Origin of the sequence: Enorma massiliensis phI (assembly GCF_000311845.1) — a bacterium.
GTDB classification, from domain to species: Bacteria; Actinomycetota; Coriobacteriia; order Coriobacteriales; family Coriobacteriaceae; genus Enorma; species Enorma massiliensis.
The window spans coordinates 1,339,346-1,397,016 of the sequence record NZ_HE978574.1 but is presented as its reverse complement, the minus strand read 5'-3'; the positions used below and the strand labels follow the sequence as shown (position 1 = coordinate 1,397,016).

At 59.1% G+C, this 57,671-nt stretch carries 44 protein-coding genes and 2 pseudogenes (1 of these 46 cut by a window edge); 33 read left to right on the top strand and 13 right to left on the bottom strand.

The window, feature by feature from the left end; all coding sequences use genetic code 11:
- A protein-coding gene (locus tag HGEM_RS05880; protein WP_019128497.1) for a transcription antitermination factor NusB crosses the window boundary here: on the top strand, nucleotides 1-771 show its 3' portion. It extends 657 nt beyond the left edge of the window; only the last 771 of its 1,428 coding nucleotides appear in the window; its start codon lies off the left edge, out of view; the stop codon is at nucleotides 769-771.
- Nucleotides 772-1,208: 437 nt separating this feature from the next.
- Here the strand turns inward: HGEM_RS05880 and HGEM_RS05875 are convergent, their stop codons facing one another.
- The 7 genes and pseudogenes from HGEM_RS05875 to glgB all read right to left on the bottom strand — a co-directional run bounded on the left by HGEM_RS05875 (nucleotide 1,209) and on the right by glgB (nucleotide 14,656).
- Nucleotides 1,209-1,502, bottom strand: a complete 294-nt coding sequence (locus HGEM_RS05875) for an FmdB family zinc ribbon protein (RefSeq protein WP_019128496.1) — start codon at nucleotides 1,500-1,502, stop codon at nucleotides 1,209-1,211.
- 92 nt (nucleotides 1,503-1,594) lie between these two features.
- Complete coding sequence (locus HGEM_RS05870) at nucleotides 1,595-4,909, bottom strand: 4-alpha-glucanotransferase (RefSeq protein ID WP_019128495.1); 3,315 nt, start codon at nucleotides 4,907-4,909, stop codon at nucleotides 1,595-1,597.
- 214 nt (nucleotides 4,910-5,123) lie between these two features.
- Nucleotides 5,124-7,358 (bottom strand): glycogen synthase GlgA, encoded by a 2,235-nt coding sequence (gene glgA, locus HGEM_RS05865; RefSeq protein WP_019128494.1) that lies wholly within the window; start codon nucleotides 7,356-7,358, stop codon nucleotides 5,124-5,126.
- Nucleotides 7,359-7,484: 126 nt separating this feature from the next.
- Nucleotides 7,485-8,590: pseudogene (gene glgD, locus HGEM_RS05860) on the bottom strand (glucose-1-phosphate adenylyltransferase subunit GlgD).
- 4 nt (nucleotides 8,591-8,594) lie between these two features.
- Nucleotides 8,595-9,740 carry a glucose-1-phosphate adenylyltransferase gene (locus tag HGEM_RS05855; protein ID WP_019128493.1) on the bottom strand — a complete coding sequence of 382 codons (1,146 nt, stop codon included), beginning with the start codon at nucleotides 9,738-9,740 and terminating at the stop codon, nucleotides 8,595-8,597.
- 90 nt (nucleotides 9,741-9,830) lie between these two features.
- A complete protein-coding gene (locus tag HGEM_RS05850; protein ID WP_019128492.1) occupies nucleotides 9,831-12,257 on the bottom strand; it encodes a glycogen/starch/alpha-glucan phosphorylase in 2,427 nt (808 codons plus the stop codon).
- Between the two features lie 68 nt (nucleotides 12,258-12,325).
- Nucleotides 12,326-14,656: a 1,4-alpha-glucan branching protein GlgB gene (gene glgB, locus HGEM_RS05845; protein WP_081580857.1), complete on the bottom strand. Its 2,331-nt coding sequence runs from the start codon at nucleotides 14,654-14,656 to the stop codon at nucleotides 12,326-12,328.
- 420 nt (nucleotides 14,657-15,076) lie between these two features.
- Here glgB and HGEM_RS05840 point away from each other — a divergent pair, with 420 nt between their 5' ends.
- Together HGEM_RS05840 and HGEM_RS05835 are read left to right on the top strand one after the other, a co-directional pair.
- Complete coding sequence (locus tag HGEM_RS05840; protein WP_019128490.1) at nucleotides 15,077-15,814, top strand: HAD family hydrolase; 738 nt, start codon at nucleotides 15,077-15,079, stop codon at nucleotides 15,812-15,814.
- Entirely contained in the window at nucleotides 15,811-16,533 is a 723-nt protein-coding gene (locus tag HGEM_RS05835) for a thiamine pyrophosphokinase (protein WP_019128489.1), read from the top strand. Before HGEM_RS05840 ends, HGEM_RS05835 begins: the two co-directional genes overlap by 4 nt.
- A gap of 519 nt (nucleotides 16,534-17,052) precedes the next feature.
- Here the strand turns inward: HGEM_RS05835 and HGEM_RS05830 are convergent.
- Both HGEM_RS05830 and adhE read right to left on the bottom strand, forming a co-directional pair.
- Nucleotides 17,053-17,820, bottom strand: coding sequence for a phosphotransferase family protein (locus HGEM_RS05830; RefSeq protein WP_019128488.1), 768 nt, complete (start codon nucleotides 17,818-17,820; stop codon nucleotides 17,053-17,055).
- A gap of 130 nt (nucleotides 17,821-17,950) precedes the next feature.
- Nucleotides 17,951-20,596 (bottom strand): bifunctional acetaldehyde-CoA/alcohol dehydrogenase, encoded by a 2,646-nt coding sequence (gene adhE, locus HGEM_RS05825; protein WP_019128487.1) that lies wholly within the window; start codon nucleotides 20,594-20,596, stop codon nucleotides 17,951-17,953.
- Between the two features lie 610 nt (nucleotides 20,597-21,206).
- On the opposite strand from adhE, the gene HGEM_RS05820 reads away from it, so the two are divergent.
- The 6 genes from HGEM_RS05820 (at nucleotide 21,207) to HGEM_RS05795 (ending at nucleotide 27,616) form a co-directional block, all read left to right on the top strand.
- Nucleotides 21,207-21,827 (top strand): Ltp family lipoprotein, encoded by a 621-nt coding sequence (locus HGEM_RS05820; protein WP_019128486.1) that lies wholly within the window; start codon nucleotides 21,207-21,209, stop codon nucleotides 21,825-21,827.
- Between the two features lie 136 nt (nucleotides 21,828-21,963).
- The gene (locus tag HGEM_RS05815; protein WP_230197227.1) at nucleotides 21,964-22,536 is read left to right on the top strand and encodes a helix-turn-helix domain-containing protein; all 573 of its coding nucleotides are present in this window, start codon (nucleotides 21,964-21,966) and stop codon (nucleotides 22,534-22,536) included.
- Nucleotides 22,537-22,812: 276 nt separating this feature from the next.
- A complete protein-coding gene (locus HGEM_RS05810; protein ID WP_019128484.1) occupies nucleotides 22,813-24,345 on the top strand; it encodes a serine/threonine protein kinase in 1,533 nt (510 codons plus the stop codon).
- 91 nt (nucleotides 24,346-24,436) lie between these two features.
- Complete coding sequence (locus HGEM_RS05805) at nucleotides 24,437-25,438, top strand: acyl-CoA dehydratase activase-related protein (RefSeq protein WP_019128483.1); 1,002 nt, start codon at nucleotides 24,437-24,439, stop codon at nucleotides 25,436-25,438.
- A complete protein-coding gene (locus HGEM_RS05800) occupies nucleotides 25,431-26,645 on the top strand; it encodes a hypothetical protein (RefSeq protein ID WP_019128482.1) in 1,215 nt (404 codons plus the stop codon). The genes HGEM_RS05805 and HGEM_RS05800 overlap by 8 nt, the downstream gene beginning before the upstream one ends.
- Complete coding sequence (locus tag HGEM_RS05795; protein WP_019128481.1) at nucleotides 26,642-27,616, top strand: acyl-CoA dehydratase activase; 975 nt, start codon at nucleotides 26,642-26,644, stop codon at nucleotides 27,614-27,616. The genes HGEM_RS05800 and HGEM_RS05795 overlap by 4 nt, the downstream gene beginning before the upstream one ends.
- A gap of 109 nt (nucleotides 27,617-27,725) precedes the next feature.
- On the opposite strand, the gene HGEM_RS05790 is transcribed toward HGEM_RS05795, so the two are convergent.
- From HGEM_RS05790 to HGEM_RS05775, 4 genes are all read right to left on the bottom strand, one after another.
- Entirely contained in the window at nucleotides 27,726-28,847 is a 1,122-nt protein-coding gene (locus HGEM_RS05790) for a coiled-coil domain-containing protein (protein WP_019128480.1), read from the bottom strand.
- A gap of 617 nt (nucleotides 28,848-29,464) precedes the next feature.
- Nucleotides 29,465-29,869, bottom strand: coding sequence for a GtrA family protein (locus HGEM_RS05785; RefSeq protein WP_019128479.1), 405 nt, complete (start codon nucleotides 29,867-29,869; stop codon nucleotides 29,465-29,467).
- 230 nt (nucleotides 29,870-30,099) lie between these two features.
- Complete coding sequence (locus HGEM_RS05780) at nucleotides 30,100-30,492, bottom strand: GtrA family protein (RefSeq protein WP_019128478.1); 393 nt, start codon at nucleotides 30,490-30,492, stop codon at nucleotides 30,100-30,102.
- Between the two features lie 81 nt (nucleotides 30,493-30,573).
- Nucleotides 30,574-32,478, bottom strand: coding sequence for a fructose-bisphosphatase class III (locus HGEM_RS05775; RefSeq protein ID WP_019128477.1), 1,905 nt, complete (start codon nucleotides 32,476-32,478; stop codon nucleotides 30,574-30,576).
- Between the two features lie 284 nt (nucleotides 32,479-32,762).
- Between HGEM_RS05775 and HGEM_RS05770 the strand changes: the two genes are divergently transcribed.
- The 24 genes and pseudogenes from HGEM_RS05770 to HGEM_RS05675 all read left to right on the top strand — a co-directional run bounded on the left by HGEM_RS05770 (nucleotide 32,763) and on the right by HGEM_RS05675 (nucleotide 57,549).
- Nucleotides 32,763-34,130, top strand: coding sequence for an LCP family protein (locus tag HGEM_RS05770; RefSeq protein ID WP_230197226.1), 1,368 nt, complete (start codon nucleotides 32,763-32,765; stop codon nucleotides 34,128-34,130).
- Between the two features lie 27 nt (nucleotides 34,131-34,157).
- Nucleotides 34,158-34,820, top strand: coding sequence for a YveK family protein (locus HGEM_RS05765; RefSeq protein ID WP_019128475.1), 663 nt, complete (start codon nucleotides 34,158-34,160; stop codon nucleotides 34,818-34,820).
- 3 nt (nucleotides 34,821-34,823) lie between these two features.
- Entirely contained in the window at nucleotides 34,824-35,753 is a 930-nt protein-coding gene (locus HGEM_RS05760) for a CpsD/CapB family tyrosine-protein kinase (protein WP_019128474.1), read from the top strand.
- 70 nt (nucleotides 35,754-35,823) lie between these two features.
- Entirely contained in the window at nucleotides 35,824-36,477 is a 654-nt protein-coding gene (locus HGEM_RS05755; RefSeq protein WP_019128473.1) for a tyrosine-protein phosphatase, read from the top strand.
- Nucleotides 36,478-36,802: 325 nt separating this feature from the next.
- Nucleotides 36,803-37,327 (top strand): antiterminator LoaP, encoded by a 525-nt coding sequence (gene loaP, locus HGEM_RS05750; protein ID WP_019128472.1) that lies wholly within the window; start codon nucleotides 36,803-36,805, stop codon nucleotides 37,325-37,327.
- Between the two features lie 100 nt (nucleotides 37,328-37,427).
- Nucleotides 37,428-38,129: a sugar transferase gene (locus HGEM_RS05745; RefSeq protein WP_019128471.1), complete on the top strand. Its 702-nt coding sequence runs from the start codon at nucleotides 37,428-37,430 to the stop codon at nucleotides 38,127-38,129.
- Nucleotides 38,126-39,304, top strand: a complete 1,179-nt coding sequence (locus HGEM_RS05740; protein ID WP_019128470.1) for a glycosyltransferase family 4 protein — start codon at nucleotides 38,126-38,128, stop codon at nucleotides 39,302-39,304. Before HGEM_RS05745 ends, HGEM_RS05740 begins: the two co-directional genes overlap by 4 nt.
- Before the next feature lie 127 nt (nucleotides 39,305-39,431).
- Nucleotides 39,432-40,895 (top strand): heparinase II/III family protein, encoded by a 1,464-nt coding sequence (locus HGEM_RS05735; RefSeq protein ID WP_195891239.1) that lies wholly within the window; start codon nucleotides 39,432-39,434, stop codon nucleotides 40,893-40,895.
- Nucleotides 40,892-41,890, top strand: coding sequence for a glycosyltransferase (locus HGEM_RS05730; RefSeq protein WP_019128468.1), 999 nt, complete (start codon nucleotides 40,892-40,894; stop codon nucleotides 41,888-41,890). Before HGEM_RS05735 ends, HGEM_RS05730 begins: the two co-directional genes overlap by 4 nt.
- A gap of 21 nt (nucleotides 41,891-41,911) precedes the next feature.
- A complete protein-coding gene (locus HGEM_RS05725; protein ID WP_019128467.1) occupies nucleotides 41,912-43,129 on the top strand; it encodes a nucleotide sugar dehydrogenase in 1,218 nt (405 codons plus the stop codon).
- Between the two features lie 9 nt (nucleotides 43,130-43,138).
- Nucleotides 43,139-43,576 carry a serine O-acetyltransferase gene (locus tag HGEM_RS10005; protein WP_081580817.1) on the top strand — a complete coding sequence of 146 codons (438 nt, stop codon included), beginning with the start codon at nucleotides 43,139-43,141 and terminating at the stop codon, nucleotides 43,574-43,576.
- A 51-nt stretch (nucleotides 43,577-43,627) separates the two neighbouring features.
- Nucleotides 43,628-44,671 carry a glycosyltransferase gene (locus HGEM_RS10000; protein ID WP_195891238.1) on the top strand — a complete coding sequence of 348 codons (1,044 nt, stop codon included), beginning with the start codon at nucleotides 43,628-43,630 and terminating at the stop codon, nucleotides 44,669-44,671.
- A gap of 17 nt (nucleotides 44,672-44,688) precedes the next feature.
- Entirely contained in the window at nucleotides 44,689-45,990 is a 1,302-nt protein-coding gene (locus tag HGEM_RS05720) for a hypothetical protein (RefSeq protein ID WP_154646806.1), read from the top strand.
- Nucleotides 45,991-45,994: 4 nt separating this feature from the next.
- A complete protein-coding gene (locus HGEM_RS09745; protein WP_019128465.1) occupies nucleotides 45,995-47,035 on the top strand; it encodes a glycosyltransferase family 2 protein in 1,041 nt (346 codons plus the stop codon).
- 9 nt (nucleotides 47,036-47,044) lie between these two features.
- A complete protein-coding gene (locus HGEM_RS05710) occupies nucleotides 47,045-48,556 on the top strand; it encodes a lipopolysaccharide biosynthesis protein (RefSeq protein ID WP_035101410.1) in 1,512 nt (503 codons plus the stop codon).
- 148 nt (nucleotides 48,557-48,704) lie between these two features.
- Complete coding sequence (locus tag HGEM_RS09740) at nucleotides 48,705-50,045, top strand: ATP-grasp fold amidoligase family protein (RefSeq protein ID WP_019128463.1); 1,341 nt, start codon at nucleotides 48,705-48,707, stop codon at nucleotides 50,043-50,045.
- Nucleotides 50,046-50,086: 41 nt separating this feature from the next.
- Nucleotides 50,087-51,127: an NAD-dependent epimerase/dehydratase family protein gene (locus HGEM_RS05700; RefSeq protein ID WP_019128462.1), complete on the top strand. Its 1,041-nt coding sequence runs from the start codon at nucleotides 50,087-50,089 to the stop codon at nucleotides 51,125-51,127.
- A complete protein-coding gene (locus tag HGEM_RS10675) occupies nucleotides 51,120-51,629 on the top strand; it encodes a serine acetyltransferase (protein WP_035100735.1) in 510 nt (169 codons plus the stop codon). The genes HGEM_RS05700 and HGEM_RS10675 overlap by 8 nt, the downstream gene beginning before the upstream one ends.
- Nucleotides 51,630-51,686: 57 nt before the next feature.
- Nucleotides 51,687-52,940 carry a nucleotide sugar dehydrogenase gene (locus tag HGEM_RS05690; protein WP_019128460.1) on the top strand — a complete coding sequence of 418 codons (1,254 nt, stop codon included), beginning with the start codon at nucleotides 51,687-51,689 and terminating at the stop codon, nucleotides 52,938-52,940.
- Between the two features lie 42 nt (nucleotides 52,941-52,982).
- Nucleotides 52,983-54,089: a non-hydrolyzing UDP-N-acetylglucosamine 2-epimerase gene (gene wecB / locus HGEM_RS05685; RefSeq protein WP_019128459.1), complete on the top strand. Its 1,107-nt coding sequence runs from the start codon at nucleotides 52,983-52,985 to the stop codon at nucleotides 54,087-54,089.
- Nucleotides 54,090-54,117: 28 nt separating this feature from the next.
- Entirely contained in the window at nucleotides 54,118-54,870 is a 753-nt protein-coding gene (locus HGEM_RS05680; protein ID WP_019128458.1) for an FRG domain-containing protein, read from the top strand.
- A gap of 12 nt (nucleotides 54,871-54,882) precedes the next feature.
- Nucleotides 54,883-56,022: a DUF262 domain-containing protein gene (locus tag HGEM_RS09735; RefSeq protein WP_019128457.1), complete on the top strand. Its 1,140-nt coding sequence runs from the start codon at nucleotides 54,883-54,885 to the stop codon at nucleotides 56,020-56,022.
- Between the two features lie 506 nt (nucleotides 56,023-56,528).
- Nucleotides 56,529-56,777: pseudogene (locus tag HGEM_RS10730) on the top strand (GDP-mannose 4,6-dehydratase); the annotation flags it as partial.
- Between the two features lie 55 nt (nucleotides 56,778-56,832).
- Entirely contained in the window at nucleotides 56,833-57,549 is a 717-nt protein-coding gene (locus HGEM_RS05675; RefSeq protein WP_476728940.1) for a dTDP-glucose 4,6-dehydratase, read from the top strand.
- Nucleotides 57,550-57,671 lie beyond the last annotated feature (122 nt).

The following is a 57,671-nucleotide window of genomic DNA, read 5'->3' as shown; positions in this document are numbered from 1 at the left end:
GTCGCCAGCTCAGAGCTTATGCACACCGATCTGCCCAAGCGTTCTGCCGTTGCGGTCTGCGATCTGAATGCCCAGGTGGTGGCAACGGCTGCCACGATGCCGGGCGACTGCCTCGAGGTTGGCGCGGGCCGCGGTACCAAGAGCTTCGTCATGGCGGCGCAAGCGACTCGCTGCGGCATGAGGCGCTCGGCTGTTGCGGTTGAGCTTTCAAAGAAGAAGAATCGCCTGAATCGCCGTCGCCTCGAGCGCGCGGGGCTCATCGATTGCGTCTGCTTCGTCACCGGTGATGGTTGCGATCTTGATCGCGCCCTTTCCGAAACTGATCGTCGGGCAGGGGAGCGGCGCCTCTTCGATAGCGTGCTTGTAGACGCGCCCTGCACCGGCACGGGCACCATGCGTCGCCACCCCGAGATTCCCTGGCGCCTTCTGCCTGAAGATATCGATCGCGACATGCCTGGCTTGCAGCTTGCCCTGCTTGCCGAGGCGGCGCGGCGCGTGCGTCCTGGCGGGCAGCTTATCTACGCGACCTGCTCGGTGCTCCAGCAGGAAAACGCGGCGGTGGTTGATGCTTTTCTCAATAGTGAGGCTTGTCATGGCTTCGCGCTCGCGCCCGTCTCGCAGGCTCCGATATTCGAGCGCCCTGAGTTCGCTGATGCGGCCGCATACGTGCGCTCCCAGGAAACCAATCGTGGCCTCTTCCAAACCGTTCCCGCGCTCGACAGCTTCGATGGTCATTTCTGCGCCCGGTTTGTCCGTCGCAAAACCGTTTAGCGATTGTGCGGGCTTCATATCGTTCTACTCAGCGCTCTGAATGCCTCTTGCGAGAAGCATGCGGAGCGAGTTTTCAACTTTTGGGCACTTGATTGCGGGGTTGCTGAGTATCGAGCGCGAAAGTGCGAAAAGGCAAGCCATTTACCTGCTGCTTTCTTTCGGTCTTCTGAGTGATACTTTCTCGTATGCCGCTGAAGTGCCCAAAAGTTGAAACCGCCTTGGCGAGGCGGTGCATACAACCCGGCGTTGTCGTTCATGCGACCCGGCGTTGCCGTGCATGCGGGCCACGCCGGATACACGTTGAGCGGTTTTCACATGCAGGGGAGACATCTGGCGCGCTCGCGGGTTCGTCGGAGCCGTTTGGATTTGCAACAGAAAGCGCTGGCCCACAAACGCGTGAGCCAGCGCAGGTAGCAGGTCGTATTGGGTAGGTGCGCCTACGCGTCTTTGTGCGGGCAGTTCTCGCAGGAATGCGACGAGCCGGCAGAAGCGCCGGAATCTGTAGATGCGCTGCTGTCGCTCGATCCAGAGGTCGCTTCCGTCGAGGAGCTCCCTCCGCGCTGATCAGTGTTGTAGAAGCCGCTTCCTGCGAACTTGATGCCGCTCGCGGTGAAGACCTTCTCGGCCTTCGCACCGCACTTCGGGCAGCTCACCTCGGGGCGCTCGGTCATCGCGTGCTCAACTTCAAAGACTTCACCGCATGCGGTGCAACGGTAATCATAGCGTGCCATAGTTCTCCCAACGAAAGGATTGCATTCAAACAAACAACGGTACTGTACCCTAATCGCTCATCTAGCAACAGATGAAGCGACGGCTGCTCGGCTCACGATGCGAAACGGCCCGTCTCGCGCATGAGGGCGGCGGTAGGCTCAATCGCCCGAGCAACGTCCTCCTCGCACGCCTGCCAGCTCCAGTTGCCGCTCGCGACGCCGGGTACGTTCATGCGCGCTTCGTCACCGAGGCCGAGAACATCTTGCAGCGGCATCATGACCACGCGCGCATCGCTCTCGAGCGCCTCTTTGACCAGCCGTGCCCCGAGTTCGCGCGCGGCATTATCGTCATCCGGTGCAACGAGCGAGCTCGCGCAATGGCCCACGAGCGTCGTCGTGTCATGCGTGGAGGTGTAGAACACCTTGCCGGGGTGCGGATGCAGCCCGTTTCGCACATCGTAGTCGGCGAACTCGAGCACGTCCATGCCGGGGAAACCGCAGGTGCTCATGAGCGAGCGAACGCCTGGCGTGAGGATGCCGAGGTCCTCCGCAATGAAGGGAAGCGCTCCCAGCTCGTCGCGCGCGGCTCGGAAGAGGTCGATCCCAGGGCCTGCCAGCCACCTCCCGTCGCTACCCGGCATGCCGGCTGGGATGCTGTAGTAGTTATGGAACCCCAGGAAATGGTCGAGGCGCACGTAGTCGTACAGGTCGCACGCGCGGGCGAGACGGTCGAGCCACCAACGGTACCCGGTCTCGCGCATGCGGTCCCAGCGGTACGTTGGATTGCCCCAGACCTGCCCCTCGGGAGCGAAGCCATCGGGCGGCGCGCCGGCGATCTCGGTCGGGCGGCCATCGCGATCGAGGTTGAAGAGCTCGGGCGCGCACCAGACGTCGGCGGAATCATCCGAGACGTACATGGGGATATCACCGATCACCCCGATGCCGTGTTGATGGGCGTAGGCAAGAATCTCGCGCCATGCGGTATCGAAGCGATATTGGAGGTATGCCTGCGCCTCCGCCTCTGCGGCAAAGCGATCGTCCTTTAGGAAGGCTTCGTCGTAGCGTGCGAACTCGGCCGGCCATTCGCTTCGCGGGGCGTCGTCGAAATGCGCTTTCACCGCCATGAAGGCGCAATAGGGCTTGAGCCAGCTCGCATGGCGCTTCTTGAACGCGCGGAAATCCATATCGAGCTTAGGACCGCCCGTCATGCGCCAGCGGCGATAATCGCGCCGTAGCTCGTCTTCGGACTCGGGGAGCAGCGCGATATTGCCCGCGAAGGCCGACGGGCCGGAATACGGCGACCCGAAGGAGTCGGTGGGGTTGACCGGCAAGAGCTGCCAGTAGCGCATGCCCATGGCCTTCAGATGGTCGATGAAGCGCTTGGCAACGTCGCCGAGGGAGCCCTTTTTGCCCGATTCATCGGGTAGGGAGGTCACGTGGCAGAGCACGCCCGCTCCGGGCTCCATGGGAAGCTGCAGGCGCTCCTCTTCGTGGAAATAGATCACCGCCGAGCCGAAGGGCCAAAGCGTAAACTCAACCATGCCATCCTCGTCAGGCGCAAGCTCGCCGCCCGAGATGATATCGGTCGCGCACGGACCCAGGGAAGGAACGCGCACCGTGTGGCTCTCGCACGAGCTCCGGTTGATAAGCACCGTCGCTGCCTCGCTCTGAGCTCCCCGGCGCGTGTAGGCGAGCACGTCGTCGTCAGCGCCCTCGGGCACGAACGACTCGATGCTTCCGTCGACCATGAACGGAAGGGCGCGCCGCACGGCAGACGCGTTGCGGATGATGTCGAACATGTCGCGGTCGTGGATGTCCTTCTCAAGCGGCATCGTGCGGCGGTTGCCGGGGTCTGATAGCCCCTCGAGGCAGAACTCATCGCCATAATAGACGGATGGAACGCCGGGGAAGGTCATCTGCATGAGCGTTGCCAGCCAGAAGCGGCTCTTGGCGAGTCCCATGGACTCGGGCGAAAGCCTCCACCGGCCGCGCTCTTCCTCAGGGAGCTTGCTCTCGTCGGGGCCGCCGCCGAGCAGCGAGGCGATGCGCGGGCGGTCGTGGCTGCCCAAGAGGTTGAGGCAGCACGCGAGCGCCTCGCGGGGGTAGTTCTCGCGCAGGCTCTCGATGGCCTCGACGGCGTCTGCGACGCCGGCATGGCCCAGCAGGAAGTTGAGCACCATGTCTCGGAACGGGTAGTTCATTGCTGAATCGAGCTCGTTGCCAAGCAGGTAGTGGCGCGGATAGCCGTAGCTGATCTTGTTGGAGGCATCCTCCCAGACCTCGCCGATAAGCACCCCATCGGGCTTTTCCTCAAGGAGCACGCGGCGGATATCCGAGATGAGCGACTCTTGCAGCTCGTCGGCCACATCGAGGCGCCAGCCGCGTGCGCCGGCGCGCGTCCAGCGGCGGATGACCCCGTTTTCACCAAGGAGGAGGTTGCGAACGGCGAGCGAATCCTGGTTCAGCGCCGGCATGTTGCCGATGCCCCACCAGCTCGCATAGGTTCCGTCCTCGTTGAGATGGTATGCGTCTTTCCAGCGCGAGCCCTCGCCCTGCCAGGCACCCGGCTCGGGATAGTTGCCATAGCGGTTGAAGTAGACGGAATCATCGCCCGTGTGGTTGAATACACCGTCGAGGATGATCGAGATGCCACGCGTGCCGGCTTCTCCGCAGAGTTCGCGGAAATCTTCCTCAGTGCCGAGCATCGGGTCGATCTTGAGGTAGTCGGCGGTGTCGTAGCGATGGTTGCTTGCTGCCTCGAAGATGGGATTGAGGTAGATGGCGGTGATGCCCATCTCGGCGAGCCGGTCAAGGTCCGCGGTGATGCCCTTTAGGGAGCCGCCATAGAAATCCCAACTTGCGATGGAGCCGTCTTCTGCGCGCTCATAGCAGGGAGGCTCGTCCCAGTCTTCGACGATACGGCGCGGGATGCCAGCTTTGGGCTGTTCAATCACGCGCTCGCAGCGTTCCCGCCACGCAGCGTCCCGGCGATAGCGGTCGGGGAAGATCTGGTAGACCATGCCGCGTTCGTACCAGCTGGGGCGGATGGCGCGGTGCTTATAGACGGTAAGCTGGAATGACGGGCACTCAGGGTAGGTGTACGTGGCGCCCTCGCCCCCCGTGCGGCCCTCGGGTGCGCCGAGGTAGAGGGTACGGGTTGAGTCCTCGAACGTTGCCGTCACATTGAAGCGATACCACATGAGTGCGGGCTCGGGGCAGGGTAGGGTGACGGTGAAGATGCCGTCGGCCTCATAGCGCAGGGGAATGATCGTCTCGCCCTTCCCGTCGATCCAGACGCGCAGATCGATGGAGATGGTGCGCGGTTCGGCATCCTCGACGAGCACCGAGAGGGTGACATCCGTTCCTCTCTCGACGGCACCGAAGGGGAAGCGGAACTGCGAGAGGCGGCTGTTGTGAATGAGTCTCATAGAAGTCCGATCATGACGAGCTCTTGTATCGCCGTTCTCTTGGGGAGGAGATGGCGGTCCAAGCAGCAGACAAACTTCTTAATTATAGGCGCTATCATGCCATCTGGTAGTATATTCGCTGCATTCACTGGGCAATCTGGATTTCTATGCAAGCAAAAGGCGGGCAAGCACCTTGGTGCCTGCCCGCCTTCCCTGTAGAGGCTGTGGAAGCGCGCTAGCGTTTGCGCGTCGTGCGCTTAGCTGCGGAAACGCTCTTTGCCTTGGGGGCCGGCTTATCAGCTGGCGTCGCGGCGGAGGAATCCTGCGCGGCGGCCTTCGGGGCCGCTGCTTTTGCTGCCGTCGCCTTGGGGGTCGCGGGCTTTGCAGTCGCCTTTGCTGCCGATGAGGTGGCTGCCTTCGAGGTGCTTGCCTTGGCTGGTGCCGTCTTCGCTGCGGCGGCCTTCGGGGCCGTTGCGGCTGCGGTAGCAGGCTTATCCGCTGCCGTCTTCGCTGCGGCGGCCTTGGCGGGAGCGGCCTTCGTGGTGGTCGACTTGGTGGCAGTCTTGGTCGCCGATGCGGTGGACGGCTTCTTGGCCGTGGTCTTTGCGGCTGTTGCCTTAGATGCCGTTGCCTTGGTCGTCGTCTTAGTTGCCGTGGCCTTGGCCGCCGTCGTCTTGGTGGCTGCAGCCTTGGATGCTGCAGGCTTGGTGGCTGCAGCCTTGGATGCTGCAGGCTTGGTGGCCGTTGCCTTCGCGGCAGGCTTTTCGGCAGCCTTCGTAGCGGTCGACTTCGTTGCTGCCGTCTTGCGCGCCACCGGTTTCTTCGCGGCGGTCTTGGATGCGGTGGTCTTCTTCGCAGCCGTCTTCTTGGCGGGCTCGGCAGCTTGCTCGGTCTTCGGTGCGGGCTCAGCCTCCGTCACCGCTGGCTCCGGTGCCGGTGCCGCGGGCTCGGCCTCAACAGCCGTGGGCTCAGCAGGCTCAGGCTCTTGAACGACGGGCTCGGGCTTCGTGATGTCGATCTCGGGGTGCAGGTTGTGGTAGAGGTTCATGTACTCATCGGCAGAGCGGACCCAGCTAAAATCGGCTGCCATGGCGTTTTGCACCAGCTGATCCCATGCTGCGTGGTCGTCCCAGTACAGGCGTGCCCCGCGGAACACCGCGTCGCCCATCTCGTCGCCGTTGAAGTTAGCGAACGTGAAGCCCGTGCCCTCGCCGGTGAACTGGTTGTAGGGGGCCACGGTGTCGCGGAGACCGCCCGTCTCACGCACCACGGGCAGGGTGCCGTAGCGCATGGCGATCATCTGCGAGAGGCCGCACGGCTCGAAGAGCGACGGCATGAGGAACATGTCGGCGCCGGCATACATGCGATGCGAGAGGGCGTTGTCGAATGTGATGCGCGCAGCGCAGGTGCCCGGATACTTATTGGCGAAGTAGCGCATCGGCTCCTCGTAATCGCCGGTGCCGAGCACGGCCACCTGCACGCCGCCGGAAAGGATGCGGTCGAGCGCGTACGTGACGAGGTCCATGCCCTTCTGGCGGGTGAGGCGCGTGACCATGACCATGAGCGGCCGGTCGTCGCGCACCTCGAGGCCGAGCTCTTCCTGGAGGGCGGCCTTGCAGGCCTTCTTGCCCGACATATCTGCCGCGGAGTAGTTGGCGTGAATCATCGGGTCGGTCGCCGGGTTCCAGGCGTCGGTATCGATGCCGTTCAGAATGCCGGAAAGCACGTTCGAGCGACGGCGCAAGATCCCGTCGAGGCCCTCGCCGTACTCAGGCGTCTGGATCTCCCACGCATAGCTCGGGCTCACCGTGGTGATGGCGTCGGAGTAATCGAGCGCGCCCTGCATGTAGTTGATCGAGCGCTCGTCGCAGCGCAGCTGGCGCGCGGCGTTGGGGATGTGCGCCATGCCGAGGATATCGTTCAAGATGGTGTCGGCGTACTGGCCCTGGAATGCGATGTTATGAATCGAGAAGACCGTCTTCACGCGCTCGTAGAGCGGAAGGCCCTGGTAGAACTCGCGGAGGAACACCGGTGCGAGGGCGGTGTGCCAGTCGTTGCAATGGAGCACGTCGCACTGGAAGCCCTCGGGCAGGTGCTGCAGACTCTCGGTCACGGCCTTCGAGAAGAAGGCGAAGCGCTCGCCGTCATCGAAGAAGCCATAGGGGTAGTCGCGCTTGAAGTAGCGCTCGTTATCGATGAAGAGGTACGTGACGCCGTCGATGACCAGGCGCTCCAGGCCGCAGTACTCGTTCCGCCAGCCAAGGCTCACGTAGAAGTCGGCGACGTGCTCCATGCGGTCGGTGTACTCGGAGGCGATGGTGCCGTATTTGGGCACCATGACGATCACGTCGGCGCCGGCGGCTACGAGCGCGCGGGGCAGCGATCCCGCGACATCGCCCAGGCCACCGGTCTTGACGAACGGGGCCGCCTCCGCAGAGGCGAACACCACCTGCATCTTTTTATCTGACATGCTATTCTCCCAACTCTCGCCCAAAAGGGCTGCTGCGTTCCGGCGCGGTGCCGGGTTTCGCAAACCGCCGCCCGGGATGCCCGAGCGGCGGTTCTAATGATACCTCGTATGCACGGGGGTCGTCGGTTAGTTCATCTGTCCTTTACCAACGACGAGGATATCATCGGGCGTGCCGCACACCACGGTGTTCGAAGGCACGGTGTTGTTCTTGTCGATGATGGCGCGCTCCACGCGAGCACCGCTCTTGATGGTGCAGGACTGCATGATGATGCTGTCCTGGACGCTGGCGCCGCTCTCCACCACGACGCCGCGCGCGAGGATGGAGTTGCGCACGGTGCCCATGATCTTGCAGCCGGCGGAGATGAGGGAGTTCGTGGCATTGCTGCCGGTCGAGTACTTCGCCGGGGGCGCGTCGTGGGCCTTGGTAAGAATCGGACGGTCGCGACGGAAGAGTTGGTCGGACGCGACGGGTTCAACAGCTCCATGCTGCGCTCGTAATAGGTCTTCTCGTCGAAGATGCCCATCGCAAGGCCCTTGAACTCGTAGCTGCACACATCGATGAGAGAGAAGTCGGGCTCGGTGGCCTCGAAGACATCGAGATAATCCGACGTGGCGTAGCGGTCGATGATCTGCAGCAGGAGGTCGCGGTTGACGATGAAGCAGTCGAGGAACTTGTTGTCACCGTACTCGCAGCCGAGTTTCACGTGGCTCACGCGGCCCGCGTCGCCGATGACGAGCGAGGTGCAGTCGGTCTGGCTACGCTCAGCCTTGACGTAGACCATGGTGATGCCCGCGCCAGAGCGCTCATGGGCGGCGATGGTCTCGTCGAGCTCGAGGTTGAAGATGATGTTCGAGCCCATCATGACCACATACGGCTCCTGGGCGCGGGTGAAGAGCTCCTTGTTGGCGATGATGTCGCGCAGCAGGAAGCGACGGCCGCGCTTGGTTCCACCGAAGGGGGAGCCGGGAACAGGGAAGAGGCCGCCCTTCTTGCGGTCGAGCATCCACTCCTTGCCGTGGCCCACATGGTCGATGATGGAGCGGTAGTTACCGGGCATCACGAGGCCGACGGTCTTGATGCCGGCGTTCGCCATGTTGGAGAGCGGGAAGTCGATCAGGCGGTAACGCCCGATGAACGGGATGGACGCGATGGGGCGCGAGTCGAGCAGCACGCTCGTGGCCTCGCTCGCGTAGTTGGCAGTGATGTAGCCGATGGCCTTATGGTTGATCATCGGATCATTCCCCCTTCCCGATCACCACGTCGTTTCCAACGACGGCGGTGTCCTTCGTTGTATCGACGGATCCGAGCTTCACGCCCTCTTCGACCACGGCGTTCTCGCCCAGGATGGCGCGGCTCACGTGGGCACCGCACTTCACGACGGCACCGGGTAGAAGCACGGAGTCCTCGACCACGGCGCGCTCCTCAATGACCGCGTCGGTGGAGATGATGGAGTGGCGGGCGGTGCCCAGGACCTTGCAGCCGTTAGAGATGAGGCAGTCGTCAACGCGGCCGTCGGGCCCGATGTAGTGCGGCGGGCGCGTCGTATCGTTCGACATGACCGGCGTCGTGTTGTCGAAGAGGTCGAATGCGGGGTTCTGGCCAAGAAGGTCCATCGAGGTCTCGTGGTAGCTCGCGATGGTGCCGACGTCGCGCCAGAAGCCATGGAACTCGTGGACGAACAGGCGCTTGCCCGCGGCCAGCGCGCCGGGGATGATGTCGCCGCCGAAGTCGTGGCTCGAGCGCGGGTCCGCGGCGTCGTCCTCAAGGGTCTTGATGAGGTAGTCCGCCGTGAAGATGTAGATGCCCATGGACGCGAGATTCGAATCGGGCTTCTCAGGCTTCTCGGTGAACTTGGTGATGCGGCCGTCCTCGTCGGCGGTAAGGATGCCGAAGCGGCTGGCCTCCTCCCAGGGCACGGGCATGACCGCGATCGTGAGGTCGGCCTGGTTGGCGATGTGCGCATCGAGCATGGCGCGATAGTCCATGCGATAGAGCGCATCGCCGGAAAGGATCATCACGTACTCAGGGTCGTGAGACTTGATGTAGTCGAGGTTCTGCGTCACGGCATCGGCAGTGCCCGCGTACCACGCGCCACCTTCCTGCGTGGCATACGGGGGCAGGATGGATATGCCGGCGCCCAGCTCGTCGAGGTCCCAGGCAGCACCGGAACCGAGGTAGGCATGAAGCTGATAGGGACGATACTGGGTGAGCACGCCGACGGTGTCGATGCCGGAGTTCGCGCAGTTGGACAGCGTGAAGTCGATGATGCGATACTTCCCCCCGAATGAGACCGCGGGTTTCGCGATCTTCGATGTGAGCGCCCCGAGCCTCGATCCCTGTCCTCCAGCGAGGAGCATGGCGATGCATTCTTTTTTGCTCATCTGTTCTCCTTCTAAATGGTCCTAATCCTTTCCAGCCCCGCGTTTAGGCCCGCGAGGAGGGCACGGTCGGCTCCTATACGTTCGCGGACATCACGCTCCCCAGATCTCGTCGCGGTACTCGCGGATCGTGCGGTCGCTCGAGAACCAGCCCGAGGACGCGGTGTTGTGCAGAGCCATCTTGTTCCATGCTGCATGGTCGCTGTAGCTCGCGGTGAGCTCTTCCCATGCCTCGACGTAGGAATGGAAGTCCTTCATCACGAAGTCGGCGTCGTTGTTGAGCATGATCTCGTGGCGAATGCTCTCGAAGCTGCCCGAGAGGCCGGCGAAGGTGTCGTCGGTGAGCTCGTCGATGATGCGGCCCAAGCGGTCGGGATCGCCGTTGTACATATCCCAAGCGAAATGCATGCCGCTCGCGCGGAGCTCGTCCACCTCGGGCGCGGTGAGGCCGAAGATCTTCTCGTTCTCGCGGCCGGCGAGGTTCACGATCTCGATGTTCGCGCCGTCCATGGTGCCGAGTGTGATGGCACCGTTCATCATGAGCTTCATGTTCGAGGTGCCCGAGGCCTCCATGCCGGCGGTCGAGATCTGCTCGGAGATCTCGGCGGAGGGATAGATGAGCTGGGCGTTGGAGACGCGGAAGTTGGGGATGAAGCAGACCTTCATCACGCCGTTCACGCGGCTGTCGTTGTTGATGACGTCGGCCACGGAGTTGATGAGGCGGATCGTCTCCTTGGCGAAGGCGTAGCTCGAGGCGGCCTTGCCCGAGAAGATGAAGGTGGTGGGCGCCACGCGGAAGTTGGGGTCGGCGAGGCGGCGGTTGTAGATGTCCATCACCTTGAAGATGTTCAGGAGCTGGCGCTTGTAGGCATGGAAGCGCTTGACCTGCACGTCGAAGATGGTGTTGGGGTCGATGTCGAGGTCGCATTCGCGCTTGACGTAGTTGGCCAGGCGCACCTTGTTGTCATGCTTGGCGCGGCCCACCTGCTCCAGGAAGGCGGGGTCGTTCTCGAATTCGACGAGCTTGGCGAGCTCGTCGGCGTTATCGAGCCAGCCCGTGCCGATGGCCTCGGTGATGAGCTTGGCATAGGCCGGGTTCGCTTCGGCGAGGAAGCGACGGTGCGCGATGCCGTTCGTCTTGTTGTTGAACTTCTCGGGGGTGAGCGCGTAGAAGTCTTTCAGAGTGTCGCGCTTCAGGATGTCGGTATGGATTTTGGCCACGCCGTTCACCGAGTGGCTGCAGATCACCGAGAGGCACGCCATGCGCACCTGGCCGTCCCAGAGCACGGCGGTCTGGCGCAGGCGATCCTGCCAGTCGGACGCGGAGCGGTCGAAGTCGTCGCGCCAGCGGCGGCTGATCTCCTCGATGATCATGTAGAGGCGCGGGAGCAGCTTGGAGAAGGTGTCGATGGGCCACTTCTCGAGCGCCTCGGGCAGGATCGTGTGGTTGGTGTAGGAGATGGTTTTCGTGGTGATATCCCACGCCTCGTCCCACTCGAGGCCCTCCTCGTCGATGAGGACGCGCATGAGCTCAGGGCCGCACATGGCCGGGTGGGTATCGTTGGTGTGGATCGCGACGTATTGGGGCAGGAGCTTCCAGTCGGAGCCGTGCTCGCTGCGGAAGGTGTCGAGCACGCTCGAGAGGCCCGCCGACACGAAGAGGTATTCCTGCTTAAGGCGCAGGAGCCGTCCGTGCTCACCCGCATCGTTGGGGTAGAGGATGGCGCTGATGGCCTCGGCTTCGGCGCGATGACGGTCCGCTGCCGCGTAGTCGCCGCGGTTGAAGGCTTCGAGGTCGAAGACCTCCTCGACGGGCTCCGCGCTCCAGACGCGCAGCTTGTTGACGGTCTCGGCGCCATAGCCCACCACGGGGATGTCGTAGGGTACGGCGAGCACGTCCTCGGTATCCACGGTGCGGAAGCACATGCGCCCGTCGCGCTCATACTGCTCGACATGGCCGCCGAAGCCGATGCGGACGGCCTTGTCCGGGCGGCGCACCTCCCAGGGGTAGCCGTGGGAGAGCCATTCGTCGGTGGTCTCGTGCTGGGCGCCGTTCACGATCTCCTGCTTGAAGAGGCCGTAGCGATAACGCATGCCGTTGCCGTAGCCCGCGATGCCCTCGTGCGCCATGGAGTCGAGGAAGCAGGCGGCGAGGCGGCCCAAGCCGCCATTGCCGAGCGCCGGATCGGGCTCGTACTCCTCGAGCGCGTTGAGGTCGCACCCAAGCTCGGCCAGGCCGTCCTTCACAAGGTCACGGATGCCAAGGTTTAGCAGGTAGTTATCGAGCAGACGACCGATCAGGAACTCGATTGAGAAATAGTAGACGCGCTTTTGACCGGTTTCCTTCACGCGCTCCTCGGTCTCGGTCTGGATGGCGCGCGATTTGGAGGCGATGAGCTTTACGAGCGCGTTGAAGCGATCGATGTCGCTCGTATCCTCGAACGGTTTGCCCGAGAGCGACATTACCGACGACTCGTAGAGCTCGATAAACTCCTCTTTGCTTTCGAAAACGGTATTCATACGTTCCTTTCCAATGCTGTACCGTGCGGTACGCGGTCAGATATGTCCCCTTTGGGATCCCCTGCCTCCTACTTCTCGGAGTCTGGGGTAGAGGTCTTCTTAGCGGTGGCCTTAGCAGCAGTCTTTGTTCCCGCCTTGCTTGTCGAAGCGGCGGTAGCCGTCTTCTTCTTGGCAGACGAGGCCGTGGTCTTCGCCGTGGTCGTCTTCTTGGTGGAAGCCGATTTAGTCGTCTTTGTAGCGGTCTTCGTGGTCGTGGTCTTCGCCGCCGAAGATTTCGCGGCTGAAGCCTTGGTGGCTGAAGTCTTGGTAGCCGATTTCGACGTGGTCCTCTTGGCCGTGGAGGCCTTTGAGGTCGTGGTCTTCGCGGCTGCTGCCGAGCGCTTGGGTGCCGGCTTCTTGGTGGGCGCGGCGCTCGGGTCGGTGATCGGCGCCTCGGTGTAGGCGGTCAAGCGGCGCTTCGGCGCGGGCGGCACGAAGGTGCTTGGCCCCACGCGCTTGAGCACGAGGCCGGAAAGCCCGGGAAGCGCGATGGTGAGCGAGTTTTCGCGGCCGTTCCACGGGTACGGGACGCTCATATAGGATTCGTTGTCGGTGTAGCCGCTTCCGCCGTACTCGGGGTCGTCGGAGTTGAAGATGACCTTCCACTCGCCCTCGCTCGGCACGCCAAGGTGGAACTGCTCGTAGGAGGCCGGATCGAAGTTGATCACCACGACGAGGTCGTTCGCCGGATCTTCGCCGCGGCGCACGAAGGTGATGATGGATTGCTGGGAGTTATCGGCGTCGATCCACGAGAAGCCGTCGTCGGTGTAGGAGCGCTCCCAGAACGCAGGCTCGTCTTTATAAAGGTGGTTAAGCGCCTTGATGAACTGCTGGTGCCGCGCGTGCGTGGCGAACTGTTCAGTGAGGAACCATTCGATGGACTCGTAGTAGCGCCATTCGATGAACTCGGCAATCTCGTCGCCCATGAACGAGAGCTGCGCGCCGGGGTGCGTGGCCTGGTAGAACGCGAGGGCGCGGAGTCCTGCGAACTGGCGCCACCAGTCGCCCGGCATGCGCCCGATGAGCGAGCACTTGCCATTGACAACCTCGTCGTGCGAGAGCGGCAAGATGAAGTTCTCGTTGAACGCGTACATCATCGAGAAGGTGAGCATGCGATGGTTGCCCGGGCGCCAGGGGAAATCGGTCTGCATATAGTGCAGGGTGTCGTTCATCCAGCCCATGTCCCACTTGTAGTGGAAGCCCAGGCCACCCTCCTCGGGCGGATAGGTCACGAGCGGCCAGGCGGTCGACTCCTCGGCGATCATCATGACATCGGGGAATTCGCGGCCCACGGCAGCATTGACCTGGCGAATGAATGCCGATGCGTCAAGGTCTTCCTCGGTGCCGTACTTGTTGAACTTCTTTTGGCCGGGATCGTCCACGCCGAAGTTGAGATAGAGCATGCTCGAGACGCCGTCCATGCGGATGCCGTCGGCATGGAAGTTCTCGAGCCAGAATAGGGCGTTGGAGACCAGGAAGCTGCGCACCTCGCCGCGTCCAAAATCGAACTTATGCGTTCCCCAGTTCGGGTGAATCTCGCGCTCGAAGAGCATCTTGCCGTTGAAGGTGGCGAGGCCCTCGTCGTTGGCGCAGAAGCCGCCGGGTACCCAGTCGAGGATCACCCCGATGCCGGCTTCATGGCAGGCATCGACGAAATGCATGAACTGCTTGGGCGTGCCGAAGCGCGCGGTCGCCGCGTAGTAGCCCGTGGGCTGGTAGCCCCAGGAGCCATCGAAGGGGTGTTCCATGACGGGCATGACCTCGATATGGGTATAGCCCATATCGCGCACGTAGTCGACGAGCTCGACCGAGAGGTCGTCATAAGAGTAGTAGGTGCCGCGCTGGGCGGGGAAGGGATCGCCGGGGCCGGGATAGTTGCCGTTCTCGTCCGGCTCGCCCTGGGGCTCGTTGCCATGGCGTTTCCAGCTGCCCAGATGAACCTCGTAAATGTTAAGCGGGCGCTCCATGTGGTTGTGTGCGCGGCGCTCTTCGAGCCAGGCGTCGTCGCCCCACTGGTAACCCTTGAGGTCCATGAGGCGCGACGCGGTGCCCGGGACATCTTCGGCGTAGAAGCCATACGGGTCGGCTTTGTAGAGCATGCGCCCGTCGTTCGTCTCGATCACGAACTTGTAGAGGTCACCTTCTGCGAGTCCGCCCACGAAGCCCTGCCAGATGCCGCTCGAGTCAAGCGGGGAGAGCGGGTTCGCCGTGGGGTTCCAATCGTTGAAGTCGCCTACTACATGGACGGATTTCACGTCGGGTGCCCAGACGGCGAAATGCCAGCCGCTCACACCCTCTTGGACATCGGGGTGGGCGCCGAGCTTCTCCCAGCTGCGCTGCCAGGTGCCGGCGGCAAACATATACCTATCGTTTTCGGTGATGATGAGGCACGGTTCCTGACCAGCCGAAGTTGCAGTGCCGGAGGCAGACGTCTTCGGGGTCGCTTCGCTCTTCTTCACGCGCACTTCCAATCGTCAGGGCGGCGTACCGCCATCGATAGAGTTGTCGCGGGTTCCGGAGTGCCTCAGCATAACGATCGATTCTGTTCCACGAGCAGAGGCAAGTGGAACCTGGACGTGTCTAGGATACCACCGGAGGAGCTCTGTTTACCCAGTAAGCCGAGGGGCGGTAGCTATTGTTTCGTAGGCGTGCGGTTGGCTGAAATATACCCCGATGCTTGCGTTCTCCTAACCTTGCTGCGGGCTTGGTGTGGTACCATGGCGGCGTTTGTGACCTGCTGGGGCGCCGCGCGCCCGTGCGAAGATTGGAAGGCCCGAGCTATGGCGTATCCCCCGGTGTTCGTGTTCGACTGCGACGGCACTCTGCTCGATTCTATGGGCATGTGGCTAAGCTGCCAACCCAAGCTGCTTGCATCGTACGGCGTCGAAACCACGCCCGATGATTTTGCCCGGTTCGAGCATCTGTCTTTCGAGGATGAGTGCGCGGCATATCACGAGACCTGGGGCGTTGGAAATTCCGGCAAAGAGGTGCTCGATCGCTTTAACGACATGCTTGAGCAGGAGTATTCTCAGAACATCGTGGTTCTTCCCGGCGTGGTGGACTTTCTCGAATCGGCATCAGAGGCGGGCATCGCTCTTGCTATCGCCACTTCGACGCCGGCTCATCTGGTTCGTCTGGGGCTTTCTGCCAACGGGCTTGATCGGTTTTTCCCTGAGGTAACAACCACCGGTGAGGCGGGTCGCTCGAAGGAGCACCCCGATGTGTACGATCTTGCCCTGCGTCGCGCCTGCGAGCGCTGCAACCTTGCCGACGTGAGCCGCTCCGATGTCTGGGTGTTCGAGGATGCTCCCTTCGGTTTGCTCAGTGCGGGCCGTGCTGGCTACAACACGGTAGGCATCTTTGACCCCGCTGGGCGCGGCACGCGTGAAGAGGTGTTCTCCCTTGCGGATATTGCAATTGATTCATTCAAGGAGCTTTCGCTGAAACGCATCGCGGAATATCCGGCTTCCTCTCATGCGGGTGGCAGCCTTTCCCTTGATGCGGAGGGGCGCTCATGACGCACCGTGTCCTGCTCGTGGGAGGTTCTCCCGAACCCTCGTCTGGCGATACTCTGCGGCGTGCGGCGAAAGATTGCTCTGCCGTCATTGCAATCGACCGCGGGCTTGATGCCCTGCTTGCGGCGGGTATAAGGTGCGATCTTTTCTGCGGAGACGCTGATTCGGTGAGCCCTGCCGGCGCCGGGCTCGTTCGAGCTGCCGAGAGCGCCGCTGAGCCGAACGCCTCCCAAGCTCCCGTTGATGTAGCGGGGGAGCGCCTTGCCCACCGCTTCGATGTGGTGCGCTACGACCCCCATAAGGACGATACCGATTTGGGGCTGGCCCTCGCCGAGGTTGCCCGCCGCTGGCCCGATGCCAACCTGCGGTGTATATGCATGTCGGGTGGCGCGCCCGATCATGCCCTCGCAGTGCTCGGCCGCCTCGCTGCATATAGTGGTTGCGTTGAAGTCTGGGAAGATTCGTTTGTGCAGCGTATCCTCAAGGCGGGGGATTGCTGGGAACTTGCCTGCCATCGCGATGAGCGGTTCACGTTCATCCCTCTTTCAGTGGAGGCGGTCGTCTCCGAGCGAGGTATGCGCTGGAACCTCGATCACAAGCGCGTCGCGCTCCTTTCTGATCTTGGAGTTTCCAACGTGATCGACTCAGACGGCGCTGCCATCATGTGCCACGAGGGCGTCATTGCCGCCTGGGCATTCAAAGGCTACTTCGCTGGCGCTTGATCAGCCGGCTTTCGGTTTAGTGATCCCCTCTCGCCAGCCCTGCTAACCAAATTTGCGCTAAATCGGTTATTCATCATGGATTTCGTCGGTGCGTTTCTCTGACACACCTGGTATAAGGCTTGCCGTAACCCGCTCTACCAGCACGGTTGAGAATGGACACCTCTAAATGCAAGGAAGAAAGACCGATTTAGCGCATATTTGGATACCAAACCAGCGCCCTTTTCGTCCATTTCAATGCGTATTCAAAACAACGCATATAACAATCCCTTTGCGTGTTAATTATGCAATCCTTACCCAAGGCTGTTTTCTATTGGGGGCGAGCGCAGCGATGCCCCCCCGCCCCGCACGCGGCGAGCGCAGCGATGCCGCCCAATAACGCCACGACCCCCATCCGCTGAGATGCCAGCCGTAAACGCAGGAAGCCCCGCTTCCCTCTGAGCGATTCCGCAGGAACACGGCAAAGCCGTGTTCCGAGGACCAGCGAAGAGGGAAGCGGGGCTTCCGTCGGGAGCTTACGCCTTACTGGTAATCGAACACATCAACCCAGCTCATCAGGAACTCCTCGTTAACCTTGCGCTTGCGCGCGAGCTCGGAGGCGGCGATGACGGGCAGCCACTGACGCACGATCTGCTTGGCCATGTCGGCGCGCTCGCAGTACGTATCAAGGTAGGCCTCCGCCTGCTCCTTGCTCGTCAGCGAGAAGAGCAGATAGGTCATGGCGACGTCTGCCGCGGGAGCGCCCTGGGTGGCATGCGCCCAGTCGCACACCGAGAGCGTGCCGTCTTCGCTCACGATCACGTTCGAGGGGTTGAAATCGCCGTGGCACACCGCGGTGCCCTTCTTGAGGCCATCGAGGCGCTCGAGAAGGTTGTAGCGCGTGGTCGCATTGATCGCCTCGAGCGAATTGATCATGCGGGCGTACTTGTCATCCTGGCGGTTGAGGAGGGGAGACGTGTACCCGTGAATTTCGATCTGCAGATCGACGAACTGCTCAAGGTACTCGCCAAAACGCTGGGGCTCGGCCTCGATCTTCTCGGCGAGGGTGACGCCGGGGACCTTGGTGGTGATGAGCGCCCAGCCGGCTTCATCGCCTTCGAGCTTGGTGACCTCGAGTGCCTTCGGCGAGCGGATTCCGCATTCGTTGATGCGGGCGAGGTTCAGCGCCTCGTTAAACACGTCGGAGACGGGCTTGGTCTCGTTGAACACCTTGGCGATCTTATCGCCCAGGTCGTAAACGACCTTGTTGCCGCGACGGACAAGCTCAGTCTTGGTCTCAGGGAGAATCATTACGCAACCGTCCTTTCAGTAGGGTGAACCTGACTTAATGGTACCCAGATACGAAACGCGCCGCTCGCTTTGACGGCGAACGGCGCGTAACGTTAGGTGAACGAAGATGCGTTCAGGAAGCGATCAGTGCTTACGCCTCGTAGGACTGCGGCTCACGGCCGTAGTAAGCGTCGAGGTAGAGCTCCTTGATCTCGCTCATGAGCGGGTAACGGGGGTTCGCGCCGGTGCACTGGTCGTTGAAGGCGTTCTCGGTCATCTCGTCGAGCGTCTCGAGGAAGTACTTCTCGTCGACGCCGTACTCGGCGATGGTCTTCTTGATGCCGATCTGATCCATGAGGTCCTCGAGCTTCTGCAGGAAGTTCTCGAACACCTCGCGGTCGTCCTTGCCCGTGCAGCCGCAGTAACGGCCGAGCTCGGCGTAGTCGTGCAGCGCGTGCGGGTACTGATACTGCGAGAAGGTGCCCATCTTGACCGGCTTCTCGGCAGCGTTGTAGCGCATGACGCGGGTGAGGATGACGGCGTTGGCCAGGCCGTGCGGGATGTGGTGGTATGCACCCAGCTTGTGGGCCATGGAGTGGTTGAGGCCGAGGAACGCGTTGGCGAAGGCCATGCCGGCGAGGCAGGAGGCGTTGTGCATCTCCTCGCGGGCGTGCGGATCGGCGGCACCCTTCTCGTAGGCAGCGGGGAGGTTCTCGAACACGAGCTTGGCAGCGCGCATGGAGAGGCCACGGCTGTAGTCGGAGGCCATGATGGAGACGTAGGACTCGATGGCGTGGGTCATGACGTCGATACCGGAGGCGCAAGTGAGGCCCTTAGGGGCGGTCATGGCGTTGTCAGCATCGACGATGGCCATGTTCGGCATGAGCGCGTAGTCGGTGATCGGCCACTTGATGCCGGTGTTGGCGTCGGTGATGATGGCGAACGGGGTCACCTCGGAACCGGTACCCGAAGAGGTCGGGACGGCCACGAAGTAGGCCTTCTTGCCCATCTCGGGGAAGGTGAAGACGCGCTTGCGGATGTCCATGAAGTCCATGGCCATGTCCTCAAACTTGCACTCGGGGTGCTCGTACATGAGCCACATGATCTTGCCGGCGTCCATAGCGGAGCCGCCGCCCACGGCGATGATCAGGTCAGGCTCGAAGAGCTTCATGCGCTCGACGCCCTTCTCGGCATCCTGCAGGCGCGGATCCGGGCAGATGTCGTAGAACGCGTCGTGGGCGATGCCCAGCTCGTCGAGCTTGTCCTCGATCTGGCGGCAGTTGCCGTTCTTGTAGAGGAAGGAGTCGGTGACGATGAAGGCGCGCTTCTTGCCCATGACGCGGCCGAGCTCGTCGATGGCGACGGGCGTGCAGCCCTTCTTGAAGTACACCTTCTCCGGCGTGCGGAACCAGAGCATGTTCTCGCGGCGCTCTGCCACGGTCTTGATGTTGAGCAAGTGCTTCACCCCAACGTTCTCGGAGACGGAGTTGCCACCCCAGGAGCCGCAGCCCAGCGTGAGGGACGGCTTCATGCCGAAGTTGTACAGGTCGCCGATGCCGCCCTGGCTGGAGGGGGTGTTGATGACGATGCGGCAGGCCTTCATGGTCTTCTCGAAGAGGGCGATCTTCTCCTTCTCGGCGGGATGCACGTAGAGGGACGCGGTGTGGCCCGGGCCGCCGGCGAGCACGAGGTGCTCAGCCTTGTCCACGGCCTCCTGGAAGTCCTTGGCATGGTACATGGCGAGGACGGGGGAGAGCTTCTCGTGCGAGAACTCTTCCTTCATCGGGTCGGTCGAGGTGACCTCAGCGATGAGGATCTTGGTGCGCTCGGGAACCTTGATGCCGGCGAGGGCCGCGATGGAGGCGGCGGACTGGCCGGGGATGCGGTGGTCGAGGGCGCCGTTCTTGAACATGGCCTCGCGCAGGGCCTCAAGCTCCTTGCCCTTCTTGACGAAGTAGCAGCCGCGGTACTCGAACTCGGCCTTGACCTTGTCGTAGATGGAATCGAGCACGGTCACGGACTGCTCGGAAGCGCAGATCATGCCGTTGTCGAAGGTCTTGGAGTGGATGATGGAGTTGACCGCGTTGAGGATGTCGGCGGTCTCGTCGATCACGACCGGGGTGTTACCGGCGCCGACGCCGAGGGCGGGCTTGCCGGAGGAGTAGGCGGACTTGACCATGCCGGGGCCACCGGTGGCCAGGATGATGTCAACGTCGCTCATGAGCTTGCTCGTGAGCTCGAGGGTGGGCTGATCGATCCAGCCGATGATGCCCTCGGGCGCGCCGGCCTTGACGGCGGCCTCGTAGACGACCTTGGCGGCCGCGATGGTGCACTTGGCTGCCGCGGGGTGCGGGGAGATGATGATGGCGTTGCGGGTCTTCAGGCAGATGAGGGTCTTGAAGATCGCGGTCGAAGTGGGGTTAGTGGTCGGGATGACCGCGCCCACGATGCCGATAGGCTCGGCGATCTTGGTGATGCCGTAGGCCTCGTCATGCTCGAGCACGCCGCAGGTCTTGGTGTTCTTGTACGCGTTGTAGATGTACTCGGCCGCGTAGTGGTTCTTGATGACCTTATCCTCGAGGACGCCGCGCTTGGTCTCCTCGACGGCCATCTTGGCCAGCGGGATGCGCTGCTTGTTGGCTGCCATGGCCGCCTCGAAGAAGATATTGTCGACCTGCTCCTGCGTGTAGGTCGCGAAAATCGCCTGCGCGCGGCGCATGTCGGCCAGCTTGGCCTCGAGCGCATCGACGGAGTCGATGACCTCGGGGACGGCAGGTGCCGATGCCTTTTTCACCATGTGTCTCTCCTTGTGACTGGTGACTTACCCTACATCCGCAATTCTAGCAAGATATAGCTCGGTAAACGGCAGAATTCTTGTCTTCGGCAAATTAAAGCGCTTCAATTGATTTGAACTCAGTGCTTGTTTCGTGCGTATGCTCCGGAAACAACCGTTGCTGGCTCGTCTTTGCGACGAGGTGCTTTGTATCCGGGGCTCGATTAATCGATCTTCCGGGGTTTGATATATCGATTTTCAACTTTTGGGCACTTGCAGGACGTATCTCAAAGTATCAAGGGGTTGGCTCTCACGAAAAGCCCAGGTAGAAGGCTTGCTCTGAGTGCCCATACTTTGCCAGGACCATCTAAAGTGCCCAAAAGTTGAAACCTTGTCCTATGGCTGCGGTGCGGCCTCGATCCGAGAGGATTTTGGCAGGTCGGCACCTGCATCGGTTTTCCCGACTTCTCCTGCGCGGAGTGCAGCGCGGGTTCAGATTGGAGTGCGCGGCGTTGTAAAGCAGAAATGGCGCCCCTCTTAGCTCGGAGCTAATGAAATCGCCTCTGCGATTCCTCAGAATATGCCATGCGGTTTGGCAGCGTTTTGTAGCTGCGTAATTGATTTGGAGGCAAGCATGAAAAAGGGCAAGGGAAAGATAATCCTAATCATCGTCGTTGTGGTGGTCGCGATTGCGGCATTCGGGTCTGCCGGAAACGGCAACTCCCAGGATGGGGAAGCGCAGCCTGAGGCTCAGCAAACTACGCAAGAGAATGAGGCCGAAGGGCAGGCCCCGGAGCCCGATGTGCCGGCCGACTACGTCTCGGCGCTCAATCAGGCGCAGACGTACAGCGATTCTATGCACATGTCAAAGCAGGGAATCTACGACCAGCTCATTTCTGAATACGGTGGACAGTTTGAACCTGAGGCAGCGCAATACGCCGTCGATAATGTTGAGGCAGACTGGAATGCGAACGCCCTTGCTAAAGCTGAGGACTACAGTGAATCCATGCACATGTCGAAGCAGGGTATTTACGACCAGCTGACGTCTGAGCACGGAGAGCAATTCACTTCCGAGGAGGCCCAATACGCCGTCGACAACATTCAGGCAGACTGGAATGCGAACGCGTTGGCCAAGGCTCGGGAGTATCAGGAGACGATGAGCATGTCCTCCGAGGCGATTCGTGACCAACTTACCGCCGAATATGGTGAAAAGTTTACGCAAGAAGAAGCGGATTACGCTATCGCGAACCTCTAATCGAGTGGCGAAAGACGGCTATATGTACCACGGTAAGCGCCCGCTTACCCTACACCCGCGGACGGAGGATCGTGGGCGCGACCGGGCGCGCGAGACGCGTGCCCGGTCGCGCGCTCAGAAACGGGCGAGAAGGGGTATGGTAGGGCAGGAAGAGACGGAGCGGTCGCGGCGAGGGGCGAAGTCGATGACGTGGAAGATGAATGCGGGAGTTTCGGAGGCGGGCGCTTCGCAGGGTAGCGCGCATCGGGGTGCGGGCGCGCATGCGAGCGGCTCCGCAGTCACGTCTGCGGAAGAGCCCCTCACTGATGAGCTGCTGCATGAGCTACTCACTGTCTCGAGCCCCATCGAGTTTACCGAGGCATATAACATCGGCCATCGAACGCTTTCCGAGTACCTGAACCAGTTGCTTGCCGAGAAGGGCCTTCGCCGCGCGGATGTGGTGCGTGAGGCTGGTATCAACGAGACCTTCGGCTATCAGATCTTCAAGGGGCAGCGTAACCCCACGCGCGATAAGGTGCTGCAGCTCGCGTTCGCGCTCGGGTGCGATTTGGTCGAGACTAACCGGCTGCTCAAGGCGGCCGGCGCAAACGAGCTCTACTGCAAGGACCGGCGAGACGCCATCATCCTCTTTTGCATCGACCGTGGTATGGGCCTCACCCGTACCGACGAAGAGCTTTACCGCTTCGGTGAGGAGACGCTCGTGAGCTAGGGAGATGCTGGCTGTTTGAAGTGCTTCTCGACGCCGGAGCCATCCGCCCCATCGCGATTTCAACTTTTAGGCACTTCCTGACGCGGCGGGCGGGTACGGGCGAAAGAGGGGGAGGCAAAGGCGCAGCCCAGGCGGCCGTCGTTCTCTCGGGGGCGGCGTGGCTACTCGGGACCTCTGCTCCAGAGTGCCCAAAAGCTGAAACTCCGATCGCTCTTGACGATGGAATCAGCGCCTCCATAGATTTTCGAGTGCCATTTCCTTTGGTACGATGGACCCATGATCAAACCGCACGACATTCCAACGGGCAGCGGCCCTCGGCCCGAATCGGGGCGCGCGGCTGAGCGCGACGAACTCGGCGCTTACCTCGCCGCTGTTGCGCGCGAAGACTGCTATCGCGTGGTGCGTCCGCTGGGCGCGGCGGCGCGAATGGGCGCGGATCCCTCCGTCGCCGGTCAGGCGGGAACCATCACGGAGCTCGTGCAGTTCGAAGGGGCGAATGGGGCGACGCTCGGCCCCTTCGTGCGCAAGCGCATCGATCTTGCCCTCGGTGTGGGTACGGCGTATCAGGAGCTCTACGAAGCCCAGTGCTCCGGTGCGCGGTTTGCCCACGCGCCCAGAATCGTTGAATGCTATAAAACGGGTAGAGAGCTCGTCGTGGTGTCCGAGTTCATACCGGGCAAGACCCTCGACGCCTTCGTAAACGAAGCGGGCCCCTCGATCGAGCTTTCGCTGAGCGTCGTTCCCGCGGTGTGTGCGGCCGTGGCGGAGCTCCATAAGGCCTTCGATCCCCCTGTCGTCCATCGAGACCTCAAGCCGGCGAACATCATCGTGTCCGAGGGCCCATCAGGGCTTTCCGCGACGCTCATCGACTTCGGCATCGCGCGGCGGTATCGCGAGGGAGCAGCTGCGGATACCGTTCGGTTCGGCACGCGATCGTATGCTCCGCCCGAACAGTATGGCTTTGGGCAGACGAGCGTGCGGAGCGACATCTATGCGCTCGGCATGATCGCCCTCTTCTGCATTACGGGCGAAGAGGCCCACGGGCAGCCGAGTGCGGAGTCTTTGGCGCATGCAGGCGTGACGGGGCCGTATGCCGATGCGATTCTGCAGGCAACGTCGTTCGATCCGGAACGTCGCTTTGCGAGCGCCGAGGCATTCTGCACCGCGTTCGCCCGGCGTGGAGCGCGGGGAGGGCAGGCCGTTTCTGGTGAGCATATAGTTTGTGTCGAGTGCACGGCACGCGGCGATCTCGCCTCGTTTGATGGGAAAGACACGGCAGCGAGCGGTGCTGAGGGCGAGAGCCGCACCACCCCGGCAGCGAGCGGCGCTGGGGGCGAGAGCCGCACGGCCCCAGCAGCGAGCGGCGTCGCAGGCGGCGGCCGCACGGCCTCGAATACGGGCTCGCGTGCTTCATCTCAGGCATCAACGCCGCGGCAGCAGCTTCGGGCGACCGCGGACCTTGCGAAACGCATGCGAGCGTTCGCTCGGCGCATGCATACGGTCGCGATGGGGCATGCGTGGAATATCCTGCTCGCGCTCGTCGCGCTGCTTTTCATCGTCATCGCTACTCAGCAGGTGGGTGGGCCCATCAACGGGCAGATGTATCCCTTCTGGTATGCGGCGTACATCACCTATGTTCTTTGCTTGCCAATCGTGCTCGGTATTCTGTACCTCATGGTCGACCGTAGGAGCCTTGCCTGCGTGGCGCCGCGCCTTGCCGCTCGCCCGCGGCGGCGAGATGCTCGGATTATTTGCATCTACCTTGGATTTGCTTTTGCAGCCGGCGTGATCGCGAGCCTATTTGTCTAATTGACATTACCGACGAAACGTCAATATGTTCTTGACCGAGCAATTTGTTAGGCGCACAATAGCGTTTTGCGAATTTCTTTGGGAGGAAACCGTGAAGCTGGAGTTTGGCCAGCGCGCCGACCTTGCCGATATCAGGCGCATCGGCATCCCGCGCGCGCTTTTGTACTACCGCTACGGCATAGCGTGGCGAACCTTCTTTACAGAGCTTGGGCTCGAGGTCGTGCTCGATGCGCCGTCTGATCGCGGCACGCTCGAAGTGGGCGATCGTCTTTCCGTCGATGAGTGCTGCCTTGCATCGAAGCTGTTTCTGGGCCATGTGGCGGCGCTTGTCGACCAAGGGGTCGATGCGGTCTTCGTGCCGAGCCTCATGGGCTATGGTCGCTTCGATACGTTCTGCACCAAGTTCCAGGCTCTTCCCGATCTTGCCGAGAATGCGTTTATCGTGGCAGGGCGTCGTGTGCGCGTGGTGTCCTTCCGCATCGATGAGCTCGCTGGCGAGACGGAGGAGGCGGCGTATCTCGGTCTCGCGGCGCGCTTTGGTGTGACTCGCAAGGAGGCTCGCCGAGCCTACAAGGCGGCCATCGCAGCGCAGCGCGACTATGACGACGCGATGGCGCGCGAGCAGGAAAAGCTCGTGCGGAGCATATCCAAGCTGCCCGCGGCAGAGCGCCCGCTTACCATCTTGCTTGCCGCGCATCCCTACGTGAGCCACGACCCATTCGTGGGCGGTGTGGTGGAAGATGCGCTGCGCGAGCAGGGAGCCTGTGTGCTCTTTGCCGACGAGGCAGACAAGGCGCGCTCGCTCAAGAAGAGCTATGAGTTCAGCCATTCCATCCCGTGGATCGTGAACCGCGAGCTCATCGGCGCGACCCTTCTGCTACACGAGCACATCGACGGCATCGTGCTCATGAGTGCCTATCCATGCGGTCCCGATTCCATGTGCGACGATGCCATAGAGCGCTGCATCAAGGGCAAGCCCATCCTCACGCTCACCGTAGACGCCCAAGCGGGCACGGCGGGCGTCGAGACGCGCGTCGAGAGCTTCATCGACATCTTGGCGTATCAGAAGAAGGGAGGATACCTCCATGCGTAGCTTCCAATCCCAACCTGAGCAGAGCGCTGGCGAGCCCAAGGTTAAGAATCCTGCCGAAGAGCACGGCCGCATCGTTATGCGCGACGGCGCGCCCCGCCCGCTCTTTTTCACCGGCAAGCGCCCCAAGCGCCGCAGGCATTCTCGCCATAAGGTCGCCTTCTTCCATTTCCGCTACTACGAGCCAGCGTTCAAATACTTCACCGAGCAGGTGCTCGATGCAGATTTCGTTCCTACGCCTACGCCCACGCGCGCCACGATCAAGCGCGGGGAGGAGATGAGCGCGGATTACGTCTGCACGCCGTTCAAGCACATCATCGGCGACTACGCAGCAGCGCTCGAGCAGGGTGCCGACACGCTCGTGCAGGTCACGGGTTTCTGCCGTCTTAACTATTATGGCGAGCTGCAAGAGATGATCCTGCGCGATGCGGGGTACGAGCATTTCCAGATGCTCAACTTTTCCTATGTGGCCACCGGCAAGATCCGGGATTACGTGGCGTATTGCAAGAAGGTGGTGAACCCCAACCTCTCGATTCCGCATGGCGTCAAGAACCTGCTCGGCGCCTACCGCATGGTCGAGCACATCGATACCTTCCGCGACCGGTACCTTGCAAATGCCGGCTTTGAGACCGAGCCCGGGTCGTTCGCTCGGGTTCGCAAGGAGTTCCTCTCGGCCATGAACGCCGCGAAATCGAACGGCGATATCGAGGACGGGTTCCGCCGCGCGATGGATGCGCTCGATGCGCTGCCAACGAATAAGCCTGAAGATCCCGTGCGCGTTGGCATCGTGGGTGAGTACTACACGGCGCAAGACCCTACGAGCTGCCTGAACCTTGAGCAGAAGCTTCTTGATATGGGGGTCGAGCTCAGCAACGCCATGTCTATCTCGGCATTTAACCTGCACTATAACGCGCAGGCTGCCCGTGAGAGCATTGCCGAGTACAGCGTGCACGACATGGGGCCCACGTCGACGTTCAACATAGCGGCGGCAAAGCGCTTCGCAAAGGCGGGCTACGACGGGCTCGTCCACATCAAGAGCGCGGGGTGCACCCCGGAGATTGACGTGATGCCCGTTCTGCAGCGCCTGAGCCGCGACTACCATATCCCGGTGCTCTTCCTCACCTTCGACACGCAGACCTCGGACGCGGGTTTGGACACGCGCCTCGAGGCGTTCTACGACATGATTGCGATGAGAAAGGTCCGTTCATGAAGGCATATCTCGGTATCGATACCGGTTCTATCTCCACCAAGGGCGTGGTGATCGACGAGAACAAGAAGATCATCGCACGAAGCTATCTATGGACCGAGGGCGACCCTTCGGGCGCTGTGCGCCGTGTTGTCGACGACCTTAAAGGCCAGATCGACCTGGACGAGGTGCACGTGATGTCAATCGGCACCACCGGTTCGGCGCGCCGCCTCGTTGGCGCGATGCTCGAGGCGCAGGTGGTTAAGAACGAGATCACGGCCCATGCGGTGGGTACAACCTTCCTGCATCCGGATGTGCGTACGATTCTCGAGATCGGCGGCCAGGACTCGAAGATCATCTGCATCGAGAACGGTATTGCCGTGGACTATGCCATGAATACTCTGTGCGCCGCCGGCACCGGTTCGTTCCTTTCGAGCCAGGCGCACCGTCTGGGCGTCGAGGTGGAGGAGTTCGGCGAGATAGCGCTTACCTCCGATAAGCCCGCGAACATCGCGGCGCGGTGCACGGTCTTCGCCGAGAGCGACTTGGTGCATAAGCTGCAGGTTGGCTACGAGAAGCGAGATGTTATTGCTGGGCTATGCCGTGCCGTGGCAACGAACTACCTTAACAATGTTGGCAAGGGGAAGAAGATCGAGGCTCCGGTGGTGTTCCAGGGTGGTGTATCGAAGAATGTGGGCGTGGTGCGCGCGTTCGAAGATGCGCTCGGCCAGAAGGTGATCGTGGACCCCGACGGGCACCTCATGGGGTGCTTCGGCGCCGCGCTCCTCGCCGCCGATGCGCCTGTGCTGCGGAGCGAGCCCTTCATGTTCAACATCGACGATTTCGAGTTCCGCACGCGAGAGGTCGTGTGCGGACATTGCGCTAACCATTGCGAGATTGTGTGCGTGTATCGCGACCAGGATCTTATCGATTCCTGGGGCAACCGCTGCGACCGCGGCGCCATTCGCCCGAAGCCCAAGCCCGCGGTGGCATAGCGCGGCGTCTGAATCTCGCCCGAAAAAATAACGGGTGTCCGAAAGTTGCCCGGCAAAGCCGTCGACTTGGGACACCCGTTCTTGGTCTTCAGTACGATATGCAGCTACGTTAGATCCGGTTCATCTCCGAACCGACCTTGTTGTACCAGTCCTGCCAGGTAGGCGGGCAGTAACGCTTGGCTGCGGCAACGGTAAGGGTCGTGCCGTACATGTTCTTAAGGTAGCGCACGTGCGCGGTGATGCCCTCTTCCCAGCTGCCGAAGGAGCGGAAACCGCCGCCAGAGGCGGTCCAGCCCCACGCGTTGTGAGAGTTGGCGCAGTAGGTGCCCTTGCTGCTCTCGATGCAGGAGATGGCGGGCGACCAGCGCGGGTCTACGCCGTAGTCCCAGGCGGCGGCAGCAAACGTGGCGCCATAGCCGGCAAGCGGCGAACCAGCCAGATAGGCATCGATGCGCCCAGTCCACTCAGCGATGAACTCTTCCCTCGACACGGTCCAATCAACACCGGGGGTGACCACGACGTTGGCTTCCTGACCGCTCTCGGTGGCGTTGCTGTACGGGTTCTCTCCGCTCACGCCGGTTCCCTCGCCGGGATTCGTGTCCGCGGCGGCAGCCGCGAGCTCGGCTGCGGTCTCGGCCTCAGCTTGCGCCTGCGCCTGCTGGCGCTCCTGCTGCGCGGCCGCAAGCGCGTCGGCGGCCTTCTGCTTCTCCTCCTCGAGCTGCTTCTTCTGCTCTTCAAGCTCAGTGCGCTTCTGTTCGAGTTCGGCCTGCATGTCGTTGAGCTCTTCGATCGTCTGGCTATTGGAATCCTGGATCTGGCTCATGTAGGTGCTTGAGGTGATGAAATCGCTCAGGCTGCTCGAGCCGACCATGACGCCCACCAGCTGGTTGGATCCCTGCTGGTACTTGTACATCTCGCGCATGGCGTCGCTTGCTGCCTGCTGCTTCTCGGGAATCTCCTGCTCAAGTTGCTCGATGGCGGCGGTGTTCTCGTCAATCTGAGCCTGCAGGGTCTCGAGCTTGGCAATCGCGTCGTTGTAAGCCGACATGGAGTCGTCGACCTTCTGGTTCGCCGAATCGAGTTCCGCCTGCGTCTCCTCGGAAACTGCGAAAGCAATGGTGGGGGAGAGCACGGGCGCCGCAGTGAGAGCGACGGCGAGCACGGCGCAGGTGATAGCGCGGGCGGGCCGGTTGGCGATCACGCGGACGATCGAACGATGTGTATCACGCATATATGTCCTCGACATTCTGCTTGCCTGAAACGCAGAAGCGATTATAGTATGCGATTTCTTATTAATAGCCCCTCTCCCAATCCTTAAGGTTCAAGTTGAAGGTTTAACATAAGCCTTCACCTGCACGTTTGGCGAATCGTTGAGAAACGATGGAGTTTCAACCTCACCTTTAAGGTTAAGGTTCCGGGGGCTGTTCGAGACAATTTGGGACGAACGGCGCGTGAATATAATAGGAGGCGCCCGGCGTTCCCAAGGAAGTGAGCGATAGCGACGCGCGGCGCCCGGTCCTAGAGAGACGTTGATTGCATCACCGGGGCGATCGGGATTTCAACTTTTGGGCACTTTGAGGCAGAGTGCCCGAGTAGCAACGCCGCATCCGGGAGAGCGCCGGCCGTCTGAGCTGCGCTTTCTCTTTCCGCTCGCTCGCCTGTACCCGCCCGACGCGTCAGGAAGTGCCCAAAAGTTGAAACCTCGCTTGATCGGATGGCCCCGACGCCCAATAATCAGCGCCTCCCTAGCCAAGGAGCGCCAGCGACACCGTGCAGGTGGGTTAAGCAAAAGGCGCAGCTACCAAAAGGCGCAGCTACCAAAAGCCGCGGCCACCAAAAAGCCGTTATTTAATTCGTGGCAGAGAGGAACTTCTTGCGAGTGAAGAAGTTGTACCACGTCACGCAGAAGGTAGCGATGACCTTCATGGCCTGGTAGGCGATGTTCAAGATGGTGACGCCGGCGAACATGAGCACGTCGGTGAGGCCGAGCCCGATGCAAGACAGGATGGCGAAGATCGTGAACTCGCGTTTACGGCTCATGTCGTCGCGGTGCTCGAAGACGTACTTCATGCTCAGGGCATAGTTAAGCGAAACGGACACAAGGAAGGAAACCGTGGTGCTGACGAGGTAGTCGATACCAAAGCCCTCGGTCAAGATGACGAGCAGCAGCCAGTCGACCACGAAGGAGAAAATCCCCACCGCAGCGAACTTCATGAATTGCTGTGTCGAAGTCTTGTTGAGCGCGTCGCGCACGTAATCACTCCAAATCGCAGAGGCACACCGCATGGAACGGCGCGTCGTTTTCGATTGCATACTATAGTGATTTATCAACGATTTGTAAGCTTAGGCGAACGATTTTATTAAGAACGCACGGAAGCGACGCGAAATCTGCGCATTTGGTCCGTCTCAGACCGCAATTCGGGACAAGCGGAGCGAGCTGCGGGCCCGCATCCATCTCAGGCGAGATTTGCCACGGGTCGCTCTCATGACTCTTCTCCCTCGAGAAAGATCTTGCGGGTCACGAAGTTCCAAACCATGACCACGGCGGTTGCGAAGATTTTCACGAGGCGGTAATCGAAGGAGGCGAGGTCGGTTCCAGCCCAGATGAGCAGGTCGTTGATGCCCAGGCCAATGGCGGAGAGCACAACGAAGATTACGAACTCGCGCGTGCGGCTCATACCCTCGCGGTGGCTGAACACGTAGCGCATGCTCGCGGCGTAGTTGAAGATCACGGAGATGATGAACGATACCGTTGCCGAGAAAACGGGGCCGATGCCGAACACCTCGGTGAGGAACACCATCACGCCGAAATCGATGACGAATGCGATGACGCCCACGACGCCGAATTTCATAATCTGTTCGATGAGCTTGCGCATGGCGCCCTTCTCCAAGGTAAAGCGTGCGTTTGAAGCGGCCGTGCTGGATTCTAGCACGTCTGTCCGGCGGGTGCCCACGCGCTAGTGTTCTTCGAGGGCGCCGGTGCGATAGGCGTCGAGGAGCAAACGGAGATCTTGGATCTGGTCGCGAATCTCTGCGCCGGTATCCGTGTCACTCACCATGATGGGCCGCTCCGCGCGGGCGAAGTGGTCGGTCTCGCTCTGGATGTCGGCGTTGCGCTCGATCGCCGCGGCAACGGTGGTAAAGGCCTCGTGTGCCTTGAGCCGCATGCCGCGCGAGCTCGATATGAGCGTATAGCCGGCGATGCCCGTGCGCGGATGGTAGGCGCTGCAAAAGCCCCCGTCGATCACGAGCAGTTTGCCTCCGGCGCGTATGGGCTTTTCGCCGCTTTTCGTCTTCACCGGCGTGTGTCCGTTGATGATGTGACCGTGCTCGGGCTCCACACCAAATTCGCGCAGAACGGCATCGCACGCCGTTGCCTCGTGCGTGAGGGTGAAGTAGGGGTCCATGGGCTCTGCCCACGTCGCCTGGTCCTCAAGGTAGGCGCGCTCGAAGGTCTTCACATAGCGGCCCGATGCGGGGGAGCGATACCCGATCCACAGGTACCAGAGCCAGTCGAGCGCGGCGCGGTCGTGGTCGCGCCAGGCGCGGCGTGCGATGCGGTCGCAGAAGTCGAGGTAATCGCGGCCGCTTCTCCAAGTGCCTTCGCAATTCATGCTGGCGAAGGTGCCGTCTTCGTTCATGGGAACGCATCCGTGGAAGAGCAGGTTGCCATTCCGCACGAGATACATCGACCCATGGCGGAAGAGGAACTCAACATGGCGGCGGAGGTGATCGGAACCGGTGAACTCCGAAACAAGCTTATCGACGATGCGCTGCTCAGACGCGGTGAGTTCGTACGGGTGCTCGGGGTCGAGGGTGGGGAAGTCGCGCGTTGCAAGCGACCACGTGCCATCCTCGAGGCGGACGGTACCCGCCTTAAGGTCGATGTTCTCCAAAAGGAGGCGGCCCTCCATATCGAATTCCGGGTGGCGCTGGATGATTTGTCCCTCCAGCTTGAAGAGCAGCACGTTCACCGCCTTCATGAGCGGCGTGATGCGATCACCCGCGCGATAGGTTCGATCGGCGAACGAGACGAGCTCGCGCAGGGAGATGCCGTAATCGTTCTCGAGGATCTCGTAATTGCCGTAGCGCAGGTTGTTGCGCAGCACCGAGATGACGCACGCTTCCTCGCCCGCGGCCGCTCCCATCCAGAGGATATCGTGATTGCCCCACTGGATGTCCAGCCGCTGGTGCGTGCAGAGCAGCAGCCGGTCCATGATTTTCGCTGCTCCTCCGCCGCGGTCGAAGATATCGCCCACCAGATGTATGTGGTCCACTGCGAGCCGCTTGATGAGCTCGGCGAGCGACGAGATGAAATCTTCCGTAGAACCGGTCTCGAGAATCGAGTCGATGATGCGCTCGTGGTACCGCACGCGGTAGTTGTTCTCGTCGGGATGCGTGTGCAGGAGCTCGTCGATGATATAGGCGTAATCATGCGGGATGGCCTTGCGTACCTTAGAACGCGTATAGCGGCTCGAAAGACGGCGCGCCACGGCGATGAGCTCGTCGAGCATGGTCTTGTACCACGTGGGCGAATCGCGGTGGGCATCGTGCGCCAGGGCGATTTTCTCGTGAGGATAGTAGATGAGCGTGCAGAGGTCGGCCTTTTCCTGGTCGGAGAGTTCGTTGCCGAAAATCTCGTCGACGTGCTCGCGCACCACGCCCGAGCAGTTATTGAGGATGTGCATGAACGCCTCGTATTCGCCATGGAGGTCGCTCATGAAGTGCTCGGTGCCCTTGGGCAGGTTAAGGATGGCCTGGAGATTGATGATCTCGGCGAAAACCGCTTGCTGCGTGGGAAAGTGCTCGGATAGAAGCCTCAGGTACTTGGCGTGCCTATCGAAGCGCTCGGATGTGACCATGACTCTCCTTTGCCGTTCCGCTGGCAGGCCGGGGGCTGTTCGCCCTGACCCATTGTTAACCATATAACGAGGGAAGGCAAACCATGTGTGGTGAAGGTGAGGCGTGATGGAGGTTGGGTGCGCGGCGGGTGTAGGGGCGTGATGAATGTAAAGAATGTTGGAAGAAAAACCGGGGGACCCACAACTTCTTGTTGAAAAAAGCTACACTTACGAATTGATTGTGCCGGGGCGTTAATTATTACCTCGCGCAAAAATGAAAGGTATGTTCGGAAAGCGGATTGATCGTGGCGGATATCGAGGGCAAGGGTACGCGGCCAAGTGCCGATAAACCGACGTTCCGCAACGAGGGTGGTGCTACCCGGGGTGCGCATTTCAAGACGTCGTCGGGCGAGCAAGGCGAAAGCCAGGCGCGGTCTCACGGCAGGAACGCGGCTGCCGGACCGGTAGGCTCGCCGCGCGGTGCCGCCAAGCCCGTTGTGCCTGCTGCTGCAGGGATTCCCTCCGCCAAGCCCGTGAAGCCCGCCGCCGGGGGCCCTGCTGCGGAGCCCGTGAAGCCGGCGGGTGGTGAGCCGGCAGGCGGCGAGGAGCTTCGCCGTGTGAAGAAAAAGAAGCACAAGGCGCTGAAGTACGTCGGCATCGGCTGCGGGAGCCTGCTTGCGCTCGTTGTCGTCTTCGTGGCTATCTTCGCCGTGTGGTTCGGCATGCTGGGCTCGTCTATGAGCATCAAGGACAATGCCGAACGGCAGGAGCTTGAAGAGGAGCTCACTCCGGTAAACTCGGCTTCCGACCCGTTCTACGTTCTCATCTTGGGCAGCGATGCCCGCGAAAGCGATTCGGGAAGCCGAAGCGACGTCATCATGCTTGCGCGCGTGGACCCCTCGTCGGGCAGCGTGGGCCTTGTCTCCATTCCGCGCGACACCATGGTCACCATCAACGGGAGTACCCAGAAGATCAACGCCGCGTATGCGCATGGCGGATCGGCCATGGCGGTGCGCGCCGTCTCTGAGTTCGCCGGCGTGCCCATCTCGCACTTCGTGAGCGTGCATTTCGAGGAGCTCGAAGAGATCGTCGACATGCTCGGCGGCGTTTGGGTGGATGTTCCCGAGAGCTTCTCTGCAGGCAACGGCGGCATGGGCTTCGAGGCAGGTAACCAGCTTCTGAATGGCCAGCAGGCGCTTGCCTATGCCCGCGAGCGCTATCACGTGAGCGGCGGCGATTTCGGCCGCGCCCAGGCCCAGCGCCAGATTGTCGAGGCGGTCATCCGCCAGGTGCTCGCGAGCTCGCCTGTCGAGCTCCCCGGCCTCATCGGCCAGCTTGCCAACTGCATTACCACCGACCTCTCGGTAACCGATATCGTGGGGTACGCCCAGGAGTTCCTCGGCAAAGAGCTTACGGTGTATTCCGCCATCTGCCCGAGCTACACGCTCAACCAGGACGGCGTGAGCTATGTGGCCACGATGTTCAACGAGTGGAAGCGCATGATGCAGCTCGTGGATGCCGGGCTCGATCCTAACGACGCAACGGCCGAGATTCCCTCGGAGCAGGCGAATAACGCCGATCTGGGTGCTGCGAGCAATTCTCCCGCACCGCGCGACTACGAGGATCTTGCCGCGAATGCGATGACGACCGACGACGTTGCTGCCGTCGAATAGGTATAGGAAGGACACGGAAGGGCACAGATGACACTCCTCGAACTCTTAACCCTCTTGCGGAAGCACCTCAAGCTGGTGATCATGCTTCCGATCGTCTGCATGGTGGCCATGGGCCTTGCCAGCGTGCTTATGATGAACGACACGTACACCGCCACAACCGACATGTACGTGCTCGCCTCGAGCGATGGGAGCAACTCGAGCTCCGCGCTTTCCAGCGACCTTTCGGCGAGCCAGATGCTCACGAACGACGTCGCCACGCTCCTGCAGAGCGACCGCGTGATGACCGATGCCGCCGATCAGCTGGGGCTCCCGAACCTTCGCGGCTACGACATCACGGTGACGAGCGAGAGCACCACGCGCGTGATAACCCTTCAGGTGACGAGCTCCGACGCACAGGGCTCTGCCAACGTCGCGAACGCGCTCGCAGACTGCGTGTCGAACGTGGCGCAGGAGGTCATGAACGTCGAGAGCGTCAACGTGATCGACGAGGCTCCCACGCCGGAGGCGCCGAGTGGCCCTAACCGCATGCTCTATGTTGCCGTTGCCGCCATGGCGGGGCTTTTCGCCGCGGTGGCCATCGTGGTGCTCATGGACGTCATCGACACGCGCGTGCGCAGTGCCGAGGATGTCGAGGAGCTCTTGGAGCTGCCCGTAATCGGGCGCATCCCCCAGATGAAGGGAGGGCGATAAGCCATGCCGCGCAAGAAGAAGGCCTCTTCCGATGCCCTCGTGGTTCAGAACGCCGCGAAAACGCTGCTTGCCAACATTCGCTTCGCCAGCGTCGACCGCCCGGTGAAGTCCATCGTGCTCACGTCGTCCGTGCCCAACGAGGGGAAGTCGACCGTGGCCTACAACCTTGCCCAGGCAATCGCCTCGAGTGGCAAGCGCACCCTCATCGTTGAGTGCGACATGCGCCGCCGCTCGCTTGCCGATATGGTTGGCGCGCGTGCACGCCACGGCATCTATGCCGTGCTTTCGGGGCAGGTGGAGCTCGATGAGGCCCTCGTGGCCACATCGCATCGCAACCTGTTCTTCCTCGATAGCGAGCCCCATATTCCCAACCCGGCGGATATTCTCTCCTCCCAGCGTTTCCGCAAGCTCGTTGCGCAGATGGAGTCCGACTTCGATTACGTGGTGATCGATACGCCGCCGGTGGGCACGTTCGTCGATGCGGCCATCATCGCCACGCTTGCCGATGCCACCGCACTTGTGGTGCGTGAGCGCTTCGTGAAGCGCGCCGAGCTGCAAAACGCCTACGACCAGCTCAAGAAGGCCGATGCAAATGTGATCGGCGTCATCATGAACATGTGCGAGGCCGAGAGCAGCGAGTACTACTACGCGTACTACAACAAGGAGGGCAAGCGCGTTCGCAAGAGCGAGGGGCATGTTTCGGACGGGCCCCAGCTGCCCCAGCAGCGCGGCTCGGTCGTTGAGGTGCGTGACGAGCCGGTCGTTCCCGCCACCCCTGCACGCCAGCAGCGTCCCGCCCAGAAGAAGGTCTCGCCTTCCGAGACGGCGGCGTTTACCGCTGCTGCGGCAGCGTCGGCGTCTGCGCAGGCGGTAAAGCCCGTGGACGTCCATCGCGCGGGTCAAGCTACGAGCAGTCGCTTCTCACGTAAGTAAGTAGCTTTTTGCAGGCATTTGGTTCACAAACACCGGGTGTCTACGATTCATGTTCAAGGAGGTGCACAAGATGCGCGACATGCATTGCCATATTCTGCCGGGCGTGGACGATGGCGCCCGCGACCTGAACGAGAGCCTTCGTATGCTCGAGGCGGCTCGTGCCGCCGGCGTGACGAGCATCGTGTGCACCCCGCACTGCCGCGACCCGTACTTCGACTATAACGCCATGTGGGATGCCTTCGAGCTGCTCAAGCGGCATGCAGGAGGCTTCCCGCTCACCATGGGCTTCGAGGTTAACCATGCGAAGCTCATGGACCTTGGCATGGAATGGGTGGATCACCTTGCCTTCGACGGCGGGCACGAGTTCCTGCTCGAGCTTTCCACCCGTGCCGACAAGCTCATGTTCAATGAATACGAGCGAACGATCTTTGAGCTCCAGGGCCGTGGCTATACCGTGATCATCGCGCACCCGGAGCGCTATCGTGCGGTGCAGCAGGATATCGATGTTGCCCGCCGTCTGGTGAAGATGGGGTGCAAGCTTCAGGCCTCGGCGGATTTCATCGCCGGTGGAAGGTTGGGCAAGGAGAAAAAGCCAGCAAAGCGCCTGTTCGAGGAAAATCTTTACAGTTTCATTGCAAGCGACGCGCACCGCGAGGAGCATTATAGATATCTTGAGCGCGCCCGTCGCGAGTATTCCGTGAGGGGGGCACACTTTAAAGTGTAGGCTATAGCCTACGCGAGTTTCCTCTTGCGGGCAGGTCGGGCAACGGCGCGGCATTATGCCGAGAAAAACTGTCGGGGCGACGACCTTTCCGCAACAGGGAACTGTGCAAACAGAGTCCTGTGGGGAACGTGCTGCAGCGCGCGGTGCGTTCTAGCCAGGGGGGGGGTGCGGTTCTTTGCCCCCATCTGGTTGACATATCTTGTAGGCAGGCAATGGACGCCTGGTGCGCCTTGTTGTGCCCTCAAGGGGATGAATAGCTGTTCGAAGCCAGGTAAACCTGGTGTGGCGAAGCCTTGCCCGCTAAAAGTGTGGAGGGGGTGGCGCTATGCGAACGTATGTCATGCAGGTTGCCACTGGACGGGAGCGCCAGACCGTGCAGCTGCTCGAGCGCGTGCTCGGCGGTGCGACACGGGCAGAGCTTTTCGTGCCGCGGTATAGGTATCGCAAAAAGATCAAGGGTGCGTGGCAGTTCACCGAGGAGCTGCTTACGCCGGGTTACGTGTATCTCAGGACATCGATGCTCGATATCGACGAGTTGGCGCAGCAGGTGAGGCGAGCGCCCGCATTCGCGCGGGTGCTCGCGCAGGACGGCAAGATCATCCCTTTGAGTGCAGACGAGGAGCGGTGGCTCCAAGCGCTCGCGGGCGCGGGGGAGGGCCATGTGGTGGAGCCATCGTATGGCTTCATCGAGGGCGATCGGGTGGTGATCACCGAGGGCCCGCTTGTTGGCTTCGAGGCGCAGATCAAGAAGCTCGACCGCCATAAACGCCTTGCCTACGTAGAGGTGCACCTTATGGGGCGCACCAAGCTCATCAAGGTGGGGGCTGAAATTGTTAGGAAACAGGGCTGAGTTAGATGCTGCACCCAGCGCTGGACTCGATGATGAGATTCCGGTCTTGAGTCAAGTTGACACAGCTATCAGTGTTGAGATGCGCAAAGAAGCAGCTGAATTGAATACTGCGGGCAAATATGAGCCTGGGCTGCGGGAGAACGGCATCCCCGAAGATGTGCTGCAGAAGTTGCTGCCCGGTGACGACGTCATCGAGCTGCAGGAGCCGGTGGTTGGCGGCGGCTTGGGATATCGCTTCGTAAAGCGCGCGTTCGATATCGCGGCATGCGGGTGCGCGCTCATCATTCTGGCGATCCCCATGGCGGTCATCGCGGTGAAAATCAAGCGCGAGAGCCCCGGGCCCGCGATCTACTCGCAGGAGCGCGTTGGCAAGGACGGGAAGCTCTTCAAGGTCTACAAGTTCCGCTCTATGTACATCGATGCGGAGAGCCGCGGCGCGCAGTGGGCGCAGGGCGACGACCCCCGCGTCACGCCGTTAGGCAGGGTGATGCGCAAAACGCGCCTGGACGAGATCCCGCAGTTCTGGAACATCGTCAAGGGGGATATGTCCCTCATCGGGCCCAGACCCGAGCGCCCTGCGTTCTGCGAGGAATTCGAGAAGCGCATCCACGGGTGGGGCTACCGCACGAAGGTGCGTCCCGGCCTCTCCGGCCTAGCGCAGGTGACCGGCGGTTACGACCTGCTGCCGCGCGAGAAGGTCCTGCTGGACATGGAGTACATCGAGCACCGCAGCATCCGCATGGACGTCTCGATTATTCTCAAGACCTTGGGCGTTGTTAGCACGGGGGAGGGGGCACGATGAGGATCCTCTACCTTGCGGATACCTACCGGCCCGCAAGGACGGCGTGCGCCAACCGCACCGCCGTTCTTGTCGGCGCACTGCGCGACGCTGGCCATGATGTGAGCGTACTCGCATCAACCGACAGCTTGATCGGAGTACCGGGGGGCTACGAGCCCCCGGCGGGTGTTACTTACTTCGAGACGTTCCCTCTCGTCGAGAAAACGCTCGCCAACCGCCTACGCAATAACTTTGGCGGAGCGCACGAGGCGGTCAAAGCCGCCGATAGACTTGGGGACTTCGATGTCGTGGTCTGCACGACTCCTCCGCTCCTGCTCACGTCGTCGGCGGTGAAGATCGCTAGGAAGAAACGTGCCAAACTGGTGATTGACGTGCGTGACGTGTGGCCTGACGTCGCCTACGAGATGGGCAGCTTCGAACCGGGCAGCCTCTACGGACGTTTCTTCGAGCGCATTGCCAGGAAGGCCTACGCCGCCTCCGACCTCGTGGTGTCGGTGTCGCCCGGCAAGGTGGAGAAGCTGAAGGGGCGGGTCCCCGACGGCCGGGTCGTCCTCGTCCCCAACGGAATCGACGAGGCGTTCCTCGAAAACGATGTGGACCCGACTCTCGTCGAACGGCTGCGGCTGGACGATGGCCCGGTATGCGCCTACGTGGGAAACATTGGGCTCGCCCAGGGGCTGGGTACGCTTCTGGACATCGCAAAGGTGCGCCCCGGTGTGCGGTTCCTGCTGTTCGGCGACGGTGCCGACAGGGCTAGCCTTGAAGCGCGGGTTGAGGCGGAGGGAATTGGGAACGTCGAGTTCTGCGGAAAGGTGGGCGCGGGTGGCGTCTATACCGTCCTTAAGCACGCTGACGTTTCCTATGTGCCGCTCGTGAGCTCGCGGTTGCGCGATAGCATCCCTACCAAGATATACGAGGCGCTCGCCTGCGGATGTCCGGTGCTGCTTGCTGCCGAGGGCGACGCGGCGGATCTGCTGGACGCGTGCGGATTGGGCGCTCATGCTGCTCCCGAGGACCCCTCGTCGCTTCTTGATGCGTTCGATAGATTGATTGAGCGACCGTATTTGGATGGGGAACGCGCCGCTGCTTCGAAATGGGTGGTCGAGAACCATTCTCGCCAGAAATTCGCCAAAGCCTTTGTGAATAAGATTGAGAAGATGGCGGGCCAAGATGCTTAGCAGGGTCCCCCTCTACTTCAGGACGATACGACGCATGCGATCAGGCATGGTCATCTCGCGTCTTCGCGGCCAGCGAAGGTTGCCGGAGCGTACGTTTGCAGGTGACCATAACCTCTGCATGCCGCGCATGGCCATTCGCGAGCTTGACCTTGACTCGAGCTACCTCGCGCGTTTCGATGCTGATGCACTACTTGACGGTAAGTTCCTGCTCATTAACGATCGGTGCAAGGTAAATCTCGAAACTTGGAGCGTCCCCGAAGCGTCTCACCTTTGGAATTTCAACCTTCATTACTTCGAGTGGGGCGTCGCGCTCGCTGCATTCTGGCGCGAAACCGGCGATGAGCGCTACCTTGACTGCTTTAAGCGTTTGGCGTCCTCGTGGATTGGTTCCTGCTCGTACCCCGAGGGAGACGCGTGGCATCCATATACGATTTCGCTTAGGCTTGTCAACTGGTTAGTTGCCATCGACCTGTTTAGCGGAGAGATTCAGAACGATGCTGAGATCTTCGCCATCATGCGTGAGAGCATGTACCGTCAGTATCGCCATCTACTTGCCAACCAGGAGACGCATCTCAGAGCAAACCACTGGTGGGAGAACTTGAAAACGCTTGCAATCATGTCCGCCGCGTTCGGGGAACACGGTGTCCATGTTAAGGTGATGCGTCTCTTAGCGGGTCAGCTCGATGAGCAGATTTTGCCAGACGGCGTTCATTTCGAGCGCAGCCTCATGTACCACAAACTTGTGCTCGAGGGAATGCTGCGTGTTTACGTTGCTTCAGATCAGCTGGGCTTTGAGCTTCCGAGTAATTTTATGCCAAAGGCAAAGAGTATGCTTGACGCCATGGCTTCGCTTGAGCGAGGTATGGGCAAGACTCCGTTTTTCAACGATGCTGCTGACGGTGTGGCGAAGGGATGTGGCCCGTTGGCTGCCTCGTGTGCGCGTCTGCTTGACATGGATGTCGATGATTCTAAGACAGAGTTTCCCAATGCTGGCTACTACAAGCTATACAACGGTGATGTAGCGGTGATGTTTGATGCAGGGGAGGCCGGCCCCTCGTACATGCTCGGTCACGCCCACTGTGACTGTCTTTCTTTCGAGCTCTCGTATAGAGGCAAACCCATTTTCGTAAACTCCGGCACCTACGCCTATCAGAGCGATTTGCGCTCTTACTTCCGTTCGACGGCCGCGCACAACACCTGCATGGTGGACGGCGAGGAGCAGCTGGAGTGTTGGGGAGAGCATAGGGTAGGCAGAGGGTATAGATGCGTTGAGCTCGTTGAGTGTTCTAATCATTCTATTTGTGCATGTTTGACACTGGCAAGCGGTATGCAAATCGTCCGGACTCTGACCATTTCTGATGCCAGCGTGAGGATCATCGACGACTCGCCGGGACATCCTCATGCGTTCTTGCGTGCTACGTTGATGGCTAGAAGCACATCACATGTCCATCTTACCGTTTTGGTGGGAGAGAGAGTCCAGAGGGAAGCATTTTATTCCCCTGTGTTTGGTGTGATTGAACCGCGCCTCTCGGATGCGTGGGTTGGAAGAGGACATCTCGAAGCCATTCTTAAAGTGAGGGATCCGAGTTGATCGAATCTGTGTACATAGGCAGCTTCCCTCCTCCATTTGGAGGAGTGACGGTTAAAAATGCTCTTCTTTATGAGGAGCTTCAAAAGTATCTTGATATTGAGCGACTCGATGTGATGGATGCTAAGCATTTGCATCCGACTGCCCTGGTTCGACTTTTGGGGGCCATGCTTGGAAGGAAGGGGTCGGTAATCATCGGGTTAAGCTCCTCTTGGAGAAGACGGGTTTCAAGAATCCTGTATTATTTGAATCGAAAGAAAGCCCGTAGATCGATTCTCGTTGTGATGGGTGGTCGTATCGAGATCGATCAGAAGTCAATTTCGGTGATAAATGCCTTTAGACGCATTTACGTTGAAACAGAGGAGATGAAGCGGCAACTCGAATCAGCGGGTGCCAATGCCGTCTCTTTGTATCCGAACTGTAGAAGAAGGCCAGATGTTTCCTGCACGGTAAGCAATACGGTGGCGAACAAAATAAAGGCAGTCTTTTTCTCAAAAATATCTATAGACAAAGGGGCGGATGTAGTGCTGGCGGCTGCCACACGCCTGCCTGAAATCGAGTTCCATTTTTACGGTCAAATTGAAGGCGAATTTCGATTTGAGTTTGACCAAGCTGTTGCGAAGTGTGCTAATGTCTTTTACCACGGAGTGTTCGATTCGGTTATTTCGGATGCATACAGCGAGCTAAACAAATATGACGTTCACCTTCTCCCTACCCGATATTTCAATGAAGGCATTCCGGGAGTTATTCCCGAATCAAAAATCGCGGCAATCCCAACCATTGCCTCCGCGACCGAGAATACGAGGAGCCTGATAGAGGACGGAGTCGACGGTGTTCTATTGAGCGAAGTCAACGCCGAAAGGCTGTCCGGTGCTTTGCTGAAACTTGCAAATAATCCTGAGCTTCTCGATCGAATGAAGATCAAAGCCCATGAATCTGCCGAGCGGTTTTATATCGAGCGATACGGCGAAGAAATTGCTGAATGCCTAAACCACTAAGCTAGAACGGAAGGACAGAAAATGATTAACGTCATCGGACTCGGCTACATCGGCCTGCCCACCGCCCTCATGATGGCCTCGCACGGCGTGGAGGTCGTGGGCACGGACTACAACGCCAGCCTGGTCGCCACCCTCAACGCCGGGCACACCACCTTCAAGGAGGAGGGGCTCGACGAGCTGTTCGCCGAGGCCGCCGCGGCGGGCATCCGCTTCACCACCGAGTACCAGGTGTGCGGCACCTACATCGTGTCCGTCCCCACCCCCTACGACAAGGTGGACAAGAAGATCGACCCCAGCTACGTCGTGTCCGCGTGCAGGACTGTCCTGGGGGTCGCCCCCCAGGGCGCCGTGCTCGTCATCGAGTCCACCGTCTCCCCGAACACGATCGACCGCTTCGTACGGCCTCTGCTGACCGAAGCGGGGCGGCAGGACGTCTCCCTCGTGCACGCCCCGGAGCGCATCATCCCGGGGAACATGGTCCACGAGCTCGTGCACAACAACCGCACGATAGGCGCGGACGACCCCGAGGTGGGGGAGCGCGTCGCCGACCTCTACGCATCCTTCTGCCGGGGCGAGATCGCCATCACCGACATCCGCACCGCCGAGATGACCAAGGTCGTGGAGAACACCTTCCGCGCCGTGAACATCGCCTTCGCCAACGAGCTCGCCAAGGTCTGCCGCGTCGGCGGCATGGACGTCTACGAGGTCATCCGCATCGCCAACAAGCACCCCAGGGTCAACATCCTGCAGCCGGGGCCCGGCGTTGGCGGCCACTGCATCCCGGTGGACCCCTGGTTCCTCGTGGGCGACTACCCCGAGACCGCGAACTTCATCAGGCTGGCGCTCCAGACCAACTTCTCCATGCCCGAGTACGTGCTGCGCCGCGCCCACGAGGCCATGGCGGAGCGCGGGATCGCCGACCCGTCCCGCGTCGGCGTCTACGGCCTCGCCTACAAGGAGGACGTAGACGATGTGCGCGAGTCCCCGACGCTCCAGCTCCTGGGGGCGCAGGCCGAGCACCTCTGCGGCGCGCCCATGAGGGTGTACGACCCCTGGGTGGAGGCGGACGTCGTCCCCAACCAGGTGCACTCAATGAGCGAGTTCCTGGACGGGCTGGAGATGGTCATCGTCATGGTCGGCCACTCCGAGATCAAGGGCAGGCCGGAGCTCTTCGGCGACCGCATCCTGATCGACCCTCGCAACGTCATGGGCGACGGCGCGAACGTGTACAAACTGTAGGGGTTGCTAATGAAATCATTTAACGCCATCAACAAGTATCGTCGCGCAAACTGGCTATATAGACATGGGTTCAAGCTTCTTGCTCGCCTTTATGAGTTGCGTATCTATCAAGCACATAACTCATTCATTCCAGCATCTTGCGAGATCGGGGAGGGGAGCGTTTTCGGATATAAGGGCATCGGAGTAGTCATTCATAAACGAGCTTCGATTGGTAAGAACTGTATAATTGCTCAGGGTGTGACCGTTGGAGGAAGAAGCGGTCATTACGAAGTACCCAAAATTGGCGATAACTGCGAACTGTGCGCTGGATCAAAAATCTTAGGGCCCATTACGATTGGCAATAATGTTGTCATTGGTGCAAATGCAGTGATGCTTTCAAATGCGCCTGATAACTCCGTATGGGCTGGCGTTCCTGCTCGGTGCATCCATTCTAGTATTTCTGACTAGTACTTTTGCTTTTGCATAATAAGATTGTGGACTTTGGTAAATATGGAACACATGAGAGTGCTGATGGTCGTTAGATACCTCGGCTCAGGTGGTGCGGAAAGAGTAACTTCACTGCTCGCAAATTATTTCGCTCGCAACGGGGTTGAAGTTCACCTTTGCTGCATTGATCCATTGCCGGATGATTATTCTGTAGACGACCGAATCATCCGTTGGAGATGCGCCTATTCGAAGAATCGCTTCCTGAGAATTGTCAAACAGATAGTTAGTCTCAATAAGTTGGTTCTAGAAATACGTCCGAACTATATTTTCGCTCTAGGTGCAGTATGCCGTCGGCTTAGATATTTATTTGCGAAGCCTATAGAAGAAATCATTCTCTCCGAGAGAAACTATCCTGATGCGTATTCGCCTCGACTTAAGCGTTCTCTTGAAATCGCTTATCGAAGGGCGGATAAGGTCGTTTTCCAAACGGAAGAGGCAATGCGCTGCTATAGCAGCTTGGTGCAGGCAAAAGGTACTGTTATCTTGAATCCCGTCCTTTCCGGGCTGACATGTTATACCGCTGCGCGCAAGAGACGTGTTGTTACCTTTGCGCGCCTTGAGCCTCAAAAACGATTAGACCTGCTTGTTGAAGCATTTGTTTCGTTTCACGAGACACACCCCGATTGGTCTTTACAAATTATCGGCAGGGGTAGTCAGGGGGATAAACTAGAGAAGCTTATCTCGTCGCTAGGCATTGATTCAAGTGCCGATGTTATCCCTTTCTCTCAAAATGTTCACGAGATGGTCCGCGATGCCGGAATGTTTGTAAGTTCATCTGAATACGAGGGCCTTCAGAACTCACTTATGGAGTCTATGTCGATGGGTATTCCGTGCATAGCGACGGATTGTCTTGGGGGAGGTGCGCGACTTTTAACTGATGGTGGTAGGCGCGGCCTGCTAGTTCCTCGAGGCAGCGTGTCGGCTCTCGCCCGGGCCATGGCACAAATTGCCGATAATCCAGAATTGGCAAGAACTCTGTCTGAACGAGGCAGGGAAATCGCATCTGTTTGTGATGAAGATAAGATCGCACAGCAGTGGCTGTCTCTGATTCAATGAATGAAAACGGGGATGTAATGCGCGGAACAACCTTGTACGCGATAAGAAGAGAAAAAAGCGTTAGGAAGGGCATTTTAGAAACTTCTCTTTCGCGTTCTCGTAAGAAAGATGCTTTGTTGGCAGGCGCCTTCGTTTTGCTAGCGTTTGTCCAAGGCTGGGCGATTAGTGATGGCGGTGCCAGTTTGTCCGCGGCGCCTCTTGCCGCACCGCTACTGTACACATCTTATGCCGTTCTTATCGTGGTAGCTTTGATCATCTTCTTTGACCGAGATTCAAAAGTTTGGCTGCTTACGTTCGCGCCAATTGCTTTTTGGCTCTATTCCACGATTAACTCCTATTCAGGCATTAAGATAGGTGGCATCCTGATTCCATTTGAACTCACGCTGTTTTCTATGCTCAGCGCTGGCGTGCAGGCGCGATGCTTTACGTGGTATCGCAGAGTTCTTGTGGTGGTTTCAGCTCTTGGCATCGTTGCGTATCTAAGTTACGTCATGAGCTTGCCAGTTAGTTACAATGTCGTCGATTATTATTACCTGTCTGAGCAAGGCAGTCGTTTTGTTGACTACGGTTTTGGCTATCTGCTGTTAACGGCATATAGCGGCACGGTTCGACTTTGCGGTATTTTTAACGAGCCTGGTTATTTCGGGACGATTCTCGCCCTGATCTTGATTGCCGAAGATTTCGACGTTAGAAAACCGGGCAATCTAATAATGGCAATTGCAGGAATCATGACGCTGTCGATGGCCTTTGTGCTTCTGTTTTCGATAGGCTTGCTGATCAGCGTTGCAAAAAACGGGAAAAGGGCTGGTTTTGTTCTAGTAGTGCTTTGCTTAATTCTGTTTTGTTTCTCGAATACAGAAACTGGCTCAGAGCTAATCGGCTCTCTACTGGCTCGTGTTGGGTTAATTGGAGAGGGAGGTTTAGATAACAGGACAACAAGCGCGCTAGATTCCATTATGCTTAGCATAACGGGAATTAATATCTTGTTTGGTTATGGGGATGGAGCAGCTCAGACCTTAGGAGGAGTTGGCAACGCGGGAATCAAGGTTTCGTATGTTGATGGCGGCCTTGTAGGGATGGCGTTGCTTTGTCTTCCGATTATAGTTAGTGCACTTAGTATTGCTCGTGGTAACAAGGTGGCATACATTTTAATCGGATGCCTTGCGCTCTCAATCTACCAGCGTTCGAACATTTACATCCTTCCCTATTTTATTGTCATATTTGGTGGCATACATAAATTAACCAATTGCGGATGTAGGGAAGACGGCGCTGCATCCCAAGTGAAGCCCGTCGAAATAAATAACGCAAGTGAAGGCTGAAGCCATGAATGTTGATAAAACTGAGTCATGCAATCTTAAGCCGTTCTTCTCCATCATCATACCGTGCTACAACGCGGAAAGATACCTTGAGGCTTGCTTAGGTTCCATTTATGCTCAAACCTGTTCCTCGTGGGAAATTGTTGCGGTTGATGACGGATCGACTGACCGTACGTATGACATTCTAATGGGTAACAAGAGTAAACATGGAGAGCGGCTCAAGATTTGCCGCCAGAAAAACAGCGGCCAGCTACTTGCTCGGATCAATGCGGTTAGCCAAGCGCGGGGCAGATACATCCTCTATGTCGATGCTGACGATATGCTTAGAAGTGATGCCTTGGAATGCCTGCATGAGGCGGCGACCGCCAATCCTCGAGCCGTGATTTGTTTCAAGGCATCTCGTTCGGACAAATTTGAAAAGGCGTTTATGCCGGACTTTAGCGAGGAGGGTATCGTCGATATATCTTGGCTTAGACAAAGGCTGTGCTCAAGTAATTTGTACAATAGCATGTGCTGCAAGGTGTTCCCGGCCTCCTCTGTCAAAGTAGATATCGATTTCGAAAAAATGAGAGGGCATAAGAACGGGGAAGATGCATACCAGCTCACGTATATTTTGGATCAGGACATGCCTGTCTTGCTGCTCGATAAAACCCTCTACTATTATCGAGCAAATCCTGAAAGTATAACATCCCACTTGCGCCCCGATTGGTTGGAATCAGTGCGGATTGTTAATATCAATCTACGGGATCATGCGGAATGCTGGGGAGATTCCTATGTGCAACTTCTCGATTTAAGATGGCTTCACAATGTTTACACTGCCGCAAAGAATATCGTTCGTGTAAACGGGTTTTCTGCAAAAGCCAGGGAAGAGCTCAGCGAAATCAGGTCTGATGAACTGTTCATTAGCGCATGGGCTGAGGCGGGAGCGGATATATCATCATTGAACGAAAAGATTATCTTGAGTCTGCTTCATGGTGGATTATTTTCGTTGATTATGTTCTGCGTTGTTGCGTTCGATCGCTTGCTTCCCGGATCTTCTAGAGACTAATTGATTATCATGAGAACTAGAAAAGCGATTTTAAGCATCCTAGCCTCGTTTGCGCAGCAGCTCACTTCGGTTCTGACTGGATTTGTAATTCCTGCAGCTCTAATCGGGGCTTTTGGATCGGAAACATATGGTGCGATTGGAACCATAACTCAATACCTGAGCTTCATTACTTTGTTAGAATCGGGCGTTGGCGGGGTAACGCGCGCAGCGCTTTACAAGCCACTCGCAAATAAGGACATCAAGGATATCAGCTCAATTGTTAGGGCAACAGAGAGATTTTTCCGAAAAATCGGTCTGGTTTTTATTCTGTATGTGCTGTGCGTTGCAGTTTTCTTTCCGTTCATCACAGATTATAGCGGAGGATGGGCCGTTTCCTTCGGTTTGACTTTAGCGATTGCTGCAGGTACATGTGCTCAATATTTTTTCGGTCTAACTTACTCGCTACTTCTTCAGGCTGACCAAAGAGGTTATGTTGCAAGTGTTTTGCAAATTGTCACCTCAATTATCAATGCGATTGCTATCGTGATCCTTGTCAATTGTGGATGCAATGTTGTCGTTGTTGAAGCTGCCAGCGCAATCTTCTTCATCATTAGGCCATTGATTCTTGGCGCTTATGTTAAGCGGTGCTATGGACTTATCGAGGATGCGGTGCCAAATAACGACGCTCTTGCAAATCGTTGGGATGGGCTTGGGCATCATTTAGCATTTTACCTTAGATCGAATGTTGCCACCGTTGCGCTGAGCCTTTTGTCCTCGTTAAGCGAGGTCGCCGTGTTCAGTGTATACAACCTCATAGCAAACGGCTTGCAGAAAATCGTTCAGTCGTTCACATCGGGCATTGAGGCTGCGTTTGGAAACATGATTGCGATGGATGAGCAGCAGACGCTATTGGCTAACTTTCGCGCCTATGAATTGATTAGCTCTTTGACCGCCATTGTAGCATTCTCTACCGCTATATCTACAGTTATTCCGTTCGTATCGGTCTATACGAGCGAGGTGAGCGATGCGAACTACATACGCCCACTCTTTGCTTTCCTTCTACTGCTTGCGACAGCGCTCTATTGCTTCCGGTTGCCTTACAACTCGGTGGTGTTGGCTGCGGGCCATTACAGGCAGACGAGGGGTGGGGCCTTTGTTGAGGCGATTCTTTGCGTGGTCTTGAGTTTTTTGCTTGCTGGTCCTTTTGGGCTGGAGGGTGTTGCCGTGGCGCTGTTGGTGGCAACCTTGTTCAGAACAATCAACTTCGGGCTATATGCTTTACGAAACATTGTCAAAATGCCGCTCAATCACTTCTTTCGGCATATGGCTTTTACCTTCGGAGGCATTCTTACATGCTCTTGTATAGGGCTCGAGATAAGCTCTAGGTTCTCATGCGATGGATATGAGGAGTGGGTTTGTCTTGCAGCGATTGTGCTTGTTATTTCTTCCTCGATTGCTCTAATCGGAGCGGGTCTTTTCTATCGAGTAGATCTTCGGTTGATCGGAAAAAAGTTTTTATCCTTGGTTGGAAGAGGTGACTGACAGTAAGCGACTTTTGGTGTTGAGTTGCTTGAAGAATAGCTCGGGTTCCTACCGTTGATTTCGGAAAGCATTGTGTGCCTGTATTACGGTTCAAGTTTACGGATGAGTTCACCGAACTCTCAGAAGAATTTAGTCGATTGGGAGATGCATGAGTTCGAAACGCTCGATAGTCAGCAAGATCTTGGGATCAGCCGGCCTTCTTCATTTTCTTCCAGATGAGCTAGCCATTAAGCTCTTATTCAAAGGGCGAGTTGGATACTGGCCAAACTTGAAGGACCCTCAAACGTTTAATGAGAAACTCCAGTGGCTTAAGCTATACGATCGTAACCCTCTTTATACGACACTTGTCGACAAATACTCTGTGAAGCAGTGGGTTGCAGAACGGATTGGTGCGGAGCACGTTACAAGGACCTATGCCCGTTGGGATGACGTGCATGATATCGATATATCCAAGCTTCCCAATCAGTTTGTACTTAAGACAAATCATGACAGCGGAGGCGTTTTGGTTTGTAAAGATAGGTCGGCGTTCGATCTCGAATTTGCACGCAAGAAGCTCTCCGATCATTTAAATAGAAACTATTATTGGAGGTGTAGAGAATGGCCTTATAAAAATGTTGAACCGTGCATTTTTGCCGAGGAGTATATTGAGCCCACGCTGGTCGACGAACCGTGCAACAGAACGCTGTTTACTTTCAGTGATGGTCGAATTGTAACGCAGCTAGCGCCAGGACGCTTCTTCCAAGCAGGATTGATCGACGCCTTTTTCGATGAAGAATGGCATCTGATTGATCTTGCTGAAGGTGATCACTCACTAATGCCCGCGCTTACAGTTAACAGTAGATATATAGAGATAAAGAAGCTCGTCAATAGGCTCGCAGAGGTGTTTCCGCTCGAGTACTCTGAATATTACGAGTCGAGTAACAAATTGCTTTTCGGTGAGGTGGATATTCATCCAAAGGCGGGATTCGATAGGTTCGATCCAGAGCAATGGGGTTCAGAGCTTGGTTCATGGGTCAAGCTGCCGTATGGGAATTGGGCTCTTGCGGGTCAAGATTTCGTGCTCTGGGTGCATGCGGGCGGAGTTGGCTCGAGCGTTGTTCGGCGCGACGAGATTATCGACTATAAGTTCTATTGCTTTGATGGAGAGCCGAAGCTTCTTTATGTCTCCCAAGGATTGGAAAACCATGCCACGGCTCAGATTAGTTTTCTGAATCTCGATTGGACGTTCGCTCCTTTTCACCGTGGCGATTACGCCCCATTCGAGTTTCTGCCACAGCAGCCAGTCTGTTATGAGGAGATGCTTTCGCTGGCACGGGAGCTTTCGCATGGGATTCCTTTTGTAAGGGTTGATTTTTTCGAGTCAGCCGGAACGGCGCGGTTTTCGGAGATGACCTTTTCGCCATGCGGCGGCTGTATGCCGTTTGATCCCAGCGAGTGGGATCAAACGCTCGGTTCGTTGATTGATTTGTCGGAAGCTTATGGGTCTTAAGCCCCGTTTACACGTCCACACGAAAATGAAATAGGAGAGAGATGGACAAGAAGATTATCGTTACCGGCGCCGCAGGTTTCATTGGCGCGTTCCTATCCGCGCGGCTCGTCCGCGAAGGCTGGGACGTTACCGGTCTCGATAACGTCAATGCGTATTACGATCCGAGCATCAAGGAGGATCGTATCCGCATGGTAGAGGCTGCCGCCGCGGAGGAGCCTGGCTCCTTCAGCCTCGTTCGCGGTGACCTCGCCGACGCCGCTCTTATCGAGCGACTGTTTGCGGAGGGGGAGTTCGATGTCGTCGTGAATCTCGCCGCCCAGGCGGGTGTTCGCTACTCCATCGATAACCCTAAGGCGTATGTCGATTCCAACCTTATCGGGTTCTACAACGTGCTTGAAGCATGTCGTCACCATCCGGTGAAGCATCTTGTGTATGCAAGCTCCAGCTCTGTCTACGGTGGTAACGAGAAAGTTCCGTTCTCTGAGGCAGATCAGGTAGACCATCCCGTTTCACTGTATGCGGCTACTAAGAAATCCAACGAGCTCATGGCGCATGCGTATTCGAAGCTCTATGACATTCCGAGCACCGGCTTGCGGTTCTTTACGGTGTATGGTCCCATGGGCAGGCCCGATATGGCGTATTTCAAGTTTGCCAACATCTTGCGTGCTGACGGCACGATCAAGATCTTCAACATGGGCGACTGCCAGCGCGACTTTACCTATGTTGATGACATCGTTGAAGGCGTCGTGCGCGTGATTAACCGTCCGCCGATGGACTGCGGCACTGGGGCTAAGTACAAGATTTACAACATCGGCAACTCGGAGCCGGTGCAGCTGCTCGAATTCGTGAGCACGCTGCAGCGCGTGCTGGTGGAAGAGGGCGTGCTTCCCGTTGACTACGACTTTGAGGCGCATCGTGAGCTCGTTCCCATGCAGCCGGGGGACGTGGTGGCTACCTATGCCGATACTACCGAGCTTCAGCGCGATTTTGGGTATTGTCCCAACACCAGGCTGGAGGACGGCCTGCGTGCCTTCGCGAAGTGGTACAAGGGGTATTACCTGATTGGAAACAAAAATGCTTGAGATGTTTCGCGAGGATAGGGAGAGATACGGTGGAGCATCAGTGCTGCATAACCATGCACTCCGTTATCTTTGGGTTTTTAGAAAGTGCCAAGCAAGCAGGAATCCTGTTTGGCGGTTTCTGAGAAGACGTATGCAGCTCAAATATGGGCTGGAAATTCCCCCCTCCGCAACAATTGGAGGGGGGTGTTATCTTGGTCATGCTTTCAATATAACTGTTAATCCTCATGCGCGTATCGGCCGCAACTGTAATATGCATAAGGGAGTCACTGTCGGTCAGGAGAACAGAGGAGCGCGTAAAGGTGCTCCAATTATCGGTGACCGAGTCTGGATGGGCGTTAACGCGTCCGTTGTCGGGGCGGTGACGATTGGCGATGACGTCCTGATAGCGCCTGGGGCGTACGTTAACCAAGATATTCCGAGCGGGTCGATCGTGCTCGGGAACCCTTGTAAAGTCATTCCGTCGTCCGACGCAACGAGGGGATATATCAATCAGACTGCTTAATACGCAGAACTAAGGTCGCTTTCACGCCTTGCGTACATTGAGAATTGGAGAGTAACTATGAAGATCGCCGTCGCCGGGGCGGGCTATGTGGGCCTGTCCGTCGCCCTGCTGCTCGCGCAGCATAACGAGGTAACCATCGTAGATGTGGTGCCCGAGAAGGTCGATTTGCTCAATGGGGGAGAGAGCCCCATCCGCGACGAGGAGATTGAGCGCTTCCTGCGCGAACGGGATGTGATGGGGCTTCGTTTCGTTGCGACGCTCGATGCGCGCGAGGCCTACGCTGGCGCGGAGTATGTAATCGTCGCCACGCCCACCAACTACGATCCCAACCTGAACTACTTCGACACCTCCGCCGTCGAGGCGGCGATGGGCGCGGTGCGCTCCGTGAACCCGGATGCCTGGATCGTCGTCAAGTCCACGGTGCCGGTGGGCTACACCGAGCGCGTCCGCCGGGAGCGCGGGGACGCCCGCATCATCTTCAGCCCCGAGTTCCTGCGCGAGGGGCACGCGCTCTACGACAACCTGCACCCGAGCCGCATCGTGGTCGGCGCGCCCAAGGACGACGGCGGGGCGGTCGCGGCGGCGGAGGCGTTCGCCCGCCTGCTGGCGCAGGGCGCGGACGAGGCGGAGCGCGGCCGCGCCAACACGGACGGAACGACCGGCATCCCCGAGCTCGTGCTCGGACCCACGGAGGCCGAGGCGGTCAAGCTCTTCGCCAACACCTACCTCGCCCTGCGCGTTGCGTACTTCAACGAGCTCGACACCTACTGCGAGGTGCGCGGCCTCGACACGGCCGACGTGATCCGCGGCGTCTGCCTGGAGCCGCGCATCGGCTCGCACTACAACAACCCGTCGTTCGGCTACGGCGGCTACTGCCTGCCCAAGGACACCAAGCAGCTCCTGGCCAACTACAAGGACGTTCCGCAGAACCTCATCGAGGCGATCGTCGAGTCCAACCGCACCCGCAAGGACTTCGTTGCCGACGAGGTTCTGAAGCGCGTGAACGAGCTCGTCTACTCCGGCGTGGCCAAGCCGCTGGTCGGCGTGTTCCGCCTCACCATGAAGTCCGGGTCCGACAACTTCCGCGCCTCCTCCATCCAGGGCATCATGAAGCGCGTGAAGGCCAAGGGCGTGCCCGTGCTGGTGTACGAGCCGGCGTACCGCGGCGGCGACTTCTTCGGCTCCGAGGTCACGGGCGACCTCGACGCCTTCAAGGAGCGCTGCGACGTCATCATCGCCAACCGCTGGAGCGAGGACCTCGCCGACGTTGCCGGGAAGGTCTACACGCGCGATCTGTTCCGGAGGGACTAATCGAGCTCGCATTCTAGATTGAAAAAGAAAAGGAAAAGGAAAATGGCAGGCAAGAAAATAATGCTTGTCTTCGGCACCCGCCCGGAGGCCATCAAGATGTGCCAGCTGGCGCTCGAGCTCAAGTCGAGGCCCGAGGAGTTCGAGACGGTCGTCTGCGTCACCGGGCAGCACCGCGAGATGCTCGACCAGGTGCTCTCCGTGTTCGGCGTCGTTCCCGACCATGACCTCGCGGTCATGAAACCCGGCCAGACGCTGTTCGACATCACCTCGGATGTGCTGCTCAAGATCAAATCGGTGCTGGAGGGGGAGCGCCCGGACTGCGTGCTCGTACACGGCGACACCACCACGTCCTTCGCGGCGGCGCTCGCGGCGTTCTACCTCCAGATCCCCGTGGGGCACGTGGAGGCCGGCCTCCGCACGAGGGACCTCTACAGCCCTTGGCCGGAGGAGTTCAACCGCCAGGCGGTGGACGTCATCAGTCGGTGGTACTTCGCGCCTACGGACACCTCGAGGCGGAACCTCCTCGATGAGTCGAAGCCCGCCGAGCGCATCTTCGTCACGGGCAACACCGGCATCGACGCCCTGCGCCACACGGTGAGGGAGGGCTACTCGCATCCCGCACTCGACTGGGCCAAGGGGAGCAGGCTCATCCTCGTCACGGCGCACCGCAGGGAGAACCTGGGCGAGCCCATGCACCGCATGTTCCGCGCCATCCGCCGCGTCATGGAGGAGAGGCCGGACACGAAGGCCATCTACCCCATCCATATGAACCCGCAGGTGAGGAAGGCCGCCCACGAGGAGCTGGACGGCTTCGACCGCTTGAGGATCATCGACCCGCTCGAGGTCGTGGACTTCCACAACTTCATGGCCAGGAGCCACCTCATCCTCACCGACTCCGGCGGCATCCAGGAGGAGGCGCCCTCGCTCGGCAAGCCCGTGCTCGTCATGCGCGACACCACCGAGCGCCCCGAGGGCGTCGAGGCCGGCACGCTCCGCCTCGTCGGGACGGAGGAGGAGACCATCTACCGCGAGTTCTCGCGCCTGCTGGACGACCCGGCAGCCTACGCCGAGATGTCGCGCGCCTCCAATCCCTACGGCGACGGGCATGCCAGTGAGCGAATATCCGAAATACTCGCTCACTCTCTATAGTTCTGCATAGCGATGAATAGGCGAAACGGTGAGTACATCCAAAGACCCCATTGAAATCGAATCGGTTAGCGATCTTGTCGGTCTTCACCAAGCGCTCGGCCTCGGAGAGCCGGTATGGTTCCGCGGGCAAGCGGACTATGCATTCAGTCTGAACCCCTCTCTGTTCAGAAACGAAGGCCATGCTGATCATGAGCGCGAGATGTTGGATGAGTTTAAACATGATGCCTTGCTCTGGTCAGAGTATAGCCCTGTGGGAGAGTGGGCATGGATGGTTCTCGCGCAGCACTATGGCTTACCGACGCGTTTGCTGGATTGGAGTCAAAGCCCGCTTCAGGCGCTCTATTTCGCAGTGGTCGACCACCCTGACGAAGACGGGGCGCTATTCGTATTGCATCCAAAACAGTTGAACAGGTTTGCATTCGGCAACGCTTTCCGTTTTCCGGTACTTCTTGATGACGGCGATCACACTTTGGAGGCGTATGCGCCTGGAGCGGGAGGCAGGCGCGGCATGATTCCCGCGGCCGTGGTCGCCTACAACCACTTTCCAAGAATCGGTGCGCAGAAAGGAGTATTTACGCTGTATCCAGCAAGGGATTGTTTCCAGTCAGATGATACGCTGGCTGGTTGTTGCCTCAAATACCGAGTCCCTTCTGAATCAAAGGATGAAATACTACGAGAGCTGAAGTTTCTATGCATCGATGAGGCTTCGTCGTATCCGGATCTCGATCATCTCGCAAAACATATCAAGGTTAACTACGACAGCTCTAAGACGTCGCTATAAGAAGGATATGTTATGAAAAAGTTTTATAGGGTCGATGATTCTACTTCATCAGTTGAATATCTCATAGCGATTTTTGGCACGCTCAATCTCGATCCTCCATATCAGCGCGAAGGGGATATTTGGCCTAGGGATAAAAAGCGCCTGTTTATTGATTCGCTAATCAACGGCTTCGATGTCCCGAAATTCTACTTTAATAGAATAACCCGTCTTGCCGACAACGACGGGAGTCGGCTCGCGTATCGGTATGACGTGGTGGATGGAAAGCAGCGACTTCAGGCTCTATACGAGTTCTTTGCAGGAGAATATGCGCTCGCAGATGATTTCAAGTATTTTGATGATGAGGATATTAATCTTGCCGGACTAAGCTGTAGCGAGATTAAGAGTGAGCACCCTGGAATCTACGCTGATTTGTGCCATTACCGATTCGATATTATTGTGTTCGACGGCCTCGCGGAACGACGAATTGATGAGTTCTTTATTCGCTTGAATGAGGGCGTTGCATTAAATGCGCAGGAGAGACGAGCTGCAATGAGCAGCGCTTTGTCGGCGGGTGTTCGCGACCTTGCTAAGAGTAATTGCTTTGCGAAGAGATGCCTGCGGCGGAGGGCGCGATATAAGAACGATGAAATCATCGCAAAATACGTCCTAGTCGTTGAAATGTTAGAGGATGATAATAAGATTCTCGACACTAAGAAGGGGCGACTTGATGCGATGTACAAGCGTGCAGTCGATGGAGTCTTGGATGACAAACGTATATCCCATCTTCTTGGTCGTGTTAAGGATACTCTCGAGGTCATGGATGAGGTCTTTCAAGATGAAGACAGGCTGTTATACAGCATCGGCAACGCTGTCATATATTTCTACGCGGCGTGCGAGGACCTCGATTCTTGGGGGAAGCCGGATGTTCGAGATTTGTTAGAAGGATTTGAGGCTGCGCGTCGCGAGGTCGCGCAAACCGATCCTTCAGAGTGGAGCGGAGTAACCGAGAGATTTAACTGGATGCTTGTAGACTATAACGGGCGGGTCCAATCGATCAACGACGGGTCCGCCATTACATATAGAGCTCGCTGCATAAATGCGTTCATAAGAGCAGCGGGTAATAAAGAGGTCTTTTGCCAGGCAATGGATGATTTGGAGGATGAGCTGCTCTGACGGGACGGTTGTGCGTCTTGTTTTTTGGGATATGCAAAATGAGGCAGGGTCGTTTTGTAGGCGCGGCACGCCAGGCGTGACGCGTACAGCTGAGTTCGGAAGCCGTCGCGATAGAGTTGGAAATCTAGGTACGGCTGCCTTTACTGCAAAAGGTATATACCCGCTGGCAAGCAGGAGTGCCAACGGCTATACTTACAGCGAGCAGAGGTTTTAAGCCCTCCTGCTAAGGCTTTTGGTGGGTGACGCCCACGCGGAACAGCCGCTTGTGCAGAGGCGGCTGTTCCCTTATCGCGAAGCGTCGACCGGCTGGTTTACCTGAACAACAGAATCAGGATGATGGCCAGCGCCGTTACGACCGCGAGGGCGCGCAACAGCTCGGTAAGCTTTACGATCACGGGATCCCTCCAATCTATCCTGCTGACTGGGAGGGCACCGCCCGTCGTTGAAATAAGTATAATCGATTTTCGAACAACTGTTTGTATCATCCGTGACCACAGGAGCTATACATGTCCGAGACCTTCGAGCCCACTAACATCATCGTCACCGGCGGCTGCGGCTTCATCGGCAGCAACTTCGTGCACCACGTCGTCGACAACCACCCCGGCGTGCACGTGACCGTGCTCGACAAGCTCACCTACGCGGGCAACCCGGAGAACATCGCGGGCCTGCCCGAGGACCGCGTCGAGCTCGTGGTGGGGGACATCTGCGACAGCGCTCTCCTGGACGAGCTCGTCCCCGGGCACGACGCCATCGTGCACTACGCGGCGGAGAGCCACAACGACAACTCCATCGCCGACCCCGAGCCCGTTCCTGCGCACCAACGTCGAGGGCACCTACGCGCTCCTCGAGGCCGCACGAAAATACGGCGTCCGCTACCACCACGTCTCGACCGACGAGGTCTACGGCGACCTCGCCCTCGACGACCCGGCGCGCTTCACCGAGGAGACCCCGTACCGCCCGAGCAGCCCCTACAGCTCCACGAAGGCGTCCTCCGATCTCCTGGTCCGCGCCTGGCACCGGACCTTCGGCGTGAGGGCCACGATCTCCAACTGCTCGAACAACTACGGCCCGTACCAGCACGTGGAGAAGTTCATCCCGCGCCAGATCACGAATCTGATCGACGGGGTGCGCCCGAAACTCTACGGCGACGGCCTGAACGTCCGTGACTGGATCCACACCGAGGACCACAGCTCGGCCGTCTGGGCCGTCCTGACCCGCGGCCGCATCGGCGAGACCTACCTGATCGGCGCCGACGGCGAGAAGAACAACATCACCGTCCTTCGCGAGATCCTCAAGGCGTTCGGCCGCGACGAGGACGACTTCGACTGGGTGCGCGACCGCCCCGGCCACGACCGCCGCTACGCGATCGATTCCACCAAGCTCCGCCGCGAGCTCGGCTGGGAGCCGGCCCACACCGACTTCGCCGAGGGCCTCGCCGAGACCATCCGGTGGTACCGCGAGAACGAGGCCTGGTGGCGCCCCGCAAAGGCGGCGACCGAGGCGAAGTACGCCGCCCAGGGCCAGTAGGAACCCCGGCGAGTAAAACGTGGAAATGCTTTAGCTTTCACCGATAAGCTTCACGCCCGTAATCTGTTACGCAGGAACTAGGTCGCAGCCGTAATCCGAGTACACCCCACGGCGAACGAGGA

Bases quoted from the DNA above. Each gene is read 5' to 3' on its own strand.
- HGEM_RS05875 (WP_019128496.1), bottom strand. From the start codon at position 1,502: ATGGCACGCTATGATTACCGTTGCACCGCATGCGGTGAAGTCTTTGAA.
- HGEM_RS05870 (WP_019128495.1), bottom strand. From the start codon at position 4,909: ATGAGACTCATTCACAACAGCCGCCTCTCGCAGTTCCGCTTCCCCTTC.
- glgA (WP_019128494.1), bottom strand. From the start codon at position 7,358: ATGTCAGATAAAAAGATGCAGGTGGTGTTCGCCTCTGCGGAGGCGGCC.
- HGEM_RS05855 (WP_019128493.1), bottom strand. From the start codon at position 9,740: ATGAGCAAAAAAGAATGCATCGCCATGCTCCTCGCTGGAGGACAGGGA.
- HGEM_RS05850 (WP_019128492.1), bottom strand. From the start codon at position 12,257: ATGAATACCGTTTTCGAAAGCAAAGAGGAGTTTATCGAGCTCTACGAG.
- glgB (WP_081580857.1), bottom strand. From the start codon at position 14,656: ATGTTTGCCGCCGGCACCTGGCAGCGCAGCTGGGAGAAGCTCGGCGCC.
- HGEM_RS05840 (WP_019128490.1), top strand. From the start codon at position 15,077: ATGGCGTATCCCCCGGTGTTCGTGTTCGACTGCGACGGCACTCTGCTC.
- HGEM_RS05835 (WP_019128489.1), top strand. From the start codon at position 15,811: ATGACGCACCGTGTCCTGCTCGTGGGAGGTTCTCCCGAACCCTCGTCT.
- HGEM_RS05830 (WP_019128488.1), bottom strand. From the start codon at position 17,820: ATGATTCTCCCTGAGACCAAGACTGAGCTTGTCCGTCGCGGCAACAAG.
- adhE (WP_019128487.1), bottom strand. From the start codon at position 20,596: ATGGTGAAAAAGGCATCGGCACCTGCCGTCCCCGAGGTCATCGACTCC.
- HGEM_RS05820 (WP_019128486.1), top strand. From the start codon at position 21,207: ATGAAAAAGGGCAAGGGAAAGATAATCCTAATCATCGTCGTTGTGGTG.
- HGEM_RS05815 (WP_230197227.1), top strand. From the start codon at position 21,964: ATGGTAGGGCAGGAAGAGACGGAGCGGTCGCGGCGAGGGGCGAAGTCG.
- HGEM_RS05810 (WP_019128484.1), top strand. From the start codon at position 22,813: ATGATCAAACCGCACGACATTCCAACGGGCAGCGGCCCTCGGCCCGAA.
- HGEM_RS05800 (WP_019128482.1), top strand. From the start codon at position 25,431: ATGCGTAGCTTCCAATCCCAACCTGAGCAGAGCGCTGGCGAGCCCAAG.
- HGEM_RS05795 (WP_019128481.1), top strand. From the start codon at position 26,642: ATGAAGGCATATCTCGGTATCGATACCGGTTCTATCTCCACCAAGGGC.
- HGEM_RS05790 (WP_019128480.1), bottom strand. From the start codon at position 28,847: ATGCGTGATACACATCGTTCGATCGTCCGCGTGATCGCCAACCGGCCC.
- HGEM_RS05780 (WP_019128478.1), bottom strand. From the start codon at position 30,492: ATGCGCAAGCTCATCGAACAGATTATGAAATTCGGCGTCGTGGGCGTC.
- HGEM_RS05775 (WP_019128477.1), bottom strand. From the start codon at position 32,478: ATGGTCACATCCGAGCGCTTCGATAGGCACGCCAAGTACCTGAGGCTT.
- HGEM_RS05765 (WP_019128475.1), top strand. From the start codon at position 34,158: ATGACACTCCTCGAACTCTTAACCCTCTTGCGGAAGCACCTCAAGCTG.
- HGEM_RS05760 (WP_019128474.1), top strand. From the start codon at position 34,824: ATGCCGCGCAAGAAGAAGGCCTCTTCCGATGCCCTCGTGGTTCAGAAC.
- HGEM_RS05755 (WP_019128473.1), top strand. From the start codon at position 35,824: ATGCGCGACATGCATTGCCATATTCTGCCGGGCGTGGACGATGGCGCC.
- loaP (WP_019128472.1), top strand. From the start codon at position 36,803: ATGCGAACGTATGTCATGCAGGTTGCCACTGGACGGGAGCGCCAGACC.
- HGEM_RS05740 (WP_019128470.1), top strand. From the start codon at position 38,126: ATGAGGATCCTCTACCTTGCGGATACCTACCGGCCCGCAAGGACGGCG.
- HGEM_RS05735 (WP_195891239.1), top strand. From the start codon at position 39,432: ATGGCCATTCGCGAGCTTGACCTTGACTCGAGCTACCTCGCGCGTTTC.
- HGEM_RS05725 (WP_019128467.1), top strand. From the start codon at position 41,912: ATGATTAACGTCATCGGACTCGGCTACATCGGCCTGCCCACCGCCCTC.
- HGEM_RS10005 (WP_081580817.1), top strand. From the start codon at position 43,139: ATGAAATCATTTAACGCCATCAACAAGTATCGTCGCGCAAACTGGCTA.
- HGEM_RS10000 (WP_195891238.1), top strand. From the start codon at position 43,628: ATGAGAGTGCTGATGGTCGTTAGATACCTCGGCTCAGGTGGTGCGGAA.
- HGEM_RS05720 (WP_154646806.1), top strand. From the start codon at position 44,689: ATGCGCGGAACAACCTTGTACGCGATAAGAAGAGAAAAAAGCGTTAGG.
- HGEM_RS09745 (WP_019128465.1), top strand. From the start codon at position 45,995: ATGAATGTTGATAAAACTGAGTCATGCAATCTTAAGCCGTTCTTCTCC.
- HGEM_RS05710 (WP_035101410.1), top strand. From the start codon at position 47,045: ATGAGAACTAGAAAAGCGATTTTAAGCATCCTAGCCTCGTTTGCGCAG.
- HGEM_RS09740 (WP_019128463.1), top strand. From the start codon at position 48,705: ATGAGTTCGAAACGCTCGATAGTCAGCAAGATCTTGGGATCAGCCGGC.
- HGEM_RS05700 (WP_019128462.1), top strand. From the start codon at position 50,087: ATGGACAAGAAGATTATCGTTACCGGCGCCGCAGGTTTCATTGGCGCG.
- HGEM_RS10675 (WP_035100735.1), top strand. From the start codon at position 51,120: ATGCTTGAGATGTTTCGCGAGGATAGGGAGAGATACGGTGGAGCATCA.
- HGEM_RS05690 (WP_019128460.1), top strand. From the start codon at position 51,687: ATGAAGATCGCCGTCGCCGGGGCGGGCTATGTGGGCCTGTCCGTCGCC.
- wecB (WP_019128459.1), top strand. From the start codon at position 52,983: ATGGCAGGCAAGAAAATAATGCTTGTCTTCGGCACCCGCCCGGAGGCC.
- HGEM_RS09735 (WP_019128457.1), top strand. From the start codon at position 54,883: ATGAAAAAGTTTTATAGGGTCGATGATTCTACTTCATCAGTTGAATAT.